This is a genomic window from Pseudomonas guariconensis (assembly GCF_024127895.1).
GTDB lineage: Bacteria > Pseudomonadota > Gammaproteobacteria > Pseudomonadales > Pseudomonadaceae > Aquipseudomonas > Aquipseudomonas guariconensis_B.
The window spans coordinates 113,749-171,419 of record NZ_JAMYBK010000007.1 but is presented as its reverse complement, the minus strand read 5'-3'; the positions used below and the strand labels follow the sequence as shown (position 1 = coordinate 171,419).

Here is a 57,671-nt window from a genome sequence, read left to right as displayed (position 1 = left end):
GCGCCGGTGGGTGTGGCTGTCGAGCACGAAGTGCTGCTTGCGAAACGCCTCGACCACGTCCAGCACAGGCTCCAGGTCCTCGTACTCGACGATCGCCGCCATCGCTGCGCGGCGTGCGGTGTCGAGGTCGCGGGCGGCCACGGCGAGCACCGGTTGGCCGAAGAACTCGACCTTGTCGATGGCCAGCAGCGGGTCGCCGGCGACCACCGGGCCGATGTCCTTCAGGCCCGGGATGTCCTCGTGGGTGATGGCGATGCGCACGCCCTCGAAGGCATAGCAGGGCGTGGTGTCGATGCGCAGGATGCGTGCATGGGCGCGGTCGGAGGTGCGCGCATAGACGTGCAACTGGTTGGGGAATTCCAGGCGGTCATCGATGTACACCGCTTCACCGGACACATGCTTGTCGGCGCTGTCGTGCTTGACGCTACGGCCGACACCGGTGGTCAGGCCCTGGCGGAACAGTTCGGCCATCTCGGCCTGGCTCTTGGCTGCGTGATGGTTAGACATATGCGGTCACCCGGGTCTCGATGTACGGCGTTTGCAGTTCGATGAAATACTTGCGCAGCAGGTTCTGCGCGGTCAGCAGGCGGTATTCCTTGCTGGCGCGAAAATCCGTGAGCGGGGTGAAGTCTTCGGCCAGGGCCTGGCAGGCACGCTCGACGCTCGCCTGGTTCCACGGCTTGCCGAGCAGCGCGGCCTCGCAGGCACGGGCGCGCTTGGGGATCGCCGCCATGCCGCCGAAGGCGATCCGTGCACCGCTGACCACGCCGTCCTCGATGCGCAGGTTGAACGCCGCGCACACCGCCGAGATGTCGTCGTCCAGGCGCTTGGACACTTTGTAGGCGCGGAACGTCCAGTCGCTGCTGGCGCGCGGCACGATGACCTTCTCGATGAACTCGCTGTCCTGGCGCGCGGTGATGCGGTAGTCGATGAAGTAGTCCTCCAGCGCCAGCACGCGCTGGTTCTCGCCCTGGCGCAGGACGATCTGCGTATCCAGGGCGATCAGCAGGGGTGGCGAGTCGCCGATCGGCGAGGCGTTGCCGATGTTCCCGCCCAGGGTGCCCTGGTTGCGGATCTGCAGCGAGGCGAAGCGGTGCAGCAGGGCACCGAAGTCGGGGTATTCCTCGTTGAGCGCGGTGTAGCAGTCGGTCAGCGGGGTGGCGGCACCGATTTCCAGGTGGGTCGCGGTCTTGTCGATGCGCTTGAGCTCGGCCACGCCACCGACGTAGATCATCACCGGCAAGGTCTTGTGGAACTGGGTGACCTCCAGGGCCAGGTCGGTACCGCCAGCCAGCAGGCGTGCCTCGGGATGGGAGCTGTACAGCTCGGCCAGGTCGGCCACGGTCAGCGGCACCAGGCAGCGCTTGTCGCCGCTGTTGAGCTCGCCGGTCTCGCTTGGGGCGATGGCCTTGAGGCGGGCGATGGTTTGGGCCTGCTGTTCGTCGAACTGGTCGCGGCAGGGGCGGGCGCAGCTCTGTTCGGCGGCGGCGAGGATCGGCCGGTAGCCGGTGCAGCGGCACAGGTTGCCGGCCAGGGCTTCCTGGGCATGGTGCAGGTCGTGGCCGTCGCTGTTCTTCTGCAGGGCGAACAGCGACATGACGAAGCCGGGGGTGCAGAAGCCGCACTGGGAGCCATGGCAGTCGGCCATGGCCTGCTGCACGCTGTGCAGCTCGCCCTTGTGCTTGAGGCCTTCGACGCTGATCAGTTGCTTGCCGTGCAGCGACGAGACGAAGGTCAGGCACGAGTTGAGGCTGCGGTAGCGCAGGGTGTCGCGGCCCTGGTCGTCCTGGGCCAGCTCGCCCACCACCACGGTACAGGCGCCGCAGTCGCCGCTGGCGCAGCCTTCCTTGGTGCCGGGTTTGCCCAGGTGCTCACGCAAGTACTGCAGCACCGTCATGTTCGGGTCCAGGGCGTGCTCACTCTGCAGCTCCTGGTTGACGAGAAACTGGATCACGGGGAAGGCCTCGCAATGGTTTTATTGTTGTTCGGACGGACTCTAAGCAACGCTTGACCTCTTGGTCAATATTTTTCTGACCCAAAGGTCAAGAAATTATCTGTGTCCTTGCCCGGCCGCACACACTGCCTCTCTTGCAAGCATAGTTCGCGCCGACTTACCGGTCGCTGCGCAGGTCGAATAAAGCGCCACGTTGCGCTGCGCGAGCGGTGGGCAAGTGCGCTACAATCGCGCCCTTGTGCCCAGTTCAAAGAGTTTGAAGGAAAACCATGACGTTCAAGGCGCCGGACAGCCTCTCCGAGCAGATTGCCCACTACCTGGCCGAACGGATCATCCGCGGTGAGCTCGCGCCGGGCGAGCGCATCCAGGAGCAGAAGGTCACCCAGGCACTGAACGTCAGCCGCGGCTCGGTGCGCGAGGCATTGCTGATCCTCGAACGTCGCCATCTGGTCGCGATCCTGCCGCGTCGTGGCGCCCATGTGACCGAACTGGACGAGCGCAGCGTGCGCAGCCTGTGCACCCTGATGGGCGAGTTCTACATCCTGTTGGGCAACGCGGTGGCGCAGAACTGGCGCAGTGAAACCGACCTGCAGCCCTTCCTGGCGATCCAGCAACGCCTGCAGCAGGCCCATGCCGACCAGGACATCAAGACCTTCGTCGCCGACAGCTTCGCGGTGATGCGCGCGGCCTATCCGTTCGCCGACAACCCTTACCTGCAGGAAACCGTGGAGAACCTGCAACCGGCCATGAGCCGTGCCTACTACCTGGCCCTGGACCAGCGCCAGGCCAACATGGACGACTACCTCGAACTGTTCGCCCGCCTGCTCGAAGCCGTGGTCGCCCGCGACCTGCCGCGCATCCGCGAGGTGCTCGTCGCCTATTGCCAGCGCAGTTGCGAACTGGTGCTGGCGGCCTTGGCGCGGACCTGACCGATGCGCCTGAAGTGCATTCGCCTGGCCGGGTTCAAGTCGTTCGTCGACCCGACCACGGTCAACTTCCCCAGCAACATGGCCGCAGTGGTGGGGCCTAACGGCTGCGGCAAGTCCAACATCATCGACGCGGTGCGCTGGGTGATGGGCGAGAGTTCGGCCAAGAACCTGCGCGGCGAGTCGATGACCGATGTCATCTTCAACGGCTCCACCAGCCGCAAGCCGGTGAGCCAGGCCAGCATCGAACTGGTGTTCGACAACAGCGAAACCACCCTGGTCGGCGAATACGCCGCCTACGCCGAGATCTCCATCCGCCGCAAGGTCACCCGCGACGGGCAGAACACCTATTACCTCAACGGCACCAAGTGTCGGCGCCGCGACATCACCGACATCTTCCTCGGTACCGGCCTCGGCCCGCGCAGCTACTCGATCATCGAGCAGGGCATGATCTCCAAGCTGATCGAGGCCAAGCCCGAGGAGCTGCGCAACTTCATCGAGGAGGCGGCGGGCATCTCCAAGTACAAGGAGCGCCGCCGCGAGACCGAGAACCGTATCCGCCGTACCCAGGAGAACCTGGCGCGCCTGACCGACCTGCGCGAGGAACTCGAGCGCCAGCTCGAGCGCCTGCACCGCCAGGCCCAGGCGGCCGAGAAGTACCGCGAGTACAAGGCCCATGAGCGCCAGCTCAAGGCGCGCCTGTCGGCCCTGCGCTGGCGTGACCTGGACGAGCGCGTGCGCCAGCGCGAGACGATCATCGGCGACCAGGAAGTGGCCTTCGAGGCCCTGGTGGCCGAACAGCGCAACGCCGATGCCAGCATCGAGCGCCTGCGTGACGGGCACCATGAGCTGTCCGAGCGCTTCAACCAGGTACAAGGGCGCTTCTACTCGGTGGCTGGCGACATCGCCCGGGTCGAGCAGAGCATCCAGCATGGTCAGCAGCGCCTGCGCCAGTTGCAGGACGACCTCAAGGAAGCCGAGCGCACGCGTCTTGAGACCGAGTCGCATCTGGGCCATGACCGAACCTTGCTGGCCACCCTGGGCGAGGAACTGGCCATGCTCGAGCCCGAGCAGGAACTGACCCTGGCCGCCGCCGAGGAAGCCGCGGCGGCCCTGGAGGAAGCCGAGCTGGGCATGCACGGCTGGCAGGAGCAGTGGGACGGCTTCAACACCCGTTCGGCCGAGCCGCGGCGCCAGGCCGAGGTGCAACAGGCGCGCCTGCAGCAGCTCGAGTCCAGCCTGGAGCGCCTGGCCGAGCGCCAGCGCAAGCTGGGCGAGGAGCGTGACCAGCTCGGCGCCGACCCGCAGGATGCCGCCATGCTGGAGCTGGCGGAGCAGGTGGCCAGCAGCGACCTGCTGCTCGAGGAGCTGCAGCTTGCCGAACAGGCGGTGCTCGAGCGTCTCGAAGCGGTGCGCGAACAGCTGCAGCAGGCCGGCGAGGCCCACCAGCAACAGCAGGGCGAGCTGCAACGCCTGGGGGGGCGCCTGGCCTCCCTGGAGGCGCTGCAGCAGGCCGCCCTGGAGCCCGCTGCCGGCGCCGCCGACTGGCTGCGTGGGCAGGGCCTGGAGCAGCGTCCACGCCTGGCCGAGGGGTTGCGGGTCGAGCCGGGTTGGGAACTGGCGGTGGAAACCGTGCTCGGTGCCGACCTGCAGGCGGTGCTGGTGGAGGATTTCTCCCGCCTCGATTTCACCGCCCTGGAGCAAGGCGAGCTGCGCCTGCTGCTGGCGGGCGAAGAGGGCGCGCGGTGGCCGGGCAGCCTGCTGGACAAGGTCGAGGGGCGCACCGACCTGGCGCCCTGGCTTGGCCAGGTCAGGCCGGTGGACAGCCTGGAGCAGGCCTTGGCGCTGCGCGAGCAGTTGAGCGACGGCCAGAGCCTGGTCAGCCGCGACGGCTACTGGGTCGGCCGGCATTTCCTGCGGGTGAGCCGGGGGGGCGAGTCCGAGGGGGGCGTCCTGGCCCGGGGCCAGGAAATCGAGCGCCTGGGCCAGGAACAACTGGAACTGGCCGCGCAGTTGGAGCAGCACGAGCAGCAACTCCAGGCGCTGCGCGGGCAGCAGCGCGACCTGGAGGCGCAGCGTGAGCAACTGCGCCAGCGCAGCCAGGACGAAAACCGCCGGCAGGGTGAGCTCAAGGCACGGCTGTCGGCTGGCCGCGCCCGCGCCGAGCAACTGGAACTGCGCCGTCGTCGGCTCCAGGAAGAATTGGCCGAGCTGCTGGAGCAGCGCGCCCTGGAGCACGAGCAGTTGGGCGAAGCGCGCCTGCTGTTGCAGGAGTCCTTGGAGCTGATGGCCCAGGACACCGAGCAGCGCGAACAACTGCTGGCCCGTCGCGATCGCTTGCGCGAGGGCCTCGACCGCATCCGCCAGGAGGCCCGACAGCACAAGGATCACGCCCACCAGTTGGCCGTGCGCCTGGGCTCGCTGCGGGCCCAGCACGACTCCACGCGCCAGGCCCTGGAGCGCCTGGAGTTGCAGGCTGCGCGCCTGAGCGAGCGCCAGGAACAGTTGAGCCTGAACCTGGAAGAGGGCGAAGCGCCGCTGGAGGAGCTGCGCCTGAAGCTGGAGGAGCTGTTGGAGCGGCGCATGAGCGTCGACGAGGAAATGCGCCAGGCCCGCCTGCACATGGACGAGGCCGACCGCGAACTGCGCGACGCCGAGCGCCGCCGCACCCAGGCCGAGCAGCAGGCCCAGCTGCTGCGTGGCCAGCTGGAGCAGTCGCGCCTGGAGTCCCAGGGCCTGGACGTACGCCGCAAGACGCTGCAGGAGCAACTGCTGGCCGATGGCTACGATCTGCAGGGCGTGCTCGCCACGCTCGAGCCCGAGGCCAGCGAGCAGGGCACCGAACAGGAGCTGGAACAGCTCGAGGGGCGCATCCAGCGTCTGGGCGCGATCAACCTGGCGGCCATCGAGGAATATCAGCAGCAGTCCGAGCGCAAGCGCTACCTGGACGCCCAGGACGCCGACCTGGTGGAGGCCCTGGAGACGCTGGAGAACGTCATCCGCAAGATCGACAAGGAAACCCGCAACCGCTTCAAGGATACCTTTGATCAGATAAATGCCGGATTACAGGCACTTTTTCCAAAAGTTTTCGGTGGCGGCAGTGCTTATCTGGAACTGACGGGCGAAGATTTACTCGATACAGGGGTGACGATCATGGCGCGCCCGCCGGGCAAGAAGAACAGCACCATCCACCTGTTGTCCGGTGGCGAGAAGGCGTTGACCGCCCTGGCGCTGGTGTTCGCCATCTTCAAGCTGAACCCGGCACCGTTCTGCATGCTCGACGAGGTCGATGCGCCGCTGGACGATGCCAACGTCGGGCGTTACGCCAGGTTGGTCAAGGAAATGAGCGAGAGTGTGCAGTTCATCTACATCACCCATAACAAGATCGCCATGGAAATGGCCGATCAACTGATGGGGGTGACCATGCACGAACCGGGCTGTTCACGTCTTGTTGCAGTTGATGTGGAGGAGGCACTGGCCATGGTCGACGCCTGATGAGCGAAGATAGGGCAGGATTAGTGGGTAAATGCCCCTGACATGTGCGAGAGACGGTGTAAAGTTGTCTTTGGTCGTGCTAGCTTAATGTCACTTGTTTTTTGCGTGGGTAAAACGCCTGTCAGAACATAGAGTTGGCGCCACGTGTTAAAGGGCTTTGAAGCCTTTGTTTTCAAGCATATTTTTATAGAGGCACGGGATTACATGGAAATCGGTCTGCGCGAGTGGCTGATCGTCATCGGCATCATTGTCATCGCCGGTATTCTTTTCGACGGCTGGCGCCGCATGCGCGGCGGCAAGGGCAAGTTGAAGTTCCGCCTGGATCGCAGCTATTCGAACCTGCCGGACGACGAGGGCGGCGCCGAGGTGCTCGGCCCTGCGCGTGTCCTCGACACCCATAAGGAGCCTGAGCTGGACGAAAGCGACCTGCCGTCGCTCAGTGCCCCGGCGCGCGAGCGCGAACCCAAGCCGGCCAAGGCCGCCAAGCGTGGCAAGCGCGGTGATCCACAGCAGGGCGACCTGAACCTGGCCGCCGAGCCCCGTGAGCCCGACCTGTTCGCCGATGCCGACGACGACTACGCCGCCGACAGCAATCGCAACAATGGCTTCGCCACCGGCAACAACGCCGCCAAGGAGCTGCCGCCGGTCGAGGAAGTGCTGGTGATCAGCGTCATCTCCCGCGACGAGGGCGGTTTCAAGGGCCCGGCCCTGCTGCAGAACATCCTCGAGAGCGGCCTGCGTTTCGGCGAGATGGACATCTTCCACCGCCACGAGAGCATGGCTGGCCACGGCGAGGTGCTGTTCTCCATGGCCAACGCGGTCAAGCCCGGCGTGTTCGACCTGGACGACATCGACCACTTCAGCACCCGCGCGGTGAGCTTCTTCCTCGGCCTGCCCGGTCCGCGTCACCCGAAGCAGGCCTTCGACGTGATGGTCGCCGCCGCGCGCAAGCTGGCCCACGAGCTCAACGGCGAGCTTAAGGACGACCAGCGCAGCGTGCTGACCGCCCAGACCATCGAGCACTACCGCCAGCGCATCGTCGAGTTCGAGCGCCGCGCACTGACCCAGAAGCGTTGAGGTACCCCAGCGGGCAGGCCCGGCCTCGATCCTGTCCGCCCTGATACAAACGCAAGAGCAGCCCTGGGGCTGGATGTCGTTCACTCGGGGCTGCTTCACAGCCCATCGCAAGGCCGCTGCCACAGGTCATGACGCGTTTCCCTAGAGCGGCGTTGAATCTGTGGCAGCGGCCTTGTGTCGCGATGGGGCGCGAAGCGGCCCGCAGGCGCAGGCCTGACGTGAACGTCATCGTCCCTTGGCTGCTCTTTCGCTTTGCAAGAGAAGATGAAATGAACGCCGAAAACCGAATCCACGAATTGCGTGCCGAACTCGACCAGCACAATTACCGCTACTACGTGCTGGACGAGCCGAGCGTACCCGACGCCGAATACGATCGTCTGTTCAATGAACTCAAGGCCCTGGAGGCCGAGTATCCGCACCTGGTCACGCCGGACTCCCCGACCCAGCGTGTCGGCGGTGCGGCGCTGGCAGCCTTCAGCCAGGTGCGCCACGAGATCCCCATGCTCAGCCTGGGCAACGCCTTCGAGGAAACCGACCTGCGCGAGTTCGATCGCCGGGTGGTCGAAGGCCTCGACCAGGCCGATGCGGTCGACTACAGCTGCGAACCCAAGCTCGACGGCCTGGCGGTGAGCCTGCTGTACCGCGACGGCCAGCTGGTGCAGGGCGCCACCCGTGGCGACGGCAGCACCGGCGAGGACATCAGCGCCAACGTGCGCACCGTGCGCAACATCCCGCTCCGGCTGCAGGGCAGCGGCTGGCCTGCGGTGCTGGAGGTGCGGGGCGAGGTGTACATGAGCAAGGCCGGCTTCGATCGGCTCAATGCCGCCCAGGCCGAGAGCGGCGGCAAGACCTTCGCCAACCCGCGCAACGCCGCCGCCGGCAGCCTGCGCCAGTTGGACCCGAGGATCACCGCCAGCCGCCCGCTGGAGTTCTGCTGCTATGGACTGGGCCAGGTGTCCGAGGACATCGCCGACAGCCATATCGGCATCCTCGAGCAGCTCAAGGCCTGGGGGCTGCCCATCAGCCGCGAACTCAAGCATGCCGCCGGCGTCGAGCAGTGCCTGGCCTACTACCGCGACATCGGCGCCCGGCGCAACGAGCTGCCCTACGAGATCGACGGCGTGGTGTTCAAGGTCAACAGCCTGGCCGCCCAGCGCGAGCTGGGTTTCCGTGCCCGTGAGCCGCGCTGGGCCATCGCCCACAAGTTCCCGGCCATGGAAGAGCTCACCGAGGTGCTCGACGTCGAATTCCAGGTCGGTCGCACGGGCGCAGTCACGCCTGTGGCGCGCCTGAAGCCGGTCAAGGTGGCCGGTGTCACCGTCTCCAACGCCACCCTGCACAACATGGACGAGATCGCCCGCCTGGGCTTGATGATCGGCGACACCGTGATCATCCGTCGTGCCGGTGACGTGATTCCCCAGGTCATGCAGGTGGTGCCCGAACGCCGCCCCGAGGATGCCCGCCCTGTGCAGGTGCCCAGCCAGTGCCCGGTGTGCGGTTCGCAGGTCGAGCGCACCCAGCTGGTCAAGCGCAGCAAGGGCCGGGAAACCACCAGCGAAGGCGCGGTGTATCGTTGCGTCGGCCGCCTGGCCTGTGCCGCCCAGCTCAAGCAGGCGATCATCCACTATGTGTCGCGCCGCGCCATGGACATCGACGGCCTGGGTGAGAAGAGCGTCGAGCAACTGGTGGACGAAGGTCTGGTCCGCTCGCCGGCCGACCTGTACCGCCTGACCTTCGAGCAGGTGGTCGCCCTGGAAGGCTTCGCCGAGGTGTCCAGCAACAAGTTGCTGGCGGCCATCGAGGCGAGCAAGCGCCCGAGCCTCGCACGCTTCATCTATGCCTTGGGCATCCCCGACGTGGGCGAGGAAACCGCCAAGGTGCTGGCTCGCTCCCTGGGCAGCCTGGCACGGGTGCGGCAGGCCCTGCCGCAGGTGCTGACCTACCTGCCGGACATCGGCCTGGAGGTCGCCTACGAGATCCGCAACTTCTTCGAAGACGCCCACAACCGCGAGGTCATCGAGCAACTGCTCGCCAGCGGCCTGCACCTGCAGGACGAAGGCGACCTGGCCGCCGAGTTCGCTGCCAGCACCACCCTGGCCGGAATGATCGCCAAGCTCGACATCCCCTCGGTCGGCCCGACCGGTGCCGAGAAGCTGGTGGACAAGCTCGGCACGCTGGACAAGATCATCGCGGCCGACGGCATCGACCTGCGCCAGGCGTTGAACACCAAGCAGGCCGACGCCGTGCGCGAGTTCTTCAAGGCCGAGGCCAACCAACGGCTGGCCCGCGACATCGAGGCGCAACTGCAGGCCTTCGGCATGCACTGGGCCAGCGAGAAGAAGGCCGCCGAAGGGCTGCCCCTGGCCGGGCAGACCTGGGTGCTGACCGGCACCCTGGGGCGCATGAGCCGCGACATCGCCAAGGACAAGCTGGAGAGCCTGGGGGCCAAGGTCGCCGGTTCCGTGTCGGGCAAGACCCACTGCGTGGTCGCCGGCCCCGGTGCCGGTTCCAAGCTGGCCAAGGCCAACGAACTGGGGGTCAAGGTGCTGGACGAGGACGCATTCGTCGCGTTTCTCGACGGGCACGGCATCGCCGTGTGACTGGGCGGTGGGGCAAGTTATTGAGAAATGATGGTTTTTTCTTGAGCCAGCGCTTGTAACTTCGCCCCAGACCGGTACAATGACGCGGCTCGTCGCTTGACGAGCCGCGTCGTGGTGGCCCCATCGGTCCCCCCGCAACGATCAGCCGTGAACCCGGTCAGGCCTGGAAGGGAGCAGCCGCAGCGGTGACATCGTGTGCCGGGGTGTGGCTGGTGGGGCCGCCTCCATTTCTGGCGTCCGCCACCTCGTTTCACCCTCCTGTCCTCGTCGTGTCGCCAGCCCCCTGGCGGTGCTCATGCACGCCTTCGTTCTTTTCCCTGCACCTTTGCCCTAGGCGCTTTATCATGCACGGCATTCCTGTCAGTGCATTTCGGCCGTGAGGTAGCGACCATGGATCAAGTTGACGAGCAGACCCGCCAGAGGATCCGCGAATGGCAGCTGCGCCGCCTGGAGATCAAGAACGAGATGGCGGCCCATCCCGAGAAGGTCCTGGAACTGACGAAGGTGCTGGACCAGATGGAAGAGGAGCATGAGCGGATCCTGAGCGAGGCCAGCCTGGCCAGCGACGCGCCGTCCGATAAGCCGGAAGGGGCTCTGCTCGATGGCCTGGACTTCCAGCTGCGGGTCTCGGCCAGTAATGCGAGGGACTTGCGCAAACTCCTGGAAATGGCCCTCCACGAACTCGATGGCCTGCTCGAGGCCGATGCTCGGCAGGTGCCTGTCGACGGGCGGGGCAGGGTGTATCCGGGAGGGATGTCGGGCAGCCTGGGGGCCTACGAGTATGCGCTCGAGGTCGCGGGCGATCCTGAAACCTCCAAGTCCTGAACGATCTTCGCCATCTTGCCGTGAGCGCGTATGCAACCTGAACACCACGACTTTTCCCACCCTGTGTTTCTTCCCGTCACCGCCGAGGTGTGCCAGGGGCTGCTCGACGCTCAGGGCGATGCGGCGCTCGAAGCCTTGAGCGAGGCGGAACTGGCGGCGGTGCTGGTCATTCAGCACCTGGCCAAGGGGGCAGGGCAGGACCTGCGACCGGCCGCGGCGGAGAAGCTGCTGGCGAAACTTCTGGCCTGGGCGGCCGACAGCCGTCACGCGCCCGGCGTTGGGCTGCTTACGGAGGCCCGGCGCTTGTTCGATGCGCAAAGCCTGCATCATGGCCTGAGGCTGCTGAAGAAGGCGAACCTGCGCCTGATGAAGGCCGACGAGGTGGCCGCCCGCGATTACCTGCATGAAGACGGCACTTGGGATTTCACCTTCAGCGGCCACAAGTACCAGGCCGCCAATCCGTTTTCCCAGCAGGTTTTCACCGGTTACGACAAGGAGCGCTGGCTGACCCGGGAGCAGGACAAGCTGCTCAGGATCGTGCGCGCCGACCCAGGAGAGGACCTGCATATCCAAGGCTATGCAGGCATCGGCAAGAGCTACCTGCTGGGGGCCCTGATGGACTGCCTACCGTCGGGCAGGGTGCTGGCGCTTGCCCGTACCCCTGGAAAACTCGATGCCTTGCGCAAGCGCATCGGCCCCCAGGCCCACAAGGCGCTGGGCAAGACCTTCGAGGCCTTCGCCCACATGCTGTTGTCGGGGCCCCGACCCAGGCCGCTTAAAGCGACTGCCAGGCATACGGACAAGCGCGCGCTGGCCGAGCAACTGGGGATCGTCGGTTTTCGCCAGTACGGTGCACGGCAAACACTGGATATCTGCCTGGAGTTGCTGAAGAACTACTGCGAGTCCCGTAGCCACAGCCTGACCTCGCGACACCTGCCATTCTTCGAGATGCCCTTGTCTCGCCAGGACAGCCAGGTCCTGCTGGAGTACTCGAGCCGCCTTTGGTCGTACCTGCAGATAGAGCCCGCCTGGGATTCGCAGACCGGCTTCCCGGCGCTGCTGGCCATCAAGCGGGCCAGCTTGGCGGGCTTCAGCGTGCCGGCGTACTACAGCCACGTCATCATCGACGAGAGCCAGGATGTGCCGGAGTCGTTGCTGCAGATCATCGAGCGAGGCAGGCAGGCGCTGATCACCCTGGGCGATGAATACCAGCGGGCCAAGGGGCCTGGCTTCCAGCAGCGGCGCGAGGTGCGCCAGCGTGATGTCGCGTTGTCGGTGCGCTCCGGCGCCAAGGTCGAGCGCTTGATCAATCCATTGATCAACGTCCACTCGTACAAGTCCAAGCTCGCCTTCGCCGGCGCCAGCCCCGTGGACGTGAGCGTCAAGCGCTATCCCGAGGGGTTCGTGCCGCCGGCCGGTTGCGTGGTATTGACCGCTTCACGCTGGGACACGATGAAGTGGGCCATGGAAATGACCGAGCGCGACCGTGGGATCGGTTTTCCCGATGCCCAGGACATGCAGCATTTCATGCGCTCGGCCACCCAGCTGTCCAGGGCGGCCCTGTATGCCCACAACTACTACGAGCAAGACGCGCAGACGGCGCACCCGTACTTTGCCCATATGACCGACTGGCAGCAGGTACGCCATGCCAACCAGCATGACGAATCGTTCCTGTGGGTGGAGAACAGGCTGAGGGAAGGGTTCCGGGTCGGCGACCTGACCCGGCTGGAGAGCCGGGTCAGCGATCATCCCGACAACCTGATGCTGATGATGGCGCAGGACGCGGGGGGGCTGGAGTTCGACCAGGTGTTGCTGACCCCGGGGTTGATGTCGCTTGGCACCTTCAAGGATGCCTATGAGTTCGATGCGCGGATTTGCGCCGTGTACATCGCCCTGTCCCGCGCCCGCCGACAGCTCTACCTGCCCTACGATGTGGAGGAGTGGATCGCCTACCACAAGGGCAAGTCGTTCCGCGAATCGCATGGTTATTGACGGGGTATGCAGCCAGCAACGCGCACTCGTTTATGAAAAGGTTCGGATTTTCACGGTCGCAGTCTTGCTAGCACCGTCATCGACCGGAGATCTGGCTGGGCACGGCCAGTTGATCGTTCTCGGGTTGATGGGCCAAGGTGCCGTAGCGCTGGACGATGGCCTCGATCTCCCCGGACTGCTTCATCCGCACCAGCGCCCTGAGCACGCGCTGCGTCGGTAGCGCCGGGTCGTTGCGTACCATGCACCCCAGTTCCTGTTCCTCCAACACTGCCAGGGGCTGCAGGCGTTCCTGCGCTGGCAAGGCGTGGTTGAACCATTGCAGCGACAACTGGTTGCTCACCGCATGGCGATAGCGGCCAGCCTGCAGCTTCTGCAGGGCGAGCAACTGGTTGCGGCTGTCCTCGCGACGCAGGCGGCCCTGCTTGAAGAGTGGGGCGAGGGTGGGGTAGGTGTAGCCCAGCACGGTGCCGATGGCCTGGGGCGGGAGCTGTTCAGGCAGGACAGGGCTACGGTCATCGGCCCTGCCGACCAGCAGGTCGCGCTGGCGGATCAACGGTACGCTCCACAGGAAATTGCCGGCGTGATCGTTGAGCCAGTGGCTGGCGACGTAGCAGCGCACATCGATGTCGCCCTCGTCGACGGCCTGCTGCAGGCGCAGGCGGGCCAGCAGGTGGTATTCCGGGCGCACGCCCGCCTCGCGGGCCAGGGCCTGCATGAGGTCGAAGAGGATACCGTCCACCGGCTGCTCGTGCTCGATGCGGATCAGCGGCATGCTCCAGCTTTCGGCCACGGAAAAGCGCAGCGTCGGTTGCTCCGCCAGGCCGTGGCTCGCCCACAGCATCAAGATGGCCAGGACTCGCCGCACGTCAATCCTCCTTGATCGTTGCCCAGGCGTGCGCCTGATCGTTAGCTTAGACGAGTTCGGCAGGGTGCAATTTTGCCCCCGCTCCGCTAGCATTAGCGATCTTCCGCTCGTTCAGGTTGCGATGGTTTTTGATGAGTTATCAGGTTCTTGCACGTAAATGGCGTCCGCGCTCGTTCCGCGAAATGGTCGGCCAGACCCATGTGCTCAAGGCTTTGATCAACGCCCTGGACAACCAGCGCCTGCATCATGCCTACCTGTTCACCGGTACCCGTGGGGTGGGCAAGACCACCATCGCGCGAATCATCGCCAAGTGCCTGAACTGCGAAACCGGTATCACCTCGACGCCCTGCGGCACCTGTTCGGTGTGTCGGGAGATCGACGAAGGCCGTTTCGTCGACCTGATCGAGATCGATGCCGCGAGCCGTACCAAGGTCGAGGATACCCGCGAGTTGCTCGACAACGTGCAGTACGCGCCGAGCCGTGGGCGCTTCAAGGTCTACCTGATCGACGAAGTGCACATGCTCTCGACCCACTCGTTCAACGCCTTGCTCAAGACGCTGGAAGAGCCGCCACCCTACGTCAAGTTCATCCTCGCCACCACCGACCCGCAGAAGCTGCCGGCGACCATTCTCTCGCGCTGCCTGCAGTTCTCCCTGAAGAACATGAGCCCGGAGCGGGTGGTCGAGCACCTGAGCCATGTGCTCGGCGCCGAGAACGTGCCGTTCGAGGAAGATGCCCTGTGGCTGCTCGGCCGCGCCGCCGACGGTTCGATGCGCGATGCCATGAGCCTGACCGACCAGGCCATCGCCTTCGGCGAGGGCAAGGTGCTGGCCGCCGATGTCCGGGCGATGCTCGGCAGCCTCGACCACGGCCAGGTGTATGGGGTGCTCCAGGCGCTGCTGGAAGGCGATGCCCGGGCGCTGCTGGAGGCGGTGCGCAACCTCGCCGAACAGGGGCCGGACTGGAACGGCGTGCTGGCCGAGATGCTCAACGTGTTGCACCGGGTGGCCATCGCCCAGGCGCTACCGGAGGCGGTCGACAACGGCCAGGGTGACCGCGAGCGGGTCCTGGCGCTGGCTTCGGCCCTGCCGGCCGAGGATGTGCAGTTCTATTACCAGATGGGCCTGATCGGCCGTCGTGACCTGCCGCTGGCACCGGACCCGCGCGGCGGTTTCGAAATGGTCCTGCTGCGGATGCTGGCCTTTCGGCCGGCCGACAGCGACGATGCCCCGAGGCCGGTACTAAAGCCGGTGGGGATCAGCCAGGCCACAGCTGATCCTGCAAGCCCGGTGGCAGCTGCGGCGCCTGCCGCCGAGCCAGCTGTCGCCAATACTCCTGTGCACGCCGTTGCACCGGCAGAGGCCGTACCGGTCGTGCCCGCTGCGCCCGTGGTGGAGCAGGCCGTGTTGCCCGAGCCTGTGGCCGAACCCCTGCCGGAGCCTACGCCCGAGCCTGAGCCCCAGGCTGAAGCCGCTGCGCCGGAGCCGGACACGGTCGAGGAAGAGGTCGTCGACCTGCCGTGGGAAGACCCCAGCCCGGCCCCTGTGACCGTCGACCCTGTGCCAGCGGCCCCGGCACCCGAGCCGCGAGCCAGCCAGCCGGCCTACGACGAGCCGCCATTCGACCCGTCTGCCTATGACTCGGCCGGCATGGACCGCGACGACGAGCCGCCGTTGGACGAGGACTACTACACCCCGGACAGCGATCCGGCGGGTTTCAGCTACCTGGACGAGTTGGCCGAGCATGTCCACGAAGCCGAGCCGGCCCCGGTAGTGGAGCCGCTGCCGGCGGCCCAGCCGGCCACGGGCCTTGCCCTGCAATGGCTGGAATTATTCCCACAGTTGCCTGTCTCCGGGATGACGGGCAACATCGCGGCGAACTGTACGTTGATCGCTGCTGAGGGTGACGACTGGCTGCTGCACCTGGACCCTGGCCAGGGGGCGCTGTTCAATGCGACCCAGCAGCGTCGCCTGAACGAGGCGCTCAACCAGCACCTGGGGCGTACCCTGCGGCTGAAGATCGAGCTGATCCGCCCCGAGCAGGAGACCCCGGCCCAGGCTGCCGCCCGCAAGCGTGCCGAGCGCCAGCGTGATGCGGAGGCGTCGATCGAGCAGGACCCACTCATCCAGCAGATGATCCGGCAGTTCGGTGCGACGGTGCGACAGGATACTATTGAGCCTGTAGACGCCCTGGCCAGCCAGGGCCAATGAACGGATAACCGTGCGGCCGGCCTTGTGCTGGGCCGTATCACATGACCCAATCGAGGTGTACCCCATGATGAAAGGTGGCATGGCCGGCCTGATGAAGCAGGCTCAGCAGATGCAGGAAAAGATGGCCAAGATGCAGGAAGAGCTGGCCAATGCCGAAGTGACTGGCCAATCCGGTGCTGGCCTGGTCAGCGTGGTGATGACCGGTCGCCACGACGTCAAGCGCATCAGCATCGATGACAGCCTGATGCAGGAAGACAAGGAAGTGCTCGAGGACCTGATTGCCGCTGCGGTTAACGACGCGGTGCGCAAGGTCGAGCAGAACAGTCAGGAGAAGATGGGGAGCATGACGGCTGGCATGCAACTGCCACCGGGTTTCAAGCTGCCGTTCTGAGGCTGTGTTGCCAGGTAGAGCTGGCTGCATATCGAAAGCCGCTTCCGATTGCCGGAGCGGCTTTTTTATTGTGCTGCAAAATAAGTACGTTGAGTAAAGCCCATTCAGTAACCAAAAACCGCCTGCTCCATCATACGGCCCCTACGCTGCGCTCCGGGGTCCCCTCGCTCCGGCGCCTTCCGGGGCTTCGCGGCCTCCGACTTGCTGCGCAAGTCTACATCTCGCGACTTCGGCTACGCCGAAGGGCGCTGCGCGCCAGGCCCCTCCAGGCGCCTCCACTCGGCCTCCTGAAGTCGCGATTCGCGGCGACTGAGCTATCGCGCACCAAGATCAACAGCAACAGCAACAGCAACAGCAACAGCATCGCATACGCCGTGATGGCTATTCTCAGGAGAGGACCTGCTTCCGCTGATTTGACGTGGATGCCACCGCTCGGTATAAACCGCCTCCTATTGATCTGTCAGGCCTTCCCCATGAGCTTCAGCCCCCTGATCCGCCAACTGATCGACGCCCTGCGCACGCTCCCCGGCGTCGGCCAGAAATCTGCCCAGCGCATGGCCCTGCAGTTGCTCGAACGCGACCGCAGCGGCGGCCTGCGCCTGGCCCAGGCCCTGACCCAGGCCATGGAGGGTGTCGGCCACTGCCGCCAGTGTCGCACCCTGACCGAACAGGAACTCTGCCCCCAGTGCGCCGACCCACGCCGGGACGACACCCAGCTGTGCGTCGTGGAAGGCCCCGTGGACGTATATGCGGTGGAGCAGACCGGCTATCGCGGCCGCTACTTCGTGCTCAAGGGGCATCTGTCGCCACTGGACGGCCTGGGACCCGAGGCGATCGGTATCCCGCAGCTGATGGCACGGATCGAGGAGCAGGGCACCTTCACCGAGGTGATCCTCGCGACCAACCCCACGGTGGAAGGGGAGGCGACTGCCCACTACATTGCCCAACTGCTGGCCGAGAAAGGCCTGACCGCCTCGCGCATCGCCCATGGCGTGCCGCTGGGCGGGGAGCTGGAGCTGGTGGATGGCGGGACCCTGGCCCATGCCTTTGCCGGGCGCAGACCGATTTCGCTGTGAAACGGTGATCGGGGGCCGCTTCGCGCCCCATCACCGGCAAGCCGGCTCCCACAGGGTGAGCGTCGATCACAAGTGATATGGCTTGCAGGGGCCCTGTGGGAGATAACCCAGCCTTTTTGGGTTGCGCTGTCGCGCAGAGAACATACGGCTGGCGAAGGGCCCTGTGGGAGCGGGCTTGCCCGCGAATGGGCCGCCGAGCGGCCCCAGCAGGCGACTCAATACTCGCTGAGCGAAAACTCGGTCAGGCAGAAGGTCGGCACACCAACCGCCTGCAGGCGACGGGAACCCTCCAGCTGCGGCAAGTCGATGATCGCCGCGGCCTCGAATACCTCGGCACCGGTGCGACGCACCAGGTTGGTAGCGGCCAGCAGGGTGCCGCCAGTGGCGATCAGGTCATCGAAAATCAGCACCGAATCGCCTTCGCACAGGCTGTCGGCATGCACCTCCAGGAAGGCTTCGCCGTACTCGGTCTGGTAGGCCTCGGCCAACACCTCGGCCGGCAGCTTGCCCTGCTTGCGGAACAGGATCAGCGGCTTGTTCAACTGATGGGCGATGATCGAGCCGATCAGGAAGCCCCGCGCATCCATGGCGCCGATATGGCTGAATTCGGCCTCCACATAGCGCTCGATGAACTGGTCGGCGACGTAGCGCAACCCACGTGGCGACTGGAACAGCGGGGTGATGTCGCGGAAGATCACGCCCGGCTTGGGGAAGTCCGGCACTGGGCGGATCAAGGCCTTGAGGTCGAAAGTATCGCTGTGCATGCTGCTTTCCTGGAAAACGAATGCGCCAGTATACCCCGCCGCGCGAAGGGCTTCAGGCTTCCATCGCCCCGCCCGCCAGCGCGCACAGCTGGATCGGGTCGAGGATGTGCACTTCCTTGCCTTCGGCCTTGATCAGGCCGTTCTGCTGGAAGCGGGTGAACACCCGCGACACGGTCTCCACCGCCAGGCCCAGGTAGTTGCCTATCTCGTTGCGCGACATGCTCAGGCGGAACTGGTTGGCCGAATAACCACGGGCACGGAAGCGCGCGGAGAGGTTGACCAGGAAGGTGGCGATGCGCTCGTCGGCGGTCTTCTTCGACAACAGCAGCATCATCTGCTGGTCGTCGCGGATCTCCCGGCTCATCACCCGCATCAGCTGGCGGCGCAGTTGCGGCAGTTGGACCGAGAGTTCGTCCAGGCGCTCGAAGGGGATCTCGCATACCGAGGTGGTTTCCTGGGCCTGGGCCGACACCGGGTAGGTTTCGGTGTCCATGCCCGACAGGCCCACCAGCTCGCTGGGCAGGTGGAAACCGGTGATCTGCTCCTCGCCGGCGTCGCTGAGGCTGAAGGTTTTCAGGGCGCCGGAACGTACGGCATAGACCGAGCCGAAATTGTCACCTTGGCGGAACAGGAACTCGCCTTTCTTCAGCGGGCGGCCGCGTTTGACGATTTCATCCAGTGCATCCATGTCTTCCAGGTTGAGCGACAGAGGCAGGCACAGGGGGGCCAGGCTGCAATCCTTGCAGTGGGCCTGGTTGTGTGGGCGCAGTTTGACTGGCTCGGACATTTCAATCGATCCTTGTGGGAAAGCACACATAAGCTGTAAGGGTAACTCACAGCAAGGTTGTAGGCCAGCGGGCGCTATGGTGTTGCGACCTGGCGAGGCCTTGTCCGCAGCGGGTCAAGGCCGATGATGGCCAATAGTGTGCCTGGCAAGGAAATAAGTCCATGCGGTCGATCGACTCGCTCGTCAGATCACCCGCGAGAAGCGCTGGCGGTCCTGCAGGGCCAGGTAGGCGTCGAACACCATGCACACCGAGCGCACCAGCAGGCGCCCGGCGGGCAGTACCCTGATGCCCTTGCCGTCCAGGCTGATCAGGCCGTCCCGCTGCATGGCCTGCAACTGGGGCCATTGGTCCTTGAAGTACCCCCGGAAATCGATGGTGAACGCCTGCTCGATCGCTTCGAAGTCCAGCTCGAAATGGCAGATCAACTGCTGGATCACCGCGCGGCGCAGGCGGTCGTCCTGATCGCACAGCAGCCCGCGCTGGGTCGCCAGTTGGGCGGTGGAGAGGGTGTCCTGGTAGGTGGCGAGGTCGCTGCTGTTCTGGCAGTAGAGGTCGCCGATCTGGCTGATGGCCGAGACGCCCAGGCCGATCAGGTCGCAATGTCCATGGGTGGTGTAGCCCTGGAAGTTGCGCTGCAGGGTGCCTTCCTCCTGGGCGATGGCCAACTCGTCGTCGGGCAGGGCGAAATGGTCCATGCCGATGTAGCGGTAGCCGGCCGCGGTCAGTTGCTCGATGGTGGCGCGGAGCATCTCCAGCTTGGCGGCTGGCGCAGGCAGTTCGTTGCTGTCGATGCGCCGTTGGGGCATGAAGCGTTCGGGCAGGTGGGCATAGTTGAAGACCGAGAGGCGGTCTGGTTGCAGGCGGATCACTTCCTCGACGGTGCGGGCGAAGCCTTCCGGGGTCTGCCGGGGCAGGCCGTAGATCAGGTCGAGGTTGACCGAGCGGAACTGCAGGGTCCGTGCTGCCTCGATCAGTGTGCGGGTCTGTTCCAGGCTCTGCAGGCGATTGATCGCACGCTGCACGGCCGGATCCAGGTCCTGCACGCCGAGGCTGACGCGGTTGAAGCCCAGCTCGCGGAGCAGGCCCATGGTCGACCAGTCGGCTTCGCGCGGGTCGATCTCGATGCCGTAGTCGCCCGAATCGTCGTCCAGCAGGTTGAAGTGCTGGCGCAGGCAGGCCATCAGCTGGCGCAGTTCCACATGGCTGAGGAACGTCGGCGTGCCGCCACCGAAATGCAGCTGTTCAACGCGTTGTTTAGGGGCCAGGTGGCAGGCGATGAGCTGGATTTCCTGCTCCAGGCGCTTGAGGTACGGCTGGGCGCGGCCGCGATCCTTGGTGATGACCTTGTTGCACGCGCAGTAGTAGCAGATGTTGGCGCAGAACGGCACATGCACGTACAGCGACAGCGGCCGTACCGCGCGGCGGCTCTCGCGCAGGGCGTGGAGCAGGTCGAACGAACCCACTTCGCCGTGCAGTTGGACGGCGGTCGGGTAGGAGGTATAGCGGGGGCCGGCCAGGTCGTAGCGACGTATCAGGTCGGCATCCCAACGTAGGTCGTCGAGCATGTGGGTCAATCCCCGGAAGAAGCGGCAGTGTCCGGAGTCTAGGGGCGTCTGTAGGAATCTGTGTTGATTTGTATCAAGGGGGGGCGGAGCTAGCGCCGGGCGGCAAGCGGCAAGAAAAAGCAGTCTTGCGCAGTGCCAACCCCAGCGATTAAGCCTAATCCCACAGATTGGCGTCATTCTTGAGGCTGGCAGTGAACCTGTGGGAGCCGGCTTGCCGGCGATGGGGCGCGAAGCGACCCCAAATGGCAGCAAAGCCCTGGCTCGCCGAAAACTGCTTTGTCTTGCAGCTTGCCGCCGGATCAGTGCCCCATGAGCCAATGCTGGTGCGGACCAGGCAAAGTCCACAGACCGAACAGGATCACCAGTAGGCCGCCGGCCAGGCGCACGCTGCGGCGGCGCAACAGGGCGCCGACACGCTCGGCGGCAAGGCCGGTGGCCAGGAGTACGGGCCAGGTGCCGAGGCCGAAGGCCAGCATCAGGGCCGCGCTGTAGCCGGCATTGCCCTGGCTGGCGGCCCACAGCAGGGTGCTGTAGACCAGGCCGCACGGCAGCCAGCCCCACAGGGCGCCGAGCAGCAGGGCGCGGGGCAGGCTGGAGACCGGCAGCAGGCGTGTGGCCAAAGGTTGGATGTGCCGCCACACGCCGCGGCCGAGCGCCTCGATACGGGTCAGGCCACTCCACCAGCCGGCCAGGTACAGGCCCATGGCGATCAGCAGCAGGGCCGCCACCACCCGCAGCCCCTGGGCCGCCGGGCTGTTGGCCAGGGCCCAGCCGGCCAGGCCCAGGAGCAGGCCGGCGCAGGCATAGCTGAGGATGCGTCCGAGGTTGTAGGCCAGCAACAGGCGCAGGCGGCGGGCGCGTTGCTCTGGCGGGATGGCCAAGGTCAGGGCGCCCATCAGACCGCCGCACATGCCCAGGCAATGGCCGCCGCCGAGCAGGCCCAGGACCAATGCCGAGCCGAGCAGGGGAAACAGGTCAGGCACGAGGCTGAGGATCCTTGTCGTCGGGCTGCCCTGGCGTTTGTTCTGGCTCTGGCTTGACGGCAGCCTGGTGGCGAGGGTCCTGGTCGTCGAACAGGATGCTGTGGGCCGGGCTGTCGAGGTCGTCGTACTGGCCGCTGTCCACCGCCCAGAAGAAGATGTACACGGCCACGCCGACGATCAGCAGGGCGGCGGGGATCATGACGTAGAGGGCGGGCATAGCGGTTTCCTTGCGGGCGACGGCGTCTGGTGTGCGGGCATGCCCGCGCCCTTGGCCAGGCGGGTCAGGCGCAGGGCGTTGAGCACCACGATCAGCGAACTGACCGACATGCCGATGGCCGCCCAGACCGGCGTGATCCAGCCCAGGGCGGCGAACGGCAGCATCAGGCCATTATACAGGGTCGCCCACAGCAGATTCTCGAGGATGTTGCGCCGCGTGCGCCGGGCCAGGTCGAAGGCCTGCACCAGCGCCTGCAGGCGGTTGGACAGCAGCACCGCATCGGCGCAGGTCTTGGCCAGGTCGGTGGCCGAACCCATGGCGATGCTGATGTCGGCCGCCGCCAGCACCGGCACGTCGTTGACCCCATCGCCCAGCATCAGCACCTTGCGGCCTTCGGCCTGCAGGGCCTTGAGGCGGGCGAGCTTGTCGTCCGGGCGCAGGCCGCCGACGGCCTGGTCGATGCCCAGTTGCGCGGCCACTTCGCCGACCATCGGCGAGCTGTCGCCGGACAGCAGCAAAGTACGCCAGCCACGGGCCTTGCAAGCGGCGAGCAGGTCGGGGGCATCCTCGCGCAGGCGATCGTCGAGGCCGAACCAGGCCAGCGGCCCCTGGCGGTCGCCCAGCAACAGCCACTGGCCACGGGGTTCGGGTACGGCGGGCACTGCGGCGCTGCTCAGGGCGCAGACGAACGTGGCCTGGCCGATGCGCAGGCTTTGGCCGTCGACCACGCCCTCCAGGCCCAGGCCAGGTATGGCCTGCACCTGCTCGGCGGGGGTGGCGGTGCGGCCGAAGGCACGGGCGATGGGGTGTTCCGAGCGGTTCTCCAGGGCTGCGGCCAGGGCCAGGCAGCGGTCGGCGGCGAGCAGGCCCAGTGGGCGGATGCTGCGTAGGGCCAGGCGGCCCTCGGTGAGGGTGCCGGTCTTGTCGAAGATCACCGTGTCGATCTGGTTCAGCCCTTCCAGCACATGTCCGCGGGTGACCAGCAGGCTGAGCTTGTGCAGGGTGCCGGTGGCGGCGGTGAGGGCTGTCGGGGTGGCCAGGGACAGGGCGCAGGGGCAGGTCGCCACCAGCATGGCCAGGACGATCCAGAATGCCCGCGAGGCATCCAGCTGCCACCACAGCAGGCCGATGGCGGCGGCGGCGAGCAGGGTGAACAGCAGGAACCACTGCGAGGCGCGGTCGGCGATCTCGGCCAGGCGGGGTTTTTCCGACTGGGCGCGCTCCAGCAGCCGGACGATCGCCGACAGGCGGGTGTCCTGGCCCAGGGCCTCGACCTGCACGGTCAGGCTGCTCTCGACATTCAAGGTGCCGCCGGTGACCCGGTCGCCGGCATGGCGGGCCTGGGGCAGGTACTCGCCAGTCAGCAGCGACTCATCGACGCTGGAGCGGCCGTCGAGGATGCGGCCATCGGCCGGGATCACCGCGCCGGGCAGCACTTGCACCCGGTCGCCGCGCTGCAGTTCGCCGAGCAGGATGCGCTCGCTGTGTCCCTGGTCATCCAGGCGCAGGCAGGAGGCCGGCAGCAGGTTGACCAGTTGCGCGGTGGCCGCCGCCGTGCGCTCGCGGGCGCGGCGCTCCAGGTAGCGGCCGGTGAGCAGGAACAGGGCGAACATGCCCACGGTGTCGAAGTACAGCTCGCCACTGCCGGTGATCGCGGTCCAGATCCCGGCGCCGTAGGCCAGGGCGATGGCCAGCGACACCGAGACGTCCATGGTCAGGTGGCGGGTGCGCAGGTCGCGGGCGGCGCCCTTGAAGAAGGGGGCGCAACTGTAGAACACGATCGGCGTGGTCAGGAACAGCGCCACCCAGCGCAGGATGGTGTGCAGCTCGGGGCTCAGGTCGATGTTGAATTCCGGCCAGGTGGCCATGGTCGCCATCATCGCCTGGAACCACAGCAGGCCGGCCACGCCCAGGCGGCGCAGGGCGCTGCGGTTTTCCCGGGCCAGTTGCTCGGCGGCCTGGTCAGGTTGGTAGGGGTGCGCGGCATAGCCGATCCGGCGCAGCTCGGCGAGCAGGCGCGAGAGGGGCGTTCGTTGGTCGTCCCAGTTGAGCAGCAGGCGGTGGTTGGACAGGTTCAGGCGTGCCTCGGCCACGCCCGGCAGGTTGCGCAGGTGTTTCTCGATCAGCCAGCCGCACGCTGCGCAGCTGATGCCCTCGACCAGCAGGGTGGCCTCGGCCAGTTCGCCCTGGTGGTGGACGAAAGCCTGCTGCACGTCGACGCGGTCGTAGAGTGCCAGCTCATCCTGCAACTGCCGGGGCAGGGCCTCGGGGTTGGCGCTGGCGTCGCTGCGGTGCTGGTAGTAGCTCTCCAGGCCGCCGGCGACGATGGACTCGGCCACTGCCTGGCAGCCAGGGCAGCAGAACTGCCGGGGTTCGCCGAGGACCACCGCGGTGAAACGGCTGCCGGCGGGGACGGGCAGGGCGCAGTGGTAGCAGGGGGTTGGCTCGGTCATCGTGATGCAGTCATTCGTGATGCTCGGCCCCTTGCAAGGCCTCGTCGCCCAGCTCCAGGGTGACGCCGTGGGCGACCTTCTCCTCCTCGAACAATCGCCATACCTGCCCGTCCTGGCTGCCCAGCAGCTCGACGAAGCGCCGCCCCTCGACCCGGTCGTCCAGCTGGCCGACATAGCGGCCCGGCTCGCTGCGGGCCAGCTCGACCTTGCGGTCCTTGTCCGGCTGGGTCGGTGAGATCAGGTTCAGTTCCAGGGCTTGCGGATCGCTATTGCCGGTCAGGCGCACGTCCACCTCGCCAGTCAGCTCGTCCAGGTGCACGCTGGCCTTGAGCTTGAGGTCCTGGGCCAGCAGCTCGCGGTCCAGCGAGCGGTTGATGCCCTTGCCGGCCTCGTAGTAGTTGTCGTTGACCAGGTTGTCCGGGTTGTTCACGGCGATGCTGACCATCGTCAGGCTCAGGCACACCGAGGTGGCGAGGATGCCGATGATGATCCAGGGCCAGAGGTGCTTGTACCACGGGCTGGCGGCGGTTGCGGCAGGCATTGTCGACTTCTCTCTCAACGGATTTGCGGGCCGATGAAGCGGCTCTTGGCTTCAACCTGGGTGGCGCTGTCGTCGGCGTCCTTGAGGATGAAGGTGATTTCATTGGTGGTCGAGGGCAATTGCTCGGGCGCGACCGACAACTGCACCGGCAGGCTGACGATATCGCCGGCGGCGACCCGGATCTCGCGATGCCCCTCGAGCTGCAGGCCTGGCAGGCCGCTGGCGTCGAGCACGTAGACGTGGTCGCGTTGGTCCTTGTTCATGACCTTGAGGCTGTAGACGTTCTCGATCCGCCCTTGCGCGTTCTCGCGGTACAGCACCCGGTCCTTGCTGACGTCGAAACCGACCAGCGAACGGGTGGCGAAGGCGGTGACCAGGATACCGATCATCAGCAGCAGCACCAGGGCGTAGCCGATCAGCCGTGGGCGCAGCATGTGGGTCTTCTGCCCGGAGAGGTTGTGCTCGGTGGTGTAGCTGATCAGGCCCTTGGGATAGTTCATCTTCTCCATGATGCTGTCGCAGGCGTCGATGCAGGCAGCGCAGCCGATGCACTCGATCTGCAGACCATCGCGGATGTCGATGCCGGTGGGGCAGACCTGCACGCACATGGTGCAGTCGATGCAGTCGCCCAGGCCCTTGGCCTTGTAGTCCATGTCCTTCTTGCGCGGGCCGCGGGTCTCGCCGCGGCGCGGGTCGTAGGAGACGATCAGGGTGTCCTTGTCGAACATCACGCTCTGGAAGCGCGCGTAGGGGCACATGTACACGCACACCTGCTCGCGCAGCCAGCCGGCGTTGCCGTAGGTGGCGAGGGTGAAGAACGCCACCCAGAAATAGGCCCAGCCATCGGCTTGCCCGGTGAAGAACTCGATGACCAGCTCGCGGATCGGCGAGAAGTAGCCGACGAAGGTCATGCCGGTGACGAAGCCGATCAATAGCCACAGGCTGTGCTTGGCCGCCTTGCGCAGGAACTTGTTGGCGCTCATCGGCGCCTTGTCCAGCTTCATGCGCTGGTTGCGGTCGCCCTCGGTGACCTTCTCGCACCACATGAAGATCCAGGTCCAGACGCTCTGCGGGCAGGTGTAGCCGCACCAGACCCGGCCGGCGAACACGGTGATGAAGAACAGGCCGAAGGCAGAGACGATGAGGATGCCCGAGAGCAGGATGAAGTCCTGGGGCCAGATGGTGGCGCCGAAGATGTAGAACTTGCGCTCGGGCAGGTTCCACCAGACGGCCTGGTGCCCGCCCCAGTTCAGCCACACGGTACCGAAGTACAGCAGGAACAGGAACGCCCCGCCGACCATTCGCAGCCGGCGGAACACGCCGGTGAAGGCGCGGGTGTAGATCTTTTCCCGGGAGGCGTAGAGGTCGACGGAGTCCTTTCCCTTCTTGGCAGGCGGGGTGACGTCATGTACCGGAATCTGCTTGCTCATCATCAAGTCCCACGGCAGTGGAGAAGTGCCGCGGCCAGTACGTGCCGGCCGCGGTCGTACGCATTCTGCTAGCGCTCTGCGGCCCATGATACGCCGCTGCTGGCAGGCTGGGAGCGCGTTGCGACCTTTAGTCGCATTGGGTTGGTGGTTTGAATCGTGTTATGGCGGCTGTCAATTGATCCAGGTCATGGCGGGAGGCGAAATGTCCGGCGTTGCGCCGTAACCTGGGGGAGCATGGCCCTGCCAGCGATGGCAGGGCCTTGGATGGGCTCACTCGGCCTTGGCGGTTTCCGACTGCTGCTGGTGCGACAGGCTGTAGACATAGGCTGCCAGCAGGTGGACCTTGTCGTTGCCCTGCAACTCGGCCTGTGCCGGCATCTGGCCCTGGCGGCCGTAGCGGATGGTCTGCTGCAACTGGGCGAAGCTTGAGCCGTAGATGAACGCCTGCGGGTGGGTCAGGTCAGGCGCGCCCATGGCCGGGGTGCCCTTGCCCTCGGGGCCGTGGCAAGCCACGCAGTTGGCGGCGAAGATCTCCTTGCCCTTGGCGGCATCGGCCTTGATCCCTTCGGGCAGGCTACGACCGTCCAGGTTGGTCAGGACGAAGGCGGCGACGTCGGCCACGCCCTGTTCGCCGATCACCTCGGCCCAGGCCGGCATCACGCCGTGGCGACCGTTCATGATCGAGGCCTTGATGGTCTCCGGCTCGCCGCCCCAACGCCAGTCGTTGTCGGTGAGGTTGGGGAAGCCGTAGGAGCCACGGGCATCGGAGCCGTGGCACACCGAGCAGTTGGAGGCGAACAGGCGGCTGCCCATCTTCAGCGCTTGCGGGTCCTTGGCCACGTCCTCGATGGGCATGGCGGCGTACTTGGCGAAGATCGGGCCGAAGCGGGCGTCGGCCTTGGCCATCTCCTTTTCCCACTCGTGCACGCCGGTCCAGCCGGGCTGGCCGTTGGAGAACTCGGTCTTCTTCTCGTTATCCAGGTACTGGTAGCCGGGCAGGATGCCTTTCCAGTTGCCCAGGCCCGGGTACAGCACCAGGTAACCCAGGGCGAACACGATGGTGCCGACGAACAGCCAGAACCACCATTTCGGCAAGGGGTTATCGTACTCCTCGATACCGTCGAAGGCATGGCCGACGGTCTCGTCGGTGACCTCTTCGCGCTGGCCCTTGCGGGTCGACAGCAGCAGCCAGGTCAAGGCGAAGATGGTGCCCAGGGTCAGGACGGTGACGTACAGACTCCAGAAGGTTGTCATTGTTCTTTGCTCCTAGAAGCTTTCGCTTGCGCTTGCTCGACGTGCTTGCTGGCCTCGGGGTCGTCGGCGAAGGGCAACCGGGTCGCCTCGTCGAATTCCTTCTTGCGCCGTGGGTTGAACACCCACAGCGCCAGGCCCACGAAGGCCACCATCACCACGACGGTGCCCAGGCCACGAATCATCCCGATATCCATCAGCGTCACCGTTTGCTCTTGATGATGGTGCCCAGGCCTTGCAGGTACGCCACGATGGCGTCCATCTCGGTCTTGCCCTTGACCGCGTCGCGGGCGCCGGCGATGTCCTCGTCGGTGTAGGGCACGCCCAGGGTGCGCAGCACCTCCATCTTTTTCGCGGTGTCCTTGCCGTCGAGCGTGTTCTCGACCAGCCACGGGTAGGACGGCATCTTCGATTCCGGTACCACGTTGCGCGGGTTGTACAGGTGCGCGCGGTGCCAGTCGTCGGAGTAGCGGCCGCCGACGCGGGCCAGGTCCGGGCCGGTGCGCTTGGAGCCCCAGAGGAAGGGGTGGTCCCAGACGCTCTCGCCGGCCACCGAGTAGTGGCCGTAGCGCTCGGTCTCGGCACGGAACGGGCGGATCATCTGCGAGTGGCAGCCGACGCAGCCCTCGCGGATGTAGATGTCGCGCCCTTCGAGCTCCAGTGCGGTGCGCGGCTTCATGCCTTCGACCGGCTTGTTGGTGACGTCCTGGAAGAACAGCGGGACGATCTGGGTCAGGCCGCCGATGCTGACGGCGATGACCATGAAGAAGGCCAACAGGCCGATGTTCTTCTCGACTGCTTCATGCTTCATCAGTGAGCTCCCACGACGACGATCTTGGCGGCTTCTTCAGCGTCGGCCGGCTTCGAGGCGCGTACGGTGCGGTAGACGTTGTAGGCCATCAGCAACATGCCGGAGGCGAAGAACGCACCGCCCAGGGCGCGGACGATGTAGCCCGGGTGGCTGGCCTGCAGGGCTTCGACGAAGGAGTAGGTGAGCGTGCCGTCGTCGTTGATGGCGCGCCACATCAGGCCCTGGGTGATGCCGTTGACCCACATCGAGGCGATGTACAGCACGGTGCCGATGGTCGCCAGCCAGAAGTGCGCGTTGATCAGACCCACGCTGTGCATCTGTTCGCGGCCATAGACCTTCGGGATCAGGTGGTACAGCGAGCCGATGGAGATCATCGCCACCCAGCCGAGGGCGCCGGCATGCACGTGGCCGATGGTCCAGTCGGTGTAGTGCGACAGCGAGTTGACTGTCTTGATGGCCATCATCGGGCCTTCGAAGGTGGACATGCCGTAGAACGCCAGGGACACCACCAGAAAGCGTAGGATCGGGTCGGTGCGCAGTTTGTGCCAAGCCCCGGAGAGGGTCATCATGCCGTTGATCATGCCGCCCCAGCTCGGTGCCAGGAGGATGATCGACATCACCATGCCCAGCGACTGGGCCCAGTCGGGCAGGGCGGTGTAGTGCAGGTGGTGCGGGCCGGCCCAGATGTACAGGGTGATCAGCGCCCAGAAGTGGACGATCGACAGGCGATAGGAGTAGATCGGGCGTTCGGCCTGCTTGGGTACGAAGTAGTACATCATCCCCAGGAAGCCCGTGGTCAGGAAGAAGCCCACGGCGTTGTGGCCGTACCACCACTGGATCATGGCGTCGGTGGCCCCGGCATAGGCCGAGTACGACTTGAACAGGCTGACCGGCAGGGAGATGTGGTTGACGATGTGCAGCATCGCCGTGACCACGATGAAGCCACCGTAGAACCAGTTGCCGACGTAGATGTGCTTGGTCTTGCGCTTGACGATGGTGCCGAAGAACACCAGGGCGTAGGTGACCCAGACGATGGCCAGGAGGATCGCCAGCGGCCACTCGAGCTCGGCGTACTCCTTGGTGGTGGTGTAGCCCATCGGCAGGGTGATCAGCGCGCCGACGATGACCGCTTGCCAGCCCCAGAAGCTGAAGGCGGCCATGCCATCGGAGATCAGCCGGGTCTGGCAGGTGCGCTGCACGACGTAGTAGGAGGTGGCGAACAGCGCGCAACCTCCGAAGGCGAAGATCACCAGGTTGGTGTGCAGCGGGCGAAGGCGGCCGAAGCTCGTCCATGGCAGGTCCAGGTTCAGCTCGGGCCATACCAGTTGCGAGGCGATGTACACGCCTAGCCCCATGCCAAGGATCCCCCAGACCACCGTCATGATGGCGAACTGGCGGACGACCTTATAGTTATAAGCAGTCGGACTGATTGCAGTGCTCATTGCTAAGGTTCCACGGTTTGGGTGTTCTTGTTGGTTGGAAAATCGGCGCCAGTATCGGTAACCACCAGGGTTATCGCAACGCAAGACCTCTCGCCGACCCGTGTCCAGGCCCTTTCCACCACCGTCCCGCGGTTTGGGGGCTGGATGATTGTACACAAATAAATGTTTGTAATGTGTACCGTTTTTCGCCTTTTTCTGATCGATCGGTCAAGCTTTTTTTCAGGGTGGGCAGGCAAGGCTCCCCTCCCGACGCTATGGGCGAGCGATGTCGAAGTCGTTGCGCGGTGTCAGGCCATGCACCGCGTCTGCTTCGGTCGCTGCGAGCGAAGCCTCTCTTAGGCAAACAAGCTTAGTTCCGTTCGGAGGGGGTGCAAGGAAGGGAGGTGTGGCGGGGAGTTGGGGCCGCACTGCGGCCCCGAAAGATCAACGGGCAGTCAGATTGTCGCCCGCTTCATCTTGCGACAGGCTGTACACATAGGCCGCCAGCAGGTGGACCTTGTCGTTGCCCTGGATGTCGCGCTGGGCCGGCATCTGGCCCTGGCGACCGTAGCGGATGGTCTGTTGCAGTTGGGCGAAGCTCGAACCGTAGATGAACGCCTGCGGGTGGGTCAGGTCAGGCGCGCCCATGGCCGGGGTGCCCTTGCCCTCGGGGCCGTGGCAGGCCACGCAGTTGGCGGCGAAGATCTCCTGGCCCTTGGCGGCATCGGCCTTGACCCCCTCGGGCAGGCTGCGACCGTCCAGGTTGGTCAGGATAAAGGCGGCGACGTCGGCCACGCCCTGTTCGCCGATCACCTCGGCCCAGGCCGGCATCACGCCGTGGCGGCCATCCATGATCGAGGCCTTGATGGTCTCCGGCTCGCCGCCCCAGCGCCAGTCCTTGTCGGTCAGGTTGGGGAAGCCGTAGGCGCCCTTGGCATCGGAGCCATGGCACACCGAGCAGTTGGAGGCGAACAGGCGGCTGCCCATCTTCAGCGCCTGCGGGTCCTTGGCCACTTCCTCCACCGGCATGGCGGCGTACTTGGCGAAGATCGGGCCAAAGCGTGCATCGGCCTTGTCCATTTCCTTCTGCCACTCGTTGACCTGGGTCCAGCCGTTCTCGTAACCCGGCAGGATGCCTTTCCAGTTGCCCAGGCCCGGGTAGAGGATCAGGTAGCCCACGCCGAAGGCCAGGGTGCCGACGAACAGCCAGAACCACCACTTGGGCAGCGGGTTGTCGTACTCCTCGATGCCGTCGAAGCTGTGGCCCATGGTCTGGTCGGTGGTGTTGTGGCTCTGGCCCTTGCGCGTGGCGAGCAGCAGCCAGGTCAGGCCGATCAGGCTGCCGATGGTCAGTACGCTGATGTAGGTACTCCAGAAGGTGGTCATTGCCGGTTATTCCTCATGGCAGGTTCCTGCCCAGCAGGGGGCAGGCGGTCGTCGACGAAGGGCAGCAGGCGCGCTTCGGCGAAATCACGGTCGCGGCGACGGTTGAATACCCAGAGGCACAGGCCCAGGAAGGCGATCATCACCACCAGGGTGCCCAGGCCACGGATCAGGCCGATGTCCAGTGACAGTTCCATCGCTTACCTCTTGTTCTTGATCGCGGTGCCCAGCACCTGCAGGTAGGCCACCAGGGCGTCCATCTCGGTCTTGCCCTTGACCGCGTCGCGGGCGCCGGCGATGTCCTCGTCGGTGTAGGGCACGCCCAGGGTGCGCAGGGTGCGCATCTTGGTGTCGGTGTGGCTGTTGTCGACCTGCTGGGCGACCAGCCACGGGTAGGACGGCATCTTCGATTCCGGTACCACGTTGCGCGGGTTGTACAGGTGCGCGCGGTGCCAGTCGTCGGAGTAGCGGCCGCCGACGCGGGCCAGGTCCGGGCCGGTGCGCTTGGAGCCCCAGAGGAAGGGGTGGTCCCAGACGCTCTCGCCGGCCACCGAGTAGTGGCCGTAGCGCTCGGTCTCGGCGCGGAACGGGCGGATCATCTGCGAGTGGCAACCGACGCAGCCTTCGCGGATGTAGATGTCGCGGCCTTCGAGCTGCAGGGCGGTGTAGGGCTTCATGCCTTCGACCGGCTTGTTGGTGACGTCCTGGAAGAACAGCGGGACGATCTGGGTCAGGCCGCCGATACTGACGGCGAAGACCATCAGCAGGGCCAGCAGGCCTACGTTTTTCTCGATGACTTCGTGTTTCATCAGGCTTGTCTCCTCAGGCCAGCTGGGCGGTCGCAGGGGCGGCCTCGGCGGCCGGGGCACGCACGGTGCGCCAGGTGTTCCAGGCCATCAGCAGCATGCCGCTGAGGAAGATCGCGCCACCGACGAAGCGCACGATGAAGCCAGGGTGGCTGGCCACCAGGGTCTCGACGAAGGAGTAGGTGAGCGTGCCGTCGGCATTGACCGCGCGCCACATCAAGCCCTGGGCGATGCCGTTGACCCACATCGAGGCGATGTACAGCACGGTGCCGATGGTCGCCAGCCAGAAGTGCGCGTTGATCAGGCCGATGCTGTACATGCGCTCCTTGCCGAACACTTTCGGGATGGTGTGGTACAGCGCGCCGATGGAGATCATCGCCACCCAGCCGAGGGCACCGGCATGCACGTGGCCGATGGTCCAGTCGGTGTAGTGGGACAGGGCGTTGACCGTCTTGATGGCCATCATCGGGCCTTCGAAGGTGGACATGCCGTAGAACGCCAGGGACACCACCAGAAAGCGCAGGATCGGATCGCTACGCAGTTTGTGCCAGGCACCGGAGAGGGTCATCATGCCGTTGATCATGCCGCCCCAGCTCGGTGCCAGGAGGATCAGCGACATGATCATGCCCAGCGACTGGGCCCAGTCGGGCAGGGCGGTGTAGTGCAGGTGGTGCGGGCCGGCCCAGATGTACAGGGTGATCAGCGCCCAGAAGTGGACGATCGACAGCCGGTAGGAATACACCGGGCGCTCGGCCTGCTTGGGCACGTAGTAGTACATCATCCCCAGGAAGCCCGCAGTCAGGAAGAAGCCCACGGCGTTGTGGCCGTACCACCACTGGACCATGGCGTCGGTGGCACCGGCGTAGACCGAGTACGACTTGGTCAGGCTGACCGGCAGTTCCAGGTTGTTGACGATGTGCAGCATCGCCACGGTGAGGATGAAGCCGCCGAAGAACCAGTTGCCCACATAGATGTGCTTGGTGTTGCGTTTCATCAGCGTGCCGAAGAACACGATGGCGTAGCAGACCCAGACGATGGTGATCAGGATGTCGATCGGCCATTCCAGTTCGGCGTATTCCTTGGAGCTGGTGTAGCCCAGCGGCAGGCTGATCGCCGCCAGCAGGATCACCAGTTGCCAGCCCCAGAAGGTGAACGCGGCCAGGCCCGGTGCGAACAGGGTGGTCTGGCAGGTGCGTTGCACCGAATAATAGGAGGTGGCGAACAGGGCGCAACCGCCGAAGGCGAAGATCACCGCATTGGTATGCAGCGGGCGCAGGCGACCGAAGCTGGTCCAGGGAAGGTCGAAGTTCAGGGAAGGCCAGACGAGTTGCGCGGCGATGAAAACGCCGAGCCCCATCCCGACGATTCCCCACACCACCGTCATGATGGCGAATTGGCGGACCACCTTGTAGTTGTAGGCGGTACTGCTGGTTGTGTTCATGTATGGGTTCCCATCCACGGTTATAGGCAGGCTAGACAGCGAGGCAAGCATGAGTAATGGGCAAATGGCCGGTATTGACGGGGATCAATGGGCGCAAGTGGGAAATGTCCCAGGCTTGCGCTGCGATCCCCCACGCATCCGGGGGGACCAGGGCTATGCTGGCTGCCTGGTCCTGGCCCATGGCGCGGGGGCGCCGATGGACAGCGATTTCATGCAGGACATGGCGCAAAGGCTGGCGGCGCAAGGGGTAGGCGTGGTGCGCTTCGAGTTTCCCTACATGGCCCAGCGGCGCCAGGGCGGCGGCAAGCGGCCGCCCAATCCGCAGAAGGTGCTGCTCGACTGCTGGCGCGAGGTGTACCGCCAGGTGCGACTATTGGTCGCGGGGCCGGTGGCCATTGGCGGCAAGTCCATGGGCGGGCGCATGGCCAGCCTGCTGGCCGACGAACTGGGGGCCGATGCCCTGGTGTGCCTGGGCTATCCGTTCCATGCCGTGGGCAAGCCCGAGAAGCCCCGGGTCGAGCACCTGGCGGGGTTGCGTACGCGCACGCTGATCGTCCAGGGCGAGCGCGATGCCCTGGGTAACCGGGAGCGGGTGCAAGGGTATGTGTTATCGCCGTCGATCGAGGTGTGCTGGCTGGCGGCGGCCGATCATGACCTCAAGCCGCTGAAGGCCTCGGGGGCGACCCATGAAGGGCATCTGCAGGCGGCGGCGCAGCGGGTGGCCGGGTTCCTGGCGGGGGGGAACTAGCCTATCAATTGGGGCTGCGAAGCAGCCCCAGCATCTGTTACATCCAACGGGCCGCTAGAGGCTGGCCCCAGGGCTCGATTGCGCCGCCCTGAAAAATCGAACGCCTCAGTCGCGGTACTCGCACAGGTAGGCCGTATCCACCGCCACCTTCAGCTGGAACTTGCTGTCGGCCGGCACATTGAACTGGCTGCCGGCCTTGAAGGTTTCCCAGTTGTCGCTGCCCGGCAGCTTGACGGTCAGGGCACCGGAAACCACATGCATGATCTCGCGCTTGGCGGTGCCGAATTCATATTCGCCCGGGGCCATGACGCCGACGGTGGCCGGACCTTCCTGGCCAGTGAAGGCGATCGACTTGACGGTGCCATCGAAGTACTCGTTGACCTTGAACATGGGCGACTCCTGAAAGAAGGAATGAAAAAAGGCTGGCCAGTATGCCCAAGGCCCCCGGCGCCGTCATCTGCTTTCAGGGGCCGTTGGCGGGCAGGCTCAAGGGCAACAGCCGTGCGGTATTGCGGGCATCTTCCAGGGCGCGGTGCTGCTGCCCGCAGAACTGCAGGCCCGCCAGCTGCAGCGCGCCGTTGAGGCCGGCAGGCCGCTGCAGGTGGCGGGCCTTGGCGAAGCGTTGCTTGAGGTTGATGTGGGGCAGGGCTTGCAGCAGGCTCTGCACCTGATGCTGCTGCCATTCCTGGCACAACTGCTGGCGATCGTAGTCGCCCCAGCTGACCCAGGCCTGCAGGTGCCCGCGGTGATGGCCGAGCCAGCGCTCGAACTGTGCCCACACCTCGGGGAAAACCGCGGCGCCGTCGACATCGGCCTGGCTGATATGCGTCAGTTCGCGGCAGAACGGCGTCAACTGCCGCCGTCGCCTGGGCCGCACGAAACGCTGGAAATGGTCGACCTCGCGGCCTTCGCGGGTGACCAGGCTTGCGCCGATTTCAATGATTTCCATCTCCGTGACCGGCCAGCCACCGTCGTCGGTGGTGGCCTCCAGGTCGATCACCAACCAATGGCCCATACCAGGCTCCCTTGCAAGATGCAGAGGCCTGCAGGGTCGGCCTCGACCCGACAGGCCAGTGAAGCGTAGCCAATCTCCGGCCTGCCGACATCCCCTGGCACAATGCTGTTATTTTGCTATGGCCATCGGTTGTGCCCCGGCGGGAAAGCGCCTAGCTTAAATGGATCCAGGTCACAAACCGTGATGAGTGTCTCCCTTGACTCCTGCGTCCGGCCGCAAGGCCCTGTCTTCCTTGTTGATGGTTGCCGCGTTGTGGCTGGCCACCCCGGCCCAGGCTGGCGACGCGCTGGAGGTGAGGGTCGGCGCGGCGCATTTCCCGCCCTATACCGTGCGCCCGGAGCAGGGCGCCGAGCGCGGCCTGCTGGCGCAACTGGTCGAGGCGCTCAACCGCCTGCAGCAGGATTACCACTTCGTGCTCGTGCCCACCTCGATTCCCCGGCGTTTTGGCGATTTCCAGCAAGGGCGCACCGACATGGCGATCTTCGAGAACCCACAATGGGGTTGGCAGCAGATTCCCCATGAGGCCGTGGACCTGGGCCTGGAGGATGCCGAGATCTTCGTCGCGCGCCAGCAGCCGGGGCGCGACCAGGGGTATTTCGATGACCTGCAGGGCAAGCGCCTGGCGCTGTTCAACGGCTACCACTACGCCTTCGCCGGCTTCAATCCCGACCCGCGCTACCTGAGCGAGACCTACAACGCGACCCTGACCTACTCCCACGACAGCAACCTGTTCATGGTCCAGCGCGGGCGCGCCGACATCGCCCTGGTGACGCGCTCCTTCTATAACGACTTCCTGGTGCGCAACCCCGCCAGCCGCGGCCACCTGATGGCCTCCGAGCGGGTCGACCAGATCTACCACCACTATGCCTTGCTGCGCCCGGGTGCGCCCCTCTCGGGCGAAACCTTCGCCGCGCTGTTGCAGCGCCTGCGCGACAATGGCGAGCTGCTGCGCATCTTCAAGCCCTACCGGATTGGCGTCCAGGCCACGTCGGGTGACTAAATCCCAGGGCGCTGGTCACGTCTACAGGAATGAGTCTTTCCCTACCTTTTCCGTGAGCCATGACCATGCCGTTCGATGCCGCTTCGCAGCCTCTCTCCCTGCCGCGTTGGCGCAGCCTCAGCGCCGACGAGGGCGATTGCCGGCTGAGCCTGACACTCGAAGGACGCCCGCTGATCCAGATCCGCCTGGTACCTGCGAACCCCCTCCACGTGCACCTGGAATCCCTCTGCCCGGAGCGCGCCGAGCAGGCGCTGTGGGCCGCCTGCTACTGGCTGCTGTCGCGCGATCCGGCCTGCCAGCGCCTGGCCTGGCATCTGCCTGAGCCGGTCCCCCAGGCCGTGGCCAGTGGCCTGTTGCTGGCGGGCGAACAGCCGGGGGTGTACCTGTGCGAGCGCACCCTGTTCTGGCAATTACCGCAGCCTTGGCTGGGCGATAATGGTTCGGGCGTCTATCCGCAGCAGATGCAGATCAGCAACGGCAAGCGCCATCCACGTCGGGCACCCAAGCCGCGTGGCGAGGTGTACCGGCGCTTCGATGCGCGCCTGGGCGCCTGGGTGTCGCTGCGCACCCTGGAGATCGAGCAGGACCTGGCGCGTTTCAACCGCTGGCAGAACAACCCGCGGGTGCTGCAGTTCTGGCAGGAAGGCGGCACGCTCGAGCAGCATCGCGAGTACCTGGCCAAGCTCGAGGCCGACCCGCATGCCCTGACCCTGATCGGTTGTTTCGACGATGAGCCGTTCGCCTACTTCGAGGCCTACTGGGCCAAGGAAGACCGCATCGCACCCTTCTACCCGGCCAATGACTACGACCGTGGCATCCACATGCTGGTGGGGGAGGAGGCCCATCGCGGCCCGCACAAGGTCGCTAGCTGGCTGTCGGCGCTGGTGCACTACCTGTTCCTCGATGACCCGCGCACCCAGCGGGTGGTGGCCGAGCCGCGGGCCGACAACGGCAAGATGATCGGCTACATGCACGACCAGTGCTTCCATTGCGAGAAGGAGTTCGATTTCCCGCACAAGCGGGCAGCGCTGATGATTCTCGGGCGGGAGCGCTTTTTCGACCGCTGCAGGCTCGTCTAGCGGCTCCAAGCGGCAAGCGGCAAGAGAAGAGCGGGCTGGTGTGCGCTTGCTGCTTGCTGCTCGTAGCTTGAGGCTCGCCGCTGCCGTTACTCCTGGCGGCTGGCGGTCTTGCGGCAGTGGATCAGCGCGTCGCGGATCATGAAGTTGACCAGCGTCGGCGAGACGCCCAGCTCCTTGGCGATGTCCTTCTGTGGCACGCCGTGCAGGCGGTACATCTCGAAGGCATAACGGGTGCGCTGGGGCAGTTCGGTGAGGGCGTCGGCGATGTGTTCGAGGGTGGCGAGGTTGATATGGGTGGCTTCCGGCGAGGCGTTCTGGATGACGATATTGAGGCCTTCCTCCTCGCTGCCGGAGTACTTCAGCTCCATGGCCTGCTTGCGGTAGTGGTCGATGGCCAGGTTGCGCACGATCTGGAACAGGTAGCTGAGCTGGGCCTTGAACGACGACGTGATCTGTGGCGCGGCGCTGAGCCGGAAGAACGCATCCTGCACCACATCCTCGGCGCGTGAGCGGCAACCGGTGATGCGCGCGGCGATCTTGACCAGGATGCTGCGGTTGTCGACGAACGCTTGGAGTAACGGTGAATCGCACCTACTTGTGGACAATTGTTCCGCCATGGAAGTCACCTTGTTCTCTGAGGGGAAGGCAGCGCGCCGGGAGGGTGGCTACCTACGACGTGCGACAAGCTATTCAGAATGATAATGATTGTCAAATACGAAAGTTAATGAGTATCTATTCGTATCGGTTCTAAAGCGCCGTCGCGTGAACCCGTTCACGCCTTGTGCCATTCGTCGTCGAGCAAGGGCCGGTGTTGGCGCGGCTGCGAATCACCCGGGCGTTTAATTATTTCCCCCGCCCATCCGTTCCCCTGTGTACCCAGCTGCCGAACGCTGCCCGCCGACTCGTGCGGCGCCGCCCAGGCACGACTCACCCAGACACTGGCAGGAACTCCCCATGACGGACGCCTTCGAACTCCCGCACTCGCTGGTCCAGGCCCTGGCGCAACGCGCCACGCAGACCCCGGACCGGGTCGCCTTGCGCTTTCTGGCCGACGACCCCAGCGAACAGGCCGTGCTCAGCTACCGGGACCTGGACCTGCGCGCGCGTACCATCGCCGCCGCCTTGCAGGCCCGTGCCGGCTTCGGCGATCGCGCGGTGCTGCTGTTCCCCAGTGGCCCGGACTACGTCGCCGCGTTCTTCGGTTGCCTCTATGCCGGTGTCATCGCCGTGCCGGCCTATCCGCCGGAGTCGTCGCGGCGTCACCATCAGGAGCGCCTGCTGTCGATCATCGACGACGCCGAACCCCGTCTGCTGCTGACAGTAGAAGCGCTACGTGACAGTTTGCAGGGCCTCGATGCCCTGGCCACGGCGCAGGCGCCGAGCCTGCTGGCGGTGGATCGCCTGGACCCGGCGCTGGCCGAAGGCTGGCGCGAGCCGGCCCTGGCGGGCGACGATATCGCCTTCCTGCAGTACACCTCCGGCTCCACCGCGCTGCCCAAGGGCGTGCAGGTCAGCCATGGCAACCTGGTGGCCAACGAGCAACTGATCCGCCATGGCTTCGGCATCGACCTGAACCCGGACGACGTCATCGTCAGCTGGTTGCCGCTGTACCACGACATGGGCCTGATCGGCGGCCTGCTGCAACCGATCTTCAGTGGCGTGCCCTGCGTGCTGATGTCGCCGGGCTACTTCCTCGCCCGGCCGCTGCGTTGGCTGCAGGCGATCAGCGAATACCGCGGCACCATCAGCGGCGGGCCGGACTTCGCCTACCGCCTGTGCAGCGAACGGGTCAGCGAGGCGGCCCTGGCCGGCCTCGACCTGAGCCACTGGCGCGTGGCTTACTCCGGCTCCGAACCGATCCGCCAGGACAGCCTGCAAACCTTCGCCGACAAGTTCCAGTCCTGCGGCTTCGACCCGCAGAGTTTCTTCGCCAGCTACGGCCTGGCCGAAGCCACCCTGTTCGTCAGCGGCAGCCGCCGTGGCCAGGGTATCGCCGCGCTGGAGCTGGATGCCGAGGCCTTCGCCGCCAACCGCGCCGAAACCGGCCAGGGCAGCGTGCTGATGAGCTGCGGCTATGCCCAGCCGGGCCATGCGGTGCAGGTCGTCGATCCGCAGCGCCTGGAGACGCTGGCTGACAACCAGGTCGGCGAGATCTGGGCCGCCGGCCCGAGCATCGCCCAGGGCTACTGGCGCAACCCCGAGGCCAGCGCGCGTACCTTCGTCGAGAAAGACGGCCAGACCTGGCTGCGCACCGGCGACCTGGGCTTTTTGCGCGACGGCGAACTGTTCGTCAGCGGGCGGCTGAAGGACATGCTCATCGTCCGTGGCCAGAACCTCTACCCGCAGGACCTGGAGAAGACCCTCGAACGTGAGGTCGATGTGCTGCGCAAGGGCCGTGTGGCGGTGTTCGCCGTCGACGACCAGGGCGAGGAGGGCATCGGCGTGGCGGTGGAGATCAGCCGCAACGTGCAGAAGGCGGTCAAGCCCCAGGACCTCATCAAGACCTTGCGCCAGGTCATCGCCGACGCCTGCCGCCAGGCACCGGCAGTGGTCCTGCTGCTCAACCCCGGCGCGCTGCCCAAGACCTCCAGCGGCAAGCTGCAGCGCTCGGCCTGCCGCCTGCGCATGAACGACGGCAGCCTGGACTGCTACGCGCGCTTCCCCGCAGCCGAGGAACAGGCCACCCCGCAGCTAGCAGGCGATGACTTGCAGGCACGTATCGCCGCGATCTGGCGCGAGCTGCTCGGTGTCGAGTCGGTGGCCGCGGACGATCATTTCCTGCTGCTGGGCGGCAACTCCATCGCCGCCACCCAGGTGACGGCGCGGCTGGCCGACGAGCTGGGCATCGAGCTGGGCCTGCGCACCTTGTTCGAAGCGCCGCTCCTGGCCGACTACAGTGCCGCCGTGGCTGGCATACTCGCCCAGGGCACTGGCGGCGCTCGCGCCATCGATACCCTGGCGCGTGGCCAGGCGTTGCCGCAATCCCTGGCCCAGAACCGCTTGTGGTTGCTGTGGCAACTGGAGCCGCAATCGGCGGCCTACAACATCCCCGCCGGCCTGCACTTGCGTGGCGAGCTGGACGAGGCAGCGCTGCAAGCCAGCTTCCAGGCGCTGGTGGCACGCCATGAATCGCTGCGCACCGTCTTCAGCGAGGTCGACGGCCAGGCCCTGCAACACATCCTGCCCACGCTCGCATTCGAGCTGCAGCGGATCGACTTGCAGGGGCAGGATGGCGCCCAGGTCGCCGCGCAGCGTGAAGCCCAGGCCCGGCAGCCGTTCGACCTGACCCAGGGGCCGTTGCTGCGGGTGACCCTGGCACGCCTGGGCGACGAGGAGCACCAGCTGTGGGTGACCCTGCACCACATCGTCGCCGACGGCTGGTCGCTGAACATCCTGCTCGACGAGTTCGCCCGGCTGTATGCCGCCCAGGGCCAGCAGGCCGACCTGGCGCCACTGCCCCTGGGCTACGCCGACTATGGCCAGTGGCAGCGCCAGTGGCTGGCCGACGGCGAGGCCGCGCGGCAATTGGCGTACTGGAAAGCCCGGCTGGGCGATGACCTGCCGGTGCTCGACCTGTGCACCGACCACCCCCGCGCCGGCCAGCGTGGCAAGCGCGCCGCGCGCCTGGGCGTGAAGGTGCCCGCCAAGCTGGGCGAGGCCATCAAGGGCCTGGCCCGCGAGCAGCAGGCCAGCCTGTTCATGGTCCTGCTGGCCGCCTGGCAGGGCCTGCTGCACCGCTACACCGGGCAGGGTGACATCCGTGTCGGCGTGCCCAATGCCAACCGTCCGCGCCTGGAGACCCAGGGGATGGTCGGCTTCTTCATCAACACCCAGGTGCTGCGCGCCGAACTCGATGGCCGTACGCCGTTCCAGCAGTTGCTGGCTCAGGTGCGCCAGGCCACCCTCGACGCCCAGGCCCACCAGGACCTGCCGTTCGAGCAACTGCTCGAGGCGCTGCCGCAGGCCCGCGAGCAGGGCCTGTTCCAGGTCATGTTCAACCACCAGCAACGCAACCTCTCGGCCCTGCGCCGCCTGCCCGGCCTGCTCGCCGAGGAGTTGCCCTGGCACAGCCGCGAGGCCAAGTTCGACCTGCAGCTGCACAGCGAGGAGGATCACCAGGGGCGCCTGAGCCTGGCCTTCGACTATGCGGCCGAGCTGTTCGAGGCCGACACCATCCAGCGCCTGGCCGGCCACCTGCTGGCGCTGCTCGAGCAGGTCTGCGAGCAGCCGCAACTGGCCCTGGGCGAGGTACAACTGCTCGATGAACACGGCCGCGCCCAATTGCAGGCCTGGGGCCAGGCCCCAGCGCCAGCGGCCCAACGGCTGCTGGTCGAGCAGCTCAATGAGCAAGCGCGGCAAACCCCGGAGCGCACCGCACTGGTGTGGGAGGGTGGTAGCCTCGACTACGCCACCCTGCACCTGCAGGCCAACCGCCTGGCCCACTACCTGCGCGACAAGGGCGTCGGCCCGGACACCTGCGTGGCCATCGCCGTCGAGCGCTCGCCGCAGTTGCTGGTGGGCCTGCTGGCCATCCTCAAGGCCGGTGGTGCCTATGTGCCGCTGGACGTCGACTACCCGGCCGAACGCCTGGCCTACATGCTCGGCGACTGCGGCGCCAGCCTGCTGCTCAGCCACAGCGCGCTGCTCGGCCGCCTGCCCCAGGTGCAGGGCGTCAGCGCCATCGCTCTCGACCAGTTGCACCTCGACAGCTGGCCGAGCCATGCGCCCGGCCTGCACCTGGACGGCGACAACCTCGCCTATGTGATCTACACCTCCGGCTCCACCGGCCAGCCCAAGGGTGTGGGCAACACCCATGCGGCGCTGGCCGAGCGCCTGCAATGGATGCAGGCTACCTATGCGCTGGACGACAGCGACGTGCTGATGCAAAAGGCGCCGATCAGCTTCGACGTCTCGGTGTGGGAATGCTTCTGGCCGCTAGTGAGCGGCTGCCGTCTGGTGCTGGCCGGCCCCGGCGAGCACCGCGACCCCCAGCGCATCGCCCAGTTGGTGCAGGCGCATGGGGTGACCACGCTGCATTTCGTGCCGCCGCTGTTGCAGGTGTTCGTCCAGGAACCCCTGGCGGCGGGCTGCACCAGCCTGCGCCGGCTGTTCTCCGGTGGCGAGGCGCTGTCGGCTGCCTTGCGTGACCGGACCCTGCAACTGCTGCCACAGGTGCAACTGCACAACCGCTATGGCCCGACCGAAACCGCGATCAACGTCACCCACTGGCACTGCCGCACCGAGGACGGCGAACGCTCGCCGATCGGGCGCCCGCTGGGCAACGTGCTGTGTCGGGTACTGGACGACGACCTGCAGCCGACCGCGCCAGGCGTGCCGGGCGAGCTGTGCCTGGGCGGCGCGGGCCTGGCCCGTGGCTACCTGGGCCGCCCGGGGCTGACCGCCGAACGCTTCGTGCCCCAGCCCGACGGCAACGGCCAGCGCCTGTACCGCAGCGGCGACCGTGCTCGCTGGCTGGTCCAGGCCGGGGCCCTGGAATACCTGGGGCGCCTCGACCAGCAGGTGAAGGTGCGAGGTTTTCGTGTCGAACCTGAAGAAGTGCAGGCCTGCCTGCTGGCCCAGCCGGGCGTCGAGCAGGCGCTGGTGCTGATCCACAAGGACGCGTTTGGCGCCCAGCTGGTCGGCTACTACAGCGGCGTCGAGCAGGATACAGCGTTGCTCGCGGCCCTGGCCGAACGCCTGCCGGCCTACATGGTGCCGGCGCAACTGATCCACCTGACCTGCATGCCCCTGGGGCCGAGCGGCAAGGTCGATCGCAAGGCGCTGCCGGCCCCGGTCTGGCAGCAGCGCGAGCACATCGCGCCGCAAAGCGAGTTGCAGCAGCAGGTCGCGGCGATCTGGCGCGAGGTGCTGAACCTGCCACAGGTCGGCCTGCAGGACGACTTCTTCGCCCTCGGCGGCCATTCGCTGCTGGCCACCCAGATCGTCTCGCGCAGCCGCCAGGCGCTGGACGTGGAGCTGCCGCTCAAGGCGCTGTTCGAGGCCAGCGAACTGGGCGCCTTCTGCGCCGAGATCGCGCGCATCCGCGAGGCGGGCGAGCGCAACCTGCAAGGCGAGATCGCCCGGGTCGACCGACGCCAGGCGGTGCCGCTGTCCTATTCGCAGCAGCGCATGTGGTTCCTCTGGCAGATGGAGCCGGACAGCCCTGCCTACAACGTCGGCGGCATGGCACGCCTGCGTGGGGTGCTGCACGTGGATGCCTTCGAGCGCGCCCTGCAGGCGTTGGTGGTACGCCACGAGACTCTGCGCACCACCTTCCCGAGCATCGACGGGGTGCCGTACCAGTGCGTGGCCAACGATAGCCCGCTGCACCTGGCCTGGCATGACTTCAGCGCCGAGCCGGCCAAGGTGCGCGAGCAACGCCTGCAGCAACTGGCCGACGAACAGGCGCACCAGCCGTTCGACCTGGAGCGCGGCCCGCTGCTGCGCGCCTGCCTGGTCAAGGCCGACGAGCGCGAGCACTACTTCGTCCTGACCCTGCACCACATCGTCACCGAAGGCTGGGCCATGGACATTTTCGCCCGCGAGTTGGGCGAGCTGTACGAGGCCTTCGTCGACGAGCGCGAATCGCCCTTGGCGCCGCTGCCGGTGCAGTACCTGGACTACAGCGTATGGCAGCGCCAGTGGCTGGAGGGCGGGGAAGGGGAGCGCCAGCTGGCCTACTGGAAAGCCCGCCTGGGCGACGAGCACCCGGTCCTGGCGTTGCCCTCGGACCGTCCGCGCCCCGCCGTGCAGAGCCACCGTGGCGAGTTGTACCGCTTCGACCTCGACCCGGCACTGGCGGCGCGGGTGCGGGCCTTCAACAGCGAGCGTGGCCTGACCCTGTTCATGACCGTCACCGCCACCTTGGCCCTGCTGCTGCACCGCTACAGCGGTCAGCGCGACCTGCGCATCGGCGCGCCGGTGGCCAACCGCATCCGCCCGGAGAGCGAAGGGCTGATCGGTGCCTTCCTCAATACCCAGGTGCTGCGCTGCGCGCTGGACGGGCAAATGAGCGCCGCCGAACTGCTCGAGCAGGTGCGCCACACCGTGGTCGAGGGGCAGTCGCACCAGGACCTGCCGTTCGACCAACTGGTCGAAGCCCTGCAGCCGCCGCGCAGCAGCGCCTACAACCCACTGTTCCAGGTGATGTGCAACGTCCAGCGCTGGGCCTTCCAGCAGAGCCGCGAACTGGCCGGCATGCAGGTGGACTACCTGGTCAACGACGCCAGCGCCACCAAGTTCGACCTCTACCTGGAAGTCACCGACCTGGACGGCCGCCTGGGCTGCTGCCTGACCTATAGCCGCGACCTGTTCGACGAGCCGCGCATCGCCCGCCTGGCCGAGCATTGGCAGCAACTGCTGGTAGCGCTGCTCGACGACCCGCAGCAGCGCCTGTGCGAACTGCCGATGCTCAGCAGCGCCGAGCAGCAGGTGCTGATCGGCCAGTTGCAGGGCGAGCATGACTTCGAGCTGAACCACACCGTGCATGGCCTGTTCGCCGCCCAGGCGGCCAGCACCCCGCAGGCCCGAGCCTTGACCTTCGCCGGCCAGCACCTGACCTACGCCGAGCTGGACCAGCAGGCCAACCGCCTGGCCCGAGCCCTGCGCGAGCGTGGTGTCGGCCCGCAGGTCCGGGTCGGCCTGGCCCTGGAGCGCTCGCTGGAGATGGTGGTCGGCCTGCTGGCCATCCTCAAGGCCGGTGGCGCCTACGTGCCGCTGGACCCGGAGTACCCGCTCGACCGCCTGCGCTACATGATCGAGGACAGCCGCATCGGCCTGCTGCTGGGGCAGCGCGCGCTGCTCGCGGCATTGGGCGAGCTGCCCGCAGGTGTCGCCCACTGGAGCCTGGAGGACGATGCGGCGACGCTTGCGGCCTACAGCGATGCGCCGCTGGACAACCTCAACCTGCCGCAGCACCAGGCCTACCTGATCTACACCTCCGGCTCGACTGGCAAGCCCAAGGGCGTGGTGGTCAGCCATGGCGAGATCGCCATGCACTGCCAGGCGGTGATCGCCGCCTTCGGCATGCGCAGCGACGACTGCGAGCTGCATTTCTATTCGATCAACTTCGATGCCGCCAGCGAACGCCTGCTGGTGCCGCTGCTGTGCGGTGCTCGGGTGGTGCTGCGTGGCCAGGGCCAGTGGGGCGCCGAGGAAATCTGCCAACTGGTGCGCGAGCAACAGGTGAGCGTGCTGGGCTTCACCCCCAGCTATGGCAGCCAGCTGGCTCAGTACCTGGCCGGGCGTGGCGAGCAGTTGCCGGTGCGGCTGGTCATCACCGGCGGCGAGGCGCTGACCGGCGAGCACCTGCAGCGCATCCGCCAGGCCTTTGCCCCGCAACAGTTCTTCAACGCCTACGGCCCCACCGAGACCGTGGTCATGCCGCTGGCCTGCCTGGCGCCCGAGCAGATTCCCGCCGACGCCGGCAGCGTGCCGATCGGTCGGGTGATCGGGGCACGCACCGCCTATGTGCTCGACGAAGACCTGGCGCTGCTGCCCCAGGGTGGCGTCGGTGAGCTGTACGTCGGCGGTGCAGGCCTGGCCCAGGGCTACCACGATCGACCGGGGTTGTCTGCCGAGCGCTTCGTCGCCGACCCGTTCAGCCAGGATGGCGGTCGCCTGTACCGCACCGGCGACCTGGTGCGCCTGCGCGCCGACGGCCTGGTGGAGTACGTCGGCCGTGCCGACCAGCAGGTGAAGATCCGAGGCTTTCGCATCGAGCTGGGCGAGATCGAGAGTCGCCTGCAGGCCCATGCCGACGTCGACGAGGCGGTGGTCCTGGCCCTCGACCTGCCAGGCGGCCGGCAACTGGTGGGTTACCTGGTCTGTGCCCAGGCCCAGGCCGACGGCGAGGCCCAGGCGGCCCTGCGCGAGACGGTCAAGGCCCATGCTCGTCAGCACCTGCCGGACTACATGGTGCCGGCGCACCTGGTGCTGCTCGATAGCCTGCCCCTGATGGGCAACGGCAAGCTCGACCGCCGCGCCCTGCCGGCGCCCGACCTGGAGCAGGCGCGCCAGCACTACCAGGCGCCGGCCAACGAGCTGGAGCAGCAGTTGGCGCAGATCTGGCGCGAGGTGCTCAACGTGTCGCGGGTCGGTGTGCAGGACAACTTCTTCGAACTGGGCGGTGATTCGATCCTGTCGATCCAGGTGGTCAGCCGTGCGCGTCAGTTGGGGCTGCAATTCACCCCGCGCGACCTGTTCCAGCACCAGACCATCCAGACACTGGCGGCGGTGGTGCGCAGTGGCTCGGCGCCGAGCAGCATCGAGCAGGGCCCGCGCCAGGGGCGCACTGCGCTGACGCCGATCCAGCATTGGTTCTTCGACAGCGCCATGAGCCAGCCCCAGCACTGGAACCAGGCGGTTCTGCTGGAGGCTCGCCAGCCGTTGCAGGCCGATGCCCTGGAGCGTGCCCTGGCGGCGTTGCTGGAGCATCACGACAGCCTGCGCCTGCGCTTCACCCAGGCCAATGGGCAGTGGCAGGCCGACTATGCCCAAGCGGCGACGCAAGCGCTGCTGTGGACCGCCACCGTGGCCGATTTCGACGACTGCCAGGCGCTCTACACCGACGTGCAGCGCAGCCTGGACCTTGACCGGGGCCCGCTGTTGCGTGCCTTGCTGGTCAGCGACGGGCAGGGTGGGCAGCGCCTGCTGCTGGCGATCCACCACCTGGTGGTCGATGGTGTGTCCTGGCGCGTGCTGCTGGAAGACCTGCAGGCGCTCTACCGTGGCGAGCGACTGGCAGCCAAGACCCACGCCATGGGCGACTGGGCCGCGCGCCTGGCCAGCTATGCCGGCAGCGACTCGCTGCGCGACGAGCTGGGCTGGTGGGTCGGCCAACTGGGCAATGCCCGTCACGAGCTGCCGTGCGACCATCCCCAGGGTGGCAACCTGCATCGCCATGCCCGTACCCTGGCCATCGAACTCGATGTGGAGCAGACCCGGCAACTGCTGCAACAGGCGCCGGCGGCTTACCACACCCAGGTCAACGACCTGCTGCTCACCGCCCTGGCCCGCGCCCTGTGCCGCTGGAGCGGTGACGATGCGGTGCTGGTGCAACTGGAGGGGCATGGCCGCGACGGGCTGTTCGAGGACATCGACCTGACCCGCAGCGTCGGCTGGTTCACCAATGCCTACCCGCTGAGCCTGAGCCCGGCAGCGGGCGAGGGCGACGTTGCCCGTGCCAGCTCGATCAAGCGCATCAAGGAGCAACTGCGCCAGGTGCCGCACAAGGGCATCGGCTACGGCGTGCTGCGCTACCTGGCCGACGACGCCAGCCGTGAACGCATGGCGGCGTTGCCCCAGGCGCGGATCACCTTCAACTACCTGGGCCAGTTCGACCAGCAGTTCGATGCCAAGGCGCTGTTCCAGCCGCTGGATGCACCGACAGGCCTGGCCCACGACCAGGACGCACCGCTGCCCAACTGGCTGAGCGTCGATGGCCAGGTGTATGGCGGCGCGTTGCAACTGCGCTGGACCTTCAGCGCCGAGCGCTACGAGGAGCGCACCATCGCCGAGCTGGCCGAGGCCTATCGCCAGGAACTGCTGGCCCTGGTCGAGCACTGCCTGGGCGAGGGCAACGGCAGCTTCACGCCCTCGGACTTCCCCCTGGCGCAACTGACCCAGGAGCAGATCGACAGCCTGCCGGTACCGGCCGCCGAGATCGAGGACGTCTACCCGCTCACGCCGATGCAGGAGGGCTTGCTGCTGCACACCCTGCTCGAGCCAGGCACCGGCATCTACTACATGCAGGACCGCTATCGCATCAACAGTGCCGTCGACCCCGAGCGCTTCGCCCAGGCCTGGCAGGCCGTGGTGGCGCGCCACGAGGCCCTGCGCGCATCGTTCAGCTGGAACGCCGGCGAGGCGATGCTGCAGATCATCCACAAGCCCGGCAAGACACCGGTGGACTACCAGGACTGGCGCGGCCTCGACGAGGCGGTCCAGGAAGAGCGCCTGCAAGATTTGCACAAGCAGGAGCGCGAGGCCGGCTTCGAGCTGCTGCGCGAGGCACCGTTCCACCTGCGCCTGGTGCGCGTCGACGATGAGCGCTACTGGTTCATGATGAGCAACCACCACATCCTCATCGATGCCTGGTGCCGCTCGCTGCTGATGAACGACTTCTTCGAGATCTACCAGGCCCTTGGCGAGGGTCGCCAGGCCCAACTGCCGGTGCCGCCGCGCTACCGCGACTACATCGGCTGGCTGCAACGCCAGGATCTGGACGAAGCACGCCAGTGGTGGCAAGACAACCTGGCCGGTTTCGAGCGCGCCACGGCCATCCCGAGCGACCGCCCACTGCGTCATGAGCATGCCGGTGACGGCATGATCGTCGGTGACTGCTACACCCGCCTGGAGGTCAAGGACGGGGTGCGCCTGCGCGAGCTGGCCCAAGCCCACCAACTGACCGTCAACACCTTCGCCCAGGCGGCCTGGGCCCTGGTGCTGGCGCGCTACAGCGGCGAGCGCGACGTGGTCTTCGGCGTCACCGTGGCCGGGCGCCCGGTCAGCTTGCCGCAGATGCAGCGCACGGTCGGCCTGTTCATCAACAGCATCGCCTTGCGCGTGCAGTTGCCCGAGCCAGGCCAGCGGCTCAGCGTGCGCCAGTGGCTGCAGGGCCTGCTGGAGCGCAACATGGAGCTGCGCGAATACGAGTACCTGCCGCTGGTGGCGATCCAGGAGTGCAGCGAGCTGCCCAAGGGCCAGCCGCTGTTCGACAGCCTGTTCGTGTTCGAGAATGCACCGGTGGAAACGGCGGTGCTGGATCATGCGCAGCACCTCAATGCCAGCTCCGATTCGGGCCGTACCCACACCAACTTCCCGTTGACCGCGGTGTGCTACCCGGGCGACGACCTGGGCCTGCACCTGTCGTTCGACCAGCGCTACTTCGACTACCCGACCGTCGAACGCCTGCTGGCCGAGTTCAAGCGCCTGTTGCTGGCGCTGGTGCAAGGTTTCGAAGGGGAGGTGGCCGAGCTGCCGCTGCTGGGCGCGGACGAGCAGCGCTTCCTGCTGGAAGACTGCAATCGCACCGAGCACGCCTACAGCCTGGAGCAGAGCTATGTGGCGCTGTTCGAGGCGCGGGTCGCCGCCCATCCCGAGCGTGTCGTCGCCCGTTGCCTGGAGGCGGCCTATGACTATGCCGGGCTGAACCTGGCGGCCAACCGCCTGGGCCATGCCCTGGTCGCGGCGGGCGTGGCCATCGACCAGCCCGTGGCGCTGCTGGCCGAGCGTGGCCTGCCGTTGCTGGGCATGATCGTCGGCAGCTTCAAGGCCGGCGCTGGCTACCTGCCGCTGGACCCGGGCCTGCCCTCGGCGCGCCTGCAACGTATCGTCGAGCTGAGCCGCACGCCAGTGCTGGTGTGCACGGCGGCCTGTGCCGAACAGGCGCGCCAGTTGCTGGACGAGCTGGGCGGCGCGGCACGGCCGAAGCTGCTGCTGTGGGAGGCGGTCCAGGCCAGCGATGTGGCCAGCCACAACCCCGGCATCCACAGCGCGCCGGACAACCTGGCTTATGTGATCTACACCTCCGGCTCCACTGGCTTGCCCAAGGGGGTGATGGTCGAACAGCGCGGCATGCTCAACAACCAGTTGAGCAAGGTGCCCTACCTGCAACTGGACGAGCAGGACGTGATCGCCCAGACCGCCTCGCAGAGCTTCGACATTTCGGTCTGGCAGTTCCTCGCCGCGCCGTTGTTCGGTGCCCAGGTGAACATCGTGCCGAACGCCATCGCCCACGACCCGCAGGGCTTGCTGGCCCATGTGCAGGCCACCGGTATCAGCGTGCTGGAAAGCGTGCCGTCGCTGATCCAGGGCATGCTGGCCAACGAGCACCAGCCCCTGGACCGCCTGCGTTGGATGCTGCCGACCGGCGAGGCCATGCCGCCGGAGCTGGCGGCCCAGTGGCTGCAGCGCTACGCCGAGATCGGCCTGGTCAACGCCTATGGGCCGGCAGAGTGTTCGGACGACGTGGCGTTCTTCCGCGTCGACGCCGCGTCGACCCGTGGCAGCTACTTGCCGATCGGCACGCCGACCGACAACAACCGCCTGTACCTGCTTGGCGAGGACCAGGCGCTGGTGCCGCTGGGGGCGGTGGGCGAGCTGTGCGTCGCCGGTACCGGTGTCGGCCGCGGTTACGTCGGTGACCCGGTGCGTACTGCCCAGGCCTTCATACCGCATCCCTATGGGGCTCCGGGTGAGCGCCTGTACCGCACCGGCGACCTGGCACGGCGCCGTGCGGACGGTGTGCTCGAATACGTCGGCCGCATCGACCACCAGGTGAAGATCCGCGGCTACCGCATCGAGCTGGGCGAGATCGAGGCCCGCCTGCATGAGCAGGCCGAGATCCGCGATGCTGCTGTGGGCGTGCAGGAGGGCGTCAATGGCAAGCACCTGGTCGGCTACCTGGTGGCTCACCAGGGCATAAGCGCCGATGCCGCGTTGCTGGAGCGGGTCAAGCTACGCTTGCGGGCCGAGCTGCCGGACTACATGGTGCCGCTGCACTGGGCCTGGCTGGACGGCCTGCCGCACAACGCCAACGGCAAGCTCGACCGCAAGGCCCTGCCAGCCATCGACATCGGCGGCCAGCACAGCCAGGACTACCTGGCGCCGCGCGACGAGCTGGAGCAGACCCTGGCTGGTATCTGGGCGGACGTACTCAAGGCCGAGCGGGTTGGCGTGCGCGACAACTTCTTCGAACTGGGCGGCCACTCCCTGCTGGCGACTCAGATCGCCTCGCGGGTGCAGAAGCAGTTGCAGTTGAACGTACCGCTGCGGGCGATGTTCGAGTGCAGCACGGTGGAGGCGTTGGCCGAGTACGTGCGCGGGCTGCAGGACAGTGCGCTGGACGATGACAAGGTCGACCGGCTCAGTGACCTGATGGCGGAGTTGGAGGGGTTGTAAGCGTCGCTCTTGACCCTATCGCCGATTCTACGGCCATAGGGTCAAGAGCAGGTTGCTGCACATCGCCATTACACAGTGGCATTGATGAACGCTTCATCAAGTGAAGTGGCATGGTGACGGGTCATGAACTGGTCGCCGCTATCAAATTCCTCGAGTCGTTGGCGGGCAAGCATGTAGAAGCGATGACAGTGAGTGGCGATCTCATGTGTGTAGTGAGATGAGATCAACACAGCTGCACCTTCTTGGCAGGCATTACTGATACCAAGCCATATGTAATGACGGAATTCTGGGTCGACACCTGCAGTAGGTTCGTCGAGTATGATCAAGTCGCTGCCCATGAGGAGTAGCGTTAGGGTGAAAAAACTCCGAATCTCACCGTAGCTGCACGTAGAAGCCTTCTTTTTTGATATCTCGGAATAGCGTTTGAATAACGGAGGCGACCAAGTGTAGAGGCGTGCAAGCGTTTCAGAGTGGCTGGGTGTGGATGTTGAGCTTAAACAGGAAATTAAGTTGTAAACTTCGGCCATATGCAGTAGCGGTGGAGGGGTTAGAATTTGAGTAAGGTAAAGCTGTTGCTGGGAATTGTTGATTATCTTTCCGTGGGTAGGCTTTCTAATTTTGCAGATTAGGTCGAAAAGTGTCGTTTTCCCAGCTCCGTTGCTACCAAGAATACCAACTATTTCGCCTTTGTTTAGAGCTAGGCCTATATTGTCAAACAAGGTTTGATTTTTATAGGAGAAGCTCAGGTTTTTGATGCTTAGTATGCTCATTTAGTATCTACTCCAAATAGGCTGGATTCTGAAATATTTACCAGTCAGGTAACTGCCAAGAAGGGAGCTGGTAAGTGCTGCGAGAAAGCTGTTGATCAGTGAAATCTCTCCGTGAAATATTTTTGTGCTCAGATGTAGTGGGTTTATAGAAGGAATGTCCTGAGTGTGCATGGCGCCTATATAGCCTGAGAGTAACATTATGAAAGACAAGAGAGAGAAAAGTGTGTTGGCAGTGGTGAACTTTATGGGTAATGCTGCTATGGCAAGTCCAATGCATGAAAACATCAGATAGCTCGCATAAAAGCAGGATAGTAAATACAGAAATTCATAGGTCGAGTAGTCGCCGTATAGTGGTTTGGTTGTTAAGTAGAAAAAGCTGAAATAGATGATGCTGATCAGGGTGTAACTAGTGAGGTGTGAGCACAAGAATAGAGCGATTGCTGTTTTCTGATAGATAAATGATCGGATGAATCCACTTTCTCTTCTGCCGATGAGATAAAAGCTCAGGCCAAAAAAAGCGACGCTTGACGAAATGTATGCGTAGAACCATGCTGCTGCAGTGATATATGCTTGGCTCGTTTGTTGAGATGTCGGGGTGCTTTGCGTCAAGATGATGAACATTATACAAGGCGATAGTGCTGTCCACAGAAGTGCAGTGGGCTCCTTCAAGTGCTCGAGAACTAAAATCTTTGAGATTCTTGCAATTCTGACCACCCTAGGCGTCGCACATTGAGGAAGGCTGCTCATGGGAAGGGGACCATTCTGGTTAGTTGTGTAGTGATGATTTTTTTGGAAAAGAAATCGGAATAAGTGTTTTTGGTATTTAGGTGGAAGGCATTGTTCATGTGGAGGAACAGATTGGGTGAGGTGTACTTGCAAAAGTGAATGTTGGATTTTTTGGTGGGCAGCGCGGATAAGTATAGGTAGCCATTTAACTTGAGTTTTCTTATTGCGCTAATAAGGTTTTGGCAGGTGAGTGGGACGGTGTCGTTGGATGAGGACTTGGGGTGACTCATATCTATGTTGCTGGAAATTGTATTGTAGGTACTGTAATGGTTGCATTCCATGAAATAGCTGAGGTAAGGGTCCTCAATTTCTTTTTTAAAGTTATTGGTGCTGCTAAATGACTGCATGAATCGGAAGGTTTGCCATAATTCGATGGTTGCCTTTTCCAAAGCACTGGCGAGGTTGTCCGAATAAGCCATTCCAGCGCAGTATTTAACGCGGGCGTGCTTGTCGTTTTTGTTGCCGTAGCACAGTAAAATGCAGCTGCCAGGGAATTTATCGTCAGTTAAGTTTAAGATGCATAACTCTCCGTTTTTGTGTAATTGCTGGAGTAGTGGTCGGCTGGGTAGATTTTTCAGGGTCGAACAGGCATCAAGATATGAAACTTTGTCTGTGCAAGTTTTGGTAAGCCAGAATCTAAGTAGAAATTGCCTCTCTAGAGACTCTTTGAGTGCTCCCAGGATTGCTCTTTCAATTGTCACATGGGCACTGCATCCGCAGGTGTCTCTCATTGGGTAGAACTTGTTATCGACGGGGTTCCTGCCTGGCGAAATGGATATGCAGACAGTGGGAATCCTGCAGGGCGTGAAGTCAGTTATCCTGAAAACATTAGTGCGATCAAAAAGGTGCGAGTGTAATGGTGTCTTATGGCCATTCGTGGATGTCTGTGAGAATGCCTTGGAAAACTCGTCACATTCTTCGGGGGTCAGCCCATTATCTAGTTTGCTTGTGTCGTGTACGGGAACGTCAAGATAGAAGTGCTTTCTCTCGAACTGTTCGCCAATAGCACAGTTAATTACTTCTGATGACCATCCACTGCTTGAGCCGTAGGTGCCCCATCGACTGCCGCACTCAACACTATGAGGGAGATGGGACACTGCCCCCGGTCGGTGCAACTCAAAGTCTGTAGCAGCAGGGGTATGGATTTCGTTATAGATATTCATGAAACTAGCCTATGAGTTGAATACAAGCGGGTAGAAATAATGCTGGGTTCAAGTTTAGTTCTTTCGTGACCTCGTAATCGGTAAAGCCTGACCAAGGTCTGCTGTGCAGTTGTAACTCTTTGCAGCGTAAATCTGTAAGCATATACATGGATCCAGCTTCCATAAGGGCTAACCGATATCCTCTATATCGATATTTGAATATTGCCTTTGGTAAGTAGATGAAGTAGATGATTGCTAATGATGGTGAACCTATGTTGTCGTGCTCCTGGGTGATGGCATTGGACAATAAGTCTATATTAATTTTCGGGCTGTATGCCTCCAGCGTTCTTGAGGATGGAAGTAGGTGGAGAGCGCTGCTCTCAGTTGGCCAGTGCTTGATTTTATTGTTTAAATTGATGCAGAAAACTTCAATCGGGTAAAGTGCCCCGCCACTTGGGTAACCCCTCCTGTAGCTTGATCCACCTTTTACTAATAAGGGGGAAAGAAGGGCTTTGACAGTTTCGAACTGCATTTCCCGCTCATCGAACCAGTTACACGAGTTATTTCTGTGCAGACTATGGTTTTGACGTAAGGGTTGCAGAGCCTCCCCTCTATGGCCCTTTTCTGAAGTAAAGATATTCAACTTGAGTTCGTTGCCAGTTAGCTTTTTTAATTCTTTTAATGGGATGTGATGCAAGGTGCTTAAATGCCGGGTTGCTCTATGGATAACGAAATTTCCTTTGGCGTGAAAGGCTAATGTTTCATCTGTTACTTCGCGGGTTGTGAATTTCAGATAATGATCGTGAGGAATGCTCATGGTTTGAATCCTAAGCATTGGCAAAGTGGCCAGTGAATGCTATTGTCTTCTGTAAATGTGCCATTTTCTAAATTTAGAGTTCTAGATAGCAAAGTTTGGTCTTGAGTGAGTTTGGATTTTTGAGGGTGTATTAATTTGTTTGAGAATGAAGTGACTGTTCCGAGAATTAATGCGTTTTGAAGTTCGTCGATTGCTGTCTTAGGTAATGCTATTTTTTTTGATCGGCAAAAAGCCCATATTTTGTACCAGTGATGATGGCTGGGTCTCAATTGCTCATAGTGTGCGATTCTATCTAGGGTGCAAAAAGCGCATGGATTACCGATTGAGGGAATATAGACTTCGGTCAAGTGGAAGTACTTTCCACTGATGAATCCAACACTGATCCCACAATCAGGGTTGCTATCTAAGATTGCCGTGTAGGTTTTTCTGAGTAAGTCCGGGCATAGCTTTAAATAAGCAAGAATAAACAGGGTTGGCGTTTTTGCTTTGGGCGTTTTGGATAGAGGGAGTTTTCGGATCTGGGTTTTATCATGAGATTTCCTTTTCAAGTAGGACTTGAGTTCATTTGATATGTCCCAGTCAGTATAAATAATGGCGTTTTCAAAATAGGGAGGCTCTGCGTGTTCACCAATAATGGATATTGATCTAAGGAAGTCAATGCCACTGGCAGGGTTTAGGTTTTCACTTAGCAGTATTTGCTCGAGTTCATCTTGCGGTAGCAGTGTTGATTGAGTTTCGGCAAGGTGTTGTAGTGCCTTCGCCATTTTTGGTTCAGTGATTTTGGTAAATCCAATGGGGGAAAAGACCATTGGATCAGAGTCAAAGTTGAGTATTTCGTAGTTGTAGATCCTTAGTGTTTTCATTTTTGCTCCTCGGGTGGAGGAGGGCATCTTCTTTGGTGGGTGAAGACGCCCTACTTTTAGTTAGCAGTTCTCATGCTCAAGGTTGTCGATAGCATTACCGCCGCATCCTCCTGAACCCCCGCTACCACCTTTACATCCACCACCACCTCCACAACCACCACTTCCTCCGCAGCCTCCTTGGCTTCCGGAGCCTCCAAAGAATTCCGCTTCCATATCGCAATCGTTGTCAAAGTCCAGCTTCATGACATTGATGCCAAATTGATGGTCCATTGTTCTCTCCTTGGTTGTTGCCCCGAGTTCGAGTTCGGGGTTTGTGCAGGTTTAGGACCGTCGTTGATGCATGTCAAGTTGCGGCTGAAAAGTGTTTTTTAAAATTCCTCGGTCTTCTGTTTTATTCGGAGGTAAGGTTGTGTGAATGTTCCTAGGTGTTTGCTTACGGAGAATTCTTATTTTTGATTTTTTGGATTTTTTTTGTCAGAACATTCCTATTTTCATGTGTGAATTATTTTGCTGTTCGTTGAGGAATTTCTGGAGTTGTTGTTCGTTTGTTTTTCAGGAGGAAGTAATATTTATTGAGCCGCTGTGGGCAAAAAATGTTTCATTATGTGTAAATAGCCGTCTCTCAGTGTTTCTGTTTGAACGATTGCCGTGCTTGGAGATACACGATAGGGCGTTTGGGTTATGCGTCGTTGGCTTGTTGAATTAGGCGCTTGACAGCGAGATCACGTGGTCAGCCATATCCAAAGTGTCATGCCAAATGGTGGGGGGGAGGCAATGCCTGTCAGTTAAGCCTGGGGCTGCTCCGCAGCCCTTTCGCGGCACAAGGTCGTTCCAGATTCGGCGCTGGCTTGCAGGCAGCGCTATGCCTGAGCGGCCTTGTGTCGTGAAAGGGGCGCAAAAGCGCCCCCAAATGGCAGCTGGAAGTCTTAACTGGCCGGCATTGGGGTTGGAGGAGATTTTTAGATCTCTGCAGCCTGCGATGGCAGGTGAAAGAGGCACATCAATCAAGGCCATGGGGACGACACAGAGATCCAGACATTGACATTAGCGCCTGCCGAGAATCTATGCCTATGGTCAGCCCTTTCAAGATGTTCGAAGTGAGCTAAGTTAGGGCTGCTTTGCCGTCCTTTCGCGACGTAAGACTGCTCCAATCGGATGGTCTGTCAGCTGAAAGCTCTTTGCGCAACAGCGCAGCCAGGAGACTGGTGGGCTCTACAGGCACAGCGCTGAATCGCGGAACAGCGCGGTATCCCTCGGTGTGGCCTTGCCGGGGCGCCGGACCTATCGGAAAAGGCTGCAAAGCAGCCTCAGCCATTTTTACCTTCAGCGCTTGCCGAGAATCTTGCCCAGCATCTCGGGTCGCGGCGCGCCTTGCTGGCTCTGCAGGTTCCCTTGCTCATCCTGATAGAAGATCGCCGGCGTCGCCCGCAACCCCAACTCTTCCATAAACGCCAGATTCCCCTCCAGCTTGGTCTGCACAGCCTCCGGTATCGTGTCCAAGGCCTTGAGCGTGCTGGCCTTGCCCGCTTTCTCATGTTGCTCCAGCGCCTTGGCCGGGTCCTTGGCGGCGAGCAAGGCCGCCGACTTGCCTGGGCTGTCCTCGCGGATGATGCCGACCATGATATGGCGCAACTGCACCTTGCCCGACTCGACCCAGGGCCGTGCCTGCTGCCAGAACATGTTGCAGTACGGGCAGTTCGGGTCGCTGAACAGGTAGACGATGCGCGGCGCGTTGGCCTTGCCATCGGCGATCCAGGCGGTCTTTTCCATCTTCGCCCAGATAGCCTTGGTCATTGGGGCATACACCAGTTTTTCCAGCGGCTCTGCACTGAGGTCCTTGCCCTGTTCGTCGAACAGGCTGCCGACCAGCACATGTTTGCCGTCGGGAGTCAGGTACAGGGCGATGCCGTTGTTCTGGTATTCGGCGGCATAACCGCGCAAGCCGTTGGGGGCATCGAAGCTGCCCTTGATCACGGCGCCCTTGGCTTGTATCTGCTGGACCGCCTTGGGCAGTTCTTCGGCCTGCAAGGCCGGGGTCGCCAGCAGGGCCAGGCTCAGGGGCAGCAGTGCATTCAATCGCATGTCAGTTTCCTTGTGCGGCGGAGGAGGGCGCGGTGGCCCGTTCGAAGGGTTGCAGCGCATGGCGCAGGCTGGCACGGGACAGTTCGCCCAGGTGGCTGCCGACCAGCCGCCCTTCGGCGCTGTAGAACAGGGTGGTGGGCAGGGCCATGGAGCCGACCCGCTGGGCCAACTGGCCGCTGCCGTCGAACAGTACATGGGTCAG

The 57,671-nt window shown here is 64.3% G+C and carries 42 protein-coding genes and 1 other RNA gene (2 of these 43 only partly in view); 14 read left to right on the top strand and 29 right to left on the bottom strand.

Annotated features, from left to right (window positions below; translation table 11 throughout):
* Positions 1-507: the start of a xanthine dehydrogenase molybdopterin binding subunit gene (gene xdhB / locus NJF35_RS10855; protein WP_225789903.1), read on the bottom strand. It extends 1,893 nt beyond the left edge of the window; only the first 507 of its 2,400 coding nucleotides appear in the window; it begins with the start codon at positions 505-507; its stop codon lies beyond the left edge, outside the window.
* A complete protein-coding gene (gene xdhA, locus NJF35_RS10850; RefSeq protein ID WP_225789902.1) occupies positions 500-1,954 on the bottom strand; it encodes a xanthine dehydrogenase small subunit in 1,455 nt (484 codons plus the stop codon). The genes xdhB and xdhA overlap by 8 nt, the downstream gene beginning before the upstream one ends.
* A 269-nt stretch (positions 1,955-2,223) precedes the next feature.
* Between xdhA and NJF35_RS10845 the strand changes: the two genes are divergently transcribed.
* From NJF35_RS10845 to NJF35_RS10815, 7 genes are all read left to right on the top strand, one after another.
* Positions 2,224-2,883: a GntR family transcriptional regulator gene (locus tag NJF35_RS10845; protein ID WP_225789901.1), complete on the top strand. Its 660-nt coding sequence runs from the start codon at positions 2,224-2,226 to the stop codon at positions 2,881-2,883.
* 3 nt (positions 2,884-2,886) lie between these two features.
* Positions 2,887-6,375: a chromosome segregation protein SMC gene (gene smc / locus NJF35_RS10840; RefSeq protein ID WP_253091020.1), complete on the top strand. Its 3,489-nt coding sequence runs from the start codon at positions 2,887-2,889 to the stop codon at positions 6,373-6,375.
* Between the two features lie 204 nt (positions 6,376-6,579).
* Positions 6,580-7,452, top strand: a complete 873-nt coding sequence (gene zipA / locus NJF35_RS10835; protein WP_225789899.1) for a cell division protein ZipA — start codon at positions 6,580-6,582, stop codon at positions 7,450-7,452.
* A 269-nt stretch (positions 7,453-7,721) separates the two neighbouring features.
* On the top strand, positions 7,722-10,052 hold the full coding sequence (ligA, locus tag NJF35_RS10830) for an NAD-dependent DNA ligase LigA (RefSeq protein ID WP_253091019.1): 2,331 nt from the start codon (positions 7,722-7,724) through the stop codon (positions 10,050-10,052).
* A 121-nt stretch (positions 10,053-10,173) separates the two neighbouring features.
* Positions 10,174-10,270: signal recognition particle sRNA small type (ffs, locus tag NJF35_RS10825), an RNA gene on the top strand.
* 172 nt (positions 10,271-10,442) lie between these two features.
* The gene (locus tag NJF35_RS10820) at positions 10,443-10,877 is read left to right on the top strand and encodes a hypothetical protein (RefSeq protein ID WP_253081344.1); all 435 of its coding nucleotides are present in this window, start codon (positions 10,443-10,445) and stop codon (positions 10,875-10,877) included.
* A gap of 30 nt (positions 10,878-10,907) precedes the next feature.
* On the top strand, positions 10,908-12,869 hold the full coding sequence (locus tag NJF35_RS10815; protein ID WP_253091018.1) for a hypothetical protein: 1,962 nt from the start codon (positions 10,908-10,910) through the stop codon (positions 12,867-12,869).
* 76 nt (positions 12,870-12,945) lie between these two features.
* On the opposite strand, the gene NJF35_RS10810 is transcribed toward NJF35_RS10815, so the two are convergent.
* Positions 12,946-13,734 carry a substrate-binding periplasmic protein gene (locus NJF35_RS10810; RefSeq protein ID WP_225789895.1) on the bottom strand — a complete coding sequence of 263 codons (789 nt, stop codon included), beginning with the start codon at positions 13,732-13,734 and terminating at the stop codon, positions 12,946-12,948.
* 131 nt (positions 13,735-13,865) lie between these two features.
* Between NJF35_RS10810 and dnaX the strand changes: the two genes are divergently transcribed.
* From dnaX to recR, 3 genes are all read left to right on the top strand, one after another.
* Positions 13,866-15,944: a DNA polymerase III subunit gamma/tau gene (dnaX, locus tag NJF35_RS10805; protein WP_253091017.1), complete on the top strand. Its 2,079-nt coding sequence runs from the start codon at positions 13,866-13,868 to the stop codon at positions 15,942-15,944.
* 64 nt (positions 15,945-16,008) lie between these two features.
* The gene (locus NJF35_RS10800; RefSeq protein WP_225789893.1) at positions 16,009-16,335 is read left to right on the top strand and encodes a YbaB/EbfC family nucleoid-associated protein; all 327 of its coding nucleotides are present in this window, start codon (positions 16,009-16,011) and stop codon (positions 16,333-16,335) included.
* A gap of 473 nt (positions 16,336-16,808) precedes the next feature.
* Positions 16,809-17,411 (top strand): recombination mediator RecR, encoded by a 603-nt coding sequence (gene recR, locus NJF35_RS10795; RefSeq protein WP_225789892.1) that lies wholly within the window; start codon positions 16,809-16,811, stop codon positions 17,409-17,411.
* 215 nt (positions 17,412-17,626) lie between these two features.
* Here recR and NJF35_RS10790 read toward each other — a convergent pair whose 3' ends face one another.
* The 16 genes from NJF35_RS10790 to ccoN (NJF35_RS10715) form a co-directional block, all read right to left on the bottom strand.
* Entirely contained in the window at positions 17,627-18,175 is a 549-nt protein-coding gene (locus NJF35_RS10790; RefSeq protein ID WP_225789891.1) for an adenine phosphoribosyltransferase, read from the bottom strand.
* A 52-nt stretch (positions 18,176-18,227) separates the two neighbouring features.
* On the bottom strand, positions 18,228-18,962 hold the full coding sequence (gene fnrA / locus NJF35_RS10785; protein WP_225789890.1) for a Crp/Fnr family transcriptional regulator FnrA: 735 nt from the start codon (positions 18,960-18,962) through the stop codon (positions 18,228-18,230).
* Between the two features lie 183 nt (positions 18,963-19,145).
* Positions 19,146-20,528 carry an oxygen-independent coproporphyrinogen III oxidase gene (gene hemN / locus NJF35_RS10780; protein WP_225789889.1) on the bottom strand — a complete coding sequence of 461 codons (1,383 nt, stop codon included), beginning with the start codon at positions 20,526-20,528 and terminating at the stop codon, positions 19,146-19,148.
* A 299-nt stretch (positions 20,529-20,827) separates the two neighbouring features.
* The gene (locus NJF35_RS10775) at positions 20,828-21,511 is read right to left on the bottom strand and encodes a sulfite exporter TauE/SafE family protein (RefSeq protein ID WP_225789888.1); all 684 of its coding nucleotides are present in this window, start codon (positions 21,509-21,511) and stop codon (positions 20,828-20,830) included.
* A complete protein-coding gene (gene ccoS, locus NJF35_RS10770) occupies positions 21,504-21,728 on the bottom strand; it encodes a cbb3-type cytochrome oxidase assembly protein CcoS (RefSeq protein WP_225789887.1) in 225 nt (74 codons plus the stop codon). The genes NJF35_RS10775 and ccoS overlap by 8 nt, the downstream gene beginning before the upstream one ends.
* A complete protein-coding gene (locus NJF35_RS10765; protein ID WP_253091016.1) occupies positions 21,707-24,181 on the bottom strand; it encodes a heavy metal translocating P-type ATPase in 2,475 nt (824 codons plus the stop codon). The genes ccoS and NJF35_RS10765 overlap by 22 nt, the downstream gene beginning before the upstream one ends.
* Positions 24,182-24,191: 10 nt before the next feature.
* Positions 24,192-24,722 carry a FixH family protein gene (locus tag NJF35_RS10760; protein ID WP_225789885.1) on the bottom strand — a complete coding sequence of 177 codons (531 nt, stop codon included), beginning with the start codon at positions 24,720-24,722 and terminating at the stop codon, positions 24,192-24,194.
* Positions 24,723-24,736: 14 nt separating this feature from the next.
* Positions 24,737-26,152, bottom strand: a complete 1,416-nt coding sequence (gene ccoG / locus NJF35_RS10755) for a cytochrome c oxidase accessory protein CcoG (RefSeq protein ID WP_225789884.1) — start codon at positions 26,150-26,152, stop codon at positions 24,737-24,739.
* A gap of 270 nt (positions 26,153-26,422) precedes the next feature.
* Positions 26,423-27,406: a cytochrome-c oxidase, cbb3-type subunit III gene (gene ccoP / locus NJF35_RS10750; RefSeq protein ID WP_225789883.1), complete on the bottom strand. Its 984-nt coding sequence runs from the start codon at positions 27,404-27,406 to the stop codon at positions 26,423-26,425.
* Entirely contained in the window at positions 27,403-27,600 is a 198-nt protein-coding gene (locus NJF35_RS10745; RefSeq protein WP_225789882.1) for a cbb3-type cytochrome oxidase subunit 3, read from the bottom strand. Before NJF35_RS10745 ends, ccoP (NJF35_RS10750) begins: the two co-directional genes overlap by 4 nt.
* A gap of 5 nt (positions 27,601-27,605) precedes the next feature.
* A complete protein-coding gene (ccoO, locus tag NJF35_RS10740; RefSeq protein ID WP_225789881.1) occupies positions 27,606-28,214 on the bottom strand; it encodes a cytochrome-c oxidase, cbb3-type subunit II in 609 nt (202 codons plus the stop codon).
* Positions 28,214-29,656: a cytochrome-c oxidase, cbb3-type subunit I gene (ccoN, locus tag NJF35_RS10735; protein ID WP_225789880.1), complete on the bottom strand. Its 1,443-nt coding sequence runs from the start codon at positions 29,654-29,656 to the stop codon at positions 28,214-28,216. The genes ccoO (NJF35_RS10740) and ccoN (NJF35_RS10735) overlap by 1 nt, the downstream gene beginning before the upstream one ends.
* 423 nt (positions 29,657-30,079) lie before the next feature.
* Positions 30,080-31,021, bottom strand: coding sequence for a cytochrome-c oxidase, cbb3-type subunit III (gene ccoP, locus NJF35_RS10730; protein ID WP_225789879.1), 942 nt, complete (start codon positions 31,019-31,021; stop codon positions 30,080-30,082).
* Positions 31,018-31,215, bottom strand: a complete 198-nt coding sequence (locus tag NJF35_RS10725; protein WP_410045696.1) for a cbb3-type cytochrome oxidase subunit 3 — start codon at positions 31,213-31,215, stop codon at positions 31,018-31,020. Before NJF35_RS10725 ends, ccoP (NJF35_RS10730) begins: the two co-directional genes overlap by 4 nt.
* Before the next feature lie 3 nt (positions 31,216-31,218).
* Positions 31,219-31,827, bottom strand: a complete 609-nt coding sequence (gene ccoO, locus NJF35_RS10720; protein ID WP_023381403.1) for a cytochrome-c oxidase, cbb3-type subunit II — start codon at positions 31,825-31,827, stop codon at positions 31,219-31,221.
* A gap of 13 nt (positions 31,828-31,840) precedes the next feature.
* On the bottom strand, positions 31,841-33,265 hold the full coding sequence (ccoN, locus tag NJF35_RS10715; protein ID WP_225789878.1) for a cytochrome-c oxidase, cbb3-type subunit I: 1,425 nt from the start codon (positions 33,263-33,265) through the stop codon (positions 31,841-31,843).
* 49 nt (positions 33,266-33,314) lie between these two features.
* Between ccoN (NJF35_RS10715) and NJF35_RS10710 the strand changes: the two genes are divergently transcribed.
* Complete coding sequence (locus NJF35_RS10710) at positions 33,315-34,013, top strand: alpha/beta fold hydrolase (protein ID WP_225789877.1); 699 nt, start codon at positions 33,315-33,317, stop codon at positions 34,011-34,013.
* A 105-nt stretch (positions 34,014-34,118) separates the two neighbouring features.
* Here NJF35_RS10710 and NJF35_RS10705 read toward each other — a convergent pair whose 3' ends face one another.
* Both NJF35_RS10705 and NJF35_RS10700 read right to left on the bottom strand, forming a co-directional pair.
* Positions 34,119-34,403: a pyrimidine/purine nucleoside phosphorylase gene (locus NJF35_RS10705; RefSeq protein WP_225789876.1), complete on the bottom strand. Its 285-nt coding sequence runs from the start codon at positions 34,401-34,403 to the stop codon at positions 34,119-34,121.
* 73 nt (positions 34,404-34,476) lie between these two features.
* A complete protein-coding gene (locus NJF35_RS10700; RefSeq protein ID WP_225789875.1) occupies positions 34,477-35,028 on the bottom strand; it encodes an exonuclease domain-containing protein in 552 nt (183 codons plus the stop codon).
* Positions 35,029-35,224: 196 nt separating this feature from the next.
* Between NJF35_RS10700 and NJF35_RS10695 the strand changes: the two genes are divergently transcribed.
* Together NJF35_RS10695 and NJF35_RS10690 are read left to right on the top strand one after the other, a co-directional pair.
* On the top strand, positions 35,225-36,028 hold the full coding sequence (locus NJF35_RS10695) for a substrate-binding periplasmic protein (protein WP_225789874.1): 804 nt from the start codon (positions 35,225-35,227) through the stop codon (positions 36,026-36,028).
* A 65-nt stretch (positions 36,029-36,093) separates the two neighbouring features.
* On the top strand, positions 36,094-37,107 hold the full coding sequence (locus NJF35_RS10690; protein WP_225789873.1) for a GNAT family N-acetyltransferase: 1,014 nt from the start codon (positions 36,094-36,096) through the stop codon (positions 37,105-37,107).
* 86 nt (positions 37,108-37,193) lie between these two features.
* Here the strand turns inward: NJF35_RS10690 and NJF35_RS10685 are convergent, their stop codons facing one another.
* On the bottom strand, positions 37,194-37,724 hold the full coding sequence (locus NJF35_RS10685) for an RNA polymerase factor sigma-70 (protein WP_225789872.1): 531 nt from the start codon (positions 37,722-37,724) through the stop codon (positions 37,194-37,196).
* A gap of 337 nt (positions 37,725-38,061) precedes the next feature.
* Here NJF35_RS10685 and NJF35_RS10680 point away from each other — a divergent pair, with 337 nt between their 5' ends.
* Positions 38,062-51,009 (top strand): non-ribosomal peptide synthetase, encoded by a 12,948-nt coding sequence (locus NJF35_RS10680; protein WP_253091015.1) that lies wholly within the window; start codon positions 38,062-38,064, stop codon positions 51,007-51,009.
* A gap of 68 nt (positions 51,010-51,077) precedes the next feature.
* On the opposite strand, the gene NJF35_RS10675 is transcribed toward NJF35_RS10680, so the two are convergent.
* The 7 genes from NJF35_RS10675 to NJF35_RS10645 form a co-directional block, all read right to left on the bottom strand.
* Positions 51,078-51,779 carry an ATP-binding cassette domain-containing protein gene (locus NJF35_RS10675; protein WP_253081348.1) on the bottom strand — a complete coding sequence of 234 codons (702 nt, stop codon included), beginning with the start codon at positions 51,777-51,779 and terminating at the stop codon, positions 51,078-51,080.
* Between the two features lie 743 nt (positions 51,780-52,522).
* The gene (locus NJF35_RS10670) at positions 52,523-53,728 is read right to left on the bottom strand and encodes a YcaO-like family protein (RefSeq protein WP_253081349.1); all 1,206 of its coding nucleotides are present in this window, start codon (positions 53,726-53,728) and stop codon (positions 52,523-52,525) included.
* A gap of 4 nt (positions 53,729-53,732) precedes the next feature.
* Complete coding sequence (locus NJF35_RS10665; RefSeq protein WP_253081350.1) at positions 53,733-54,524, bottom strand: nitroreductase family protein; 792 nt, start codon at positions 54,522-54,524, stop codon at positions 53,733-53,735.
* Positions 54,521-55,387: an McbB family protein gene (locus tag NJF35_RS10660; RefSeq protein WP_253091014.1), complete on the bottom strand. Its 867-nt coding sequence runs from the start codon at positions 55,385-55,387 to the stop codon at positions 54,521-54,523. The genes NJF35_RS10665 and NJF35_RS10660 overlap by 4 nt, the downstream gene beginning before the upstream one ends.
* A gap of 60 nt (positions 55,388-55,447) precedes the next feature.
* On the bottom strand, positions 55,448-55,657 hold the full coding sequence (locus tag NJF35_RS10655; RefSeq protein WP_253081352.1) for a hypothetical protein: 210 nt from the start codon (positions 55,655-55,657) through the stop codon (positions 55,448-55,450).
* A gap of 1,053 nt (positions 55,658-56,710) precedes the next feature.
* On the bottom strand, positions 56,711-57,469 hold the full coding sequence (dsbG, locus tag NJF35_RS10650) for a thiol:disulfide interchange protein DsbG (RefSeq protein ID WP_225789870.1): 759 nt from the start codon (positions 57,467-57,469) through the stop codon (positions 56,711-56,713).
* Position 57,470: 1 nt separating this feature from the next.
* On the bottom strand, positions 57,471-57,671 hold the 3' portion of the coding sequence (locus tag NJF35_RS10645; protein WP_225789869.1) for a TlpA family protein disulfide reductase. 636 nt of this gene lie beyond the right edge of the window; the window shows 201 of its 837 coding nt (coding positions 637-837); its start codon lies off the right edge, out of view — the gene reads right to left on this strand; it ends in the stop codon at positions 57,471-57,473.

Excerpts from the sequence above, each read along its gene's own strand:
- NJF35_RS10845 (WP_225789901.1), top strand. The coding sequence starts at position 2,224 with ATGACGTTCAAGGCGCCGGACAGCCTCTCCGAGCAGATTGCCCACTAC.
- smc (WP_253091020.1), top strand. The coding sequence starts at position 2,887 with ATGCGCCTGAAGTGCATTCGCCTGGCCGGGTTCAAGTCGTTCGTCGAC.
- zipA (WP_225789899.1), top strand. The coding sequence starts at position 6,580 with ATGGAAATCGGTCTGCGCGAGTGGCTGATCGTCATCGGCATCATTGTC.
- ligA (WP_253091019.1), top strand. The coding sequence starts at position 7,722 with ATGAACGCCGAAAACCGAATCCACGAATTGCGTGCCGAACTCGACCAG.
- NJF35_RS10820 (WP_253081344.1), top strand. The coding sequence starts at position 10,443 with ATGGATCAAGTTGACGAGCAGACCCGCCAGAGGATCCGCGAATGGCAG.
- NJF35_RS10815 (WP_253091018.1), top strand. The coding sequence starts at position 10,908 with ATGCAACCTGAACACCACGACTTTTCCCACCCTGTGTTTCTTCCCGTC.
- dnaX (WP_253091017.1), top strand. The coding sequence starts at position 13,866 with ATGAGTTATCAGGTTCTTGCACGTAAATGGCGTCCGCGCTCGTTCCGC.
- NJF35_RS10800 (WP_225789893.1), top strand. The coding sequence starts at position 16,009 with ATGATGAAAGGTGGCATGGCCGGCCTGATGAAGCAGGCTCAGCAGATG.
- recR (WP_225789892.1), top strand. The coding sequence starts at position 16,809 with ATGAGCTTCAGCCCCCTGATCCGCCAACTGATCGACGCCCTGCGCACG.
- NJF35_RS10790 (WP_225789891.1), bottom strand. The coding sequence starts at position 18,175 with ATGCACAGCGATACTTTCGACCTCAAGGCCTTGATCCGCCCAGTGCCG.
- fnrA (WP_225789890.1), bottom strand. The coding sequence starts at position 18,962 with ATGTCCGAGCCAGTCAAACTGCGCCCACACAACCAGGCCCACTGCAAG.
- hemN (WP_225789889.1), bottom strand. The coding sequence starts at position 20,528 with ATGCTCGACGACCTACGTTGGGATGCCGACCTGATACGTCGCTACGAC.
- ccoS (WP_225789887.1), bottom strand. The coding sequence starts at position 21,728 with ATGCCCGCCCTCTACGTCATGATCCCCGCCGCCCTGCTGATCGTCGGC.
- NJF35_RS10765 (WP_253091016.1), bottom strand. The coding sequence starts at position 24,181 with ATGACCGAGCCAACCCCCTGCTACCACTGCGCCCTGCCCGTCCCCGCC.
- NJF35_RS10760 (WP_225789885.1), bottom strand. The coding sequence starts at position 24,722 with ATGCCTGCCGCAACCGCCGCCAGCCCGTGGTACAAGCACCTCTGGCCC.
- ccoG (WP_225789884.1), bottom strand. The coding sequence starts at position 26,152 with ATGAGCAAGCAGATTCCGGTACATGACGTCACCCCGCCTGCCAAGAAG.
- ccoP (WP_225789883.1), bottom strand. The coding sequence starts at position 27,406 with ATGACAACCTTCTGGAGTCTGTACGTCACCGTCCTGACCCTGGGCACC.
- NJF35_RS10745 (WP_225789882.1), bottom strand. The coding sequence starts at position 27,600 with ATGGATATCGGGATGATTCGTGGCCTGGGCACCGTCGTGGTGATGGTG.
- ccoO (WP_225789881.1), bottom strand. The coding sequence starts at position 28,214 with ATGAAGCATGAAGCAGTCGAGAAGAACATCGGCCTGTTGGCCTTCTTC.
- ccoN (WP_225789880.1), bottom strand. The coding sequence starts at position 29,656 with ATGAGCACTGCAATCAGTCCGACTGCTTATAACTATAAGGTCGTCCGC.
- ccoP (WP_225789879.1), bottom strand. The coding sequence starts at position 31,021 with ATGACCACCTTCTGGAGTACCTACATCAGCGTACTGACCATCGGCAGC.
- NJF35_RS10725 (WP_410045696.1), bottom strand. The coding sequence starts at position 31,215 with ATGGAACTGTCACTGGACATCGGCCTGATCCGTGGCCTGGGCACCCTG.
- ccoO (WP_023381403.1), bottom strand. The coding sequence starts at position 31,827 with ATGAAACACGAAGTCATCGAGAAAAACGTAGGCCTGCTGGCCCTGCTG.
- ccoN (WP_225789878.1), bottom strand. The coding sequence starts at position 33,265 with ATGAACACAACCAGCAGTACCGCCTACAACTACAAGGTGGTCCGCCAA.
- NJF35_RS10710 (WP_225789877.1), top strand. The coding sequence starts at position 33,315 with ATGAGTAATGGGCAAATGGCCGGTATTGACGGGGATCAATGGGCGCAA.
- NJF35_RS10705 (WP_225789876.1), bottom strand. The coding sequence starts at position 34,403 with ATGTTCAAGGTCAACGAGTACTTCGATGGCACCGTCAAGTCGATCGCC.
- NJF35_RS10700 (WP_225789875.1), bottom strand. The coding sequence starts at position 35,028 with ATGGGCCATTGGTTGGTGATCGACCTGGAGGCCACCACCGACGACGGT.
- NJF35_RS10690 (WP_225789873.1), top strand. The coding sequence starts at position 36,094 with ATGCCGTTCGATGCCGCTTCGCAGCCTCTCTCCCTGCCGCGTTGGCGC.
- NJF35_RS10685 (WP_225789872.1), bottom strand. The coding sequence starts at position 37,724 with ATGGCGGAACAATTGTCCACAAGTAGGTGCGATTCACCGTTACTCCAA.
- NJF35_RS10680 (WP_253091015.1), top strand. The coding sequence starts at position 38,062 with ATGACGGACGCCTTCGAACTCCCGCACTCGCTGGTCCAGGCCCTGGCG.
- NJF35_RS10675 (WP_253081348.1), bottom strand. The coding sequence starts at position 51,779 with ATGAGCATACTAAGCATCAAAAACCTGAGCTTCTCCTATAAAAATCAA.
- NJF35_RS10670 (WP_253081349.1), bottom strand. The coding sequence starts at position 53,728 with ATGAATATCTATAACGAAATCCATACCCCTGCTGCTACAGACTTTGAG.
- NJF35_RS10665 (WP_253081350.1), bottom strand. The coding sequence starts at position 54,524 with ATGAGCATTCCTCACGATCATTATCTGAAATTCACAACCCGCGAAGTA.
- NJF35_RS10660 (WP_253091014.1), bottom strand. The coding sequence starts at position 55,387 with ATGAAAACACTAAGGATCTACAACTACGAAATACTCAACTTTGACTCT.
- NJF35_RS10655 (WP_253081352.1), bottom strand. The coding sequence starts at position 55,657 with ATGGACCATCAATTTGGCATCAATGTCATGAAGCTGGACTTTGACAAC.
- dsbG (WP_225789870.1), bottom strand. The coding sequence starts at position 57,469 with ATGCGATTGAATGCACTGCTGCCCCTGAGCCTGGCCCTGCTGGCGACC.